Raw genomic sequence first — 55,059 nt, 5'->3', positions numbered from 1 at the left:
GGATATCCGCGAGCGCGCCGAAGAACAGCAGGCGGTCGCCGAAATCGGCGATTTCCAGGCCACCTACAAGATTCCTGGCCGCGTCAACCTCGGCGCAGCCGAGGGCGCCAAGAGCCTGCGCATCGCCTCGATGACCGTGCCCGCCGATCTCATGGTGCGCGCGGCACCGGTGATGGATCCCACCGCCTTCCTCGAGGCAAGCTTCAAGCAGACCGACGACGCGAGCCTGTTGCCAGGCAAGGTCGCAATCTATCGCGATGGAACCTTCGTCGGCCGCGGCAAGCTCTCGGCTTCGGCCAAGGACGATATCGTGCGGCTCGGCTTCGGCGCCGACGACAAGGTCAGGATCGAGCGCGCGGTGCTCAAGCGCAACGAAGGGTCGGCCGGTCTCCTGGTCACGACGTCGAAGACCGACGAGCGTTCGTTCAAGACCACAATCCGCAACGGTCACGACTTCCCGATCAAGGTCGCGATCGAGGATCAGTTGCCTGTCAGCGAGAGCGAGGACATCCTCGTCGAGATGTTGCCTGCGACCACGCCGCCGACTGCGAGCAACATCCGCGACAAGCGCGGCGTGCTGGAATGGTCGTTCGATGCCAAGCCCGGCGAGGTCAAGGACATCAATTTCGCCTGGCGCATTCGCTGGCCGAAGGACAAGAGCATGGTGATCGTGCCGGCGGGTTAGGGAGTTCTTTACCTCGCCCCGCTTGCGGGGAGAGGTCGGCGCGAAGCGCCGGGTGAGGGGGACTCTCCGCGAGTCGCACGCTCACCATCTTCATGGATCGAGCCCCTCACCCCAACCCTCTCCTCGTAAGAACGGGGAGAGGGGGAGGAGAGAGCAGGGCTCACTTCGCCTTCAGAAAATCCGCGACATCGAGCAGCATGAACTCGTTGTCGTCGGCCTTGTTGGGATCGCGGCTGGACGAGAACGGCAGATTGTTGTCGTTGCCGACGATGATGTGGGTTTCGTCTACACGATCGACGTTCTCGATGGTGAAGAACGGGAAGGTGTAGACGCCGTCATTGAGCGGCTTCTTCGCCTTCTTGTCGGGATCCCTGATCTTCATCAGATCGATATAGCCGATCTTGCGCACGGGCTTGCCGACATTGGCCTCCGTGAGCTCGATCTTGTAGACGCGCTTGAACTTGGCCACGTCAGGGAAGCAGTTCTCGCCGCGGGTGCCTTGCGGGCAGGCCTTGTCGGCCGTGCCTTCGCCGTTGTCGCGCTCGATGATCAGGCCGGCGCTCGGATCGATCATGTTGAAGTCGCCGATGGCATTGCCGTTCTGCTCGAACACATATTGCCAGTAGCGGCCGGTGAATTTCTCCGCGGCGACGTCGAATTCCAGGATACGCGAGGCTTCCTTGCCGTCGACCTTCTCCCAGTCCTTCTTCTCGGCGTTCCACAGCGGCCCCTCGAGCAGACCGTAGAGGAACTTGCCGTCTTTCGAGGAGGCGAAGCCCTCATAACCCTTGGAGCGGCGGAGGTTGACGTTGCTGTAGGTCGCGCCCGGTGCTCCCGGCGTCGCCACCGCCCAGTGATCCGGCGAGCGCACCGGCTTGCCGTCGGCGACCGTCTCGAACAGGCCGAGAATCTTGCCGGTCTTGTCGGCCTTCAGGATATAGGGGCCGAATTCGTCTCCGATCCAGAAAGTGTCGCCGATGATCTGAAAACCTTCGGTGTCGAAGTCGGAGCCGGTGAGATAGCGCCTCTCGGTGTCCTCGTGCACGATGCGGAACGGCACGCGTCTGTCGGGATCGTGCAGGAACACGGTTTCCAGCCGCTCGATCTTGCCGCCGACCCAATCCATCTTGTAGCGGTTGAGGTACAGCATCGAATCCGGCGAATTGGCGCGCGCACCCATGCCGTTGTCGGTGATGACCCAGAAGGTGCCGTCGCCCATCGACTTGATGCCGGAATGGCCCTGCAACGGCTGGCCCTTGAACGGCAACGATACGCCGGTCGCCCGCTCATAGGACTTGCCCATCACCGTGCCGAGCGCGTCGACGCGCTTCCCGGTGGTGTATTTGCCGGATGTCTTGAGATCGGCGGGGGCATCAGCCGGCGCGTCGATGAAGGTGGCAGCCGGCATCACCAAATGGCCGGCGAGCTTGGCGGGGAATTCGCCTTCGCTCTGTGCGAGCGCGGAGCTCGCGGCAAGAATGATCGTTGCGACGGTGCCAAGAAAAGTCGCGCGCATGTGCGTCTCCTGTTAACGGAGGACATCTTATGCGGACCGCGCATTGCAGTTTTGTGAAGCCGGGCCAAACGCCGCGGTCGATGGCTATTTTTTTAGGGGTGTTGGAATCTCGAAGCTGACGGTCTTGCTGTCGATCACGTGGTGCGTGGGATCGGCCAACTCCAACAGAACCTTGTGGGGGCCCGGCTTCAGTCCGACCACGATCACGGTCTCGCCACTGGCATCGACAAAATGCCATGGCGCATCGTCGACCGTGATATGGACGTGGCCGATGCGCGGCGATACGTCGAGCGCGCCCTTGCCGAACACCGGCACGACGCGGAGATTCTCCGTGCTGTACTGGATGAAGACGAGACCCTGCGCCAATTGTTCGGCGAGCGGCGGATCGACGATCAACCGCGCGGGCGCCTCGTTTTCGATTGCGACCAGCGGCGATGGGCCGCGCGCGTCTCTGGCGGTTTGGGCGATGGCGGCTGTTGCGAACAGAGTTGAGGCCGCCAGAACGGCCATGCAGTCGAGAGCGGCATACATGTCCGTTTCCTTCCGGGACAATCAGGCGATCTTGCGGGAGAGGAAGTTGCGGATCAACGGGACCATTTCGTCGAACTTGTCCTCAAGCGCAAAATGGCCGGTGTTGATGAGGTGAAATTCCACCTGGGGCAGGTCGCGTTTGTAGGGATGGGCGCCATCGGCGGGGAAGATAAAATCGTTCTTGCCCCAGACGATCAGTGTCGGCGGCTTGTGCTTGCGGAAGTAGGCCTGCACCGCGGGATACAGCGGCAAATTGGTCCGATAGTCGTAGAACAGGTCCATCTGGATGTCGCTGTTGCCGGGACGGTCGAGCAGCGCCTGATCCTGCACCCAGTTGTCGGGTGAAATCCGGCTGACGTCGGACATGCCGTCGGTGTACTGGAATTTCGTCGTTTCCAGCGTGACCAGCTTCATCAATGCCTGCCGGCTGGTCTCGGATCCGTCGGCCCAGTATTGCTTGATCGGATTCCAGAACTCCTTCAACCCTTCATCATAGGCGTTGCCGTTCTGCACGATCAAGCCGCTGATGCGCTCTGGATTCTTGAGCGCCAGCCGCCAGCCCACGGGAGCTCCGTAATCCATGACATACATCGCATAGCGGGTGACGCCGAGCTGGTCGAGCAGGCCGCCGACAAGCTCGCCGAAACGGTCGAAAGTGTACTTGAATGTCGCGCGCGGTGGCATCTCGCTCTGGCCGTATCCGGGATAGTCGGGAGCGATCACGTGGTACCTGTCGGCCAGTGCCGGGATCAGGTTGCGGAACATGTGCGAGGAGGTCGGGAAGCCGTGCAGCAACAGCACGACCGGCGCGTCCTTCCGCCCGGCTTCGCGGTAGAATATCTTGATGCCATCGACGGTCGCGGTTCGATGATAGGTGACCGGATAGGCACCTGCGGTGTGTTCGTCGCCCTCCGGCTTCGCGGATGCTGCCGTCGAAGCAACTGCGACAGCCGCTCCGGACAACCCAAGAACGAGACGGCGACGATCGAGGAGCGGTGGCTTGCCTGCGGTCTCTGCGGTTTTCATGTCAATGTCCTTTTCAAAACGATGAGTTCGCCGACGGCGCGAGGGGTTTTTCAAACGCCTTGGTAGACCAGTCGGGTGAAGAAGCCGGGATCGATCACGAATTGCCCCCATATCGCGTCGAAGGCCGCTGTCGGCTTCGCCGCAACGGTTTCATCCCGCGTTCGTCCCTGCTTCTTGAGGCGAGCGACGTTGTCGCGGATCCCGGCGAGCATGTCGCGAAAGGCTTGGAATTCGGCTTTGCTGCCGACCGGTCTGCCATGGCCGGCGATGACGATCGTGTCCTTGTCCATCGCCGCGAGATTAGCGTCGCATGCAGCGATCATCCCGTCGATGCTGCCGCCGGTGGAGTAGTCGATGAACGGATAGATGCCGTTCCAGAACATGTCGGCGACATGGACGATGTTGGCGTCTGCGAAGGTGACGGAGATGTCGCTGTCGGTGTGCGCGGGCCCGTAATACTTCAGGCCGATCGAGGTTCCGTTGAGCTTAAGCTCGCGGCTGTCGGCAAAGACTTCGCTGGGGATTCCGCCCGCGCCGAGCGGAAGGAAATTGTAGTCCCAGTCCTCGACCCGCTGCACTTCGGCAAGGTGTTTGCGGGTGTTTTCCTGCGCTATGATTTTGGCGCCGGCTGCATGCAGCCATTCGTTGCCATCGGCATGATCGAAATGCCAATGGGTGTTGACGAGATGGGTGATGGGATCGGCGCCCAGATCGGCCAGCGCTTTGGTGAGTTGCGGACGTGAGACGCGGATGCCCGCATCGATCAGTACCTTGCCGTCGGGCCCGGTCAGCACGGCAATGTTGCCGCCGGAGCCTTCCAGCACGGTGATGTTGTTTCGGAGCTTATGCGCGACAATCGGCGATACAGCAGCGCTGTCCTTGATCAGGCTGACGATGCCTCGCGCCTCCGCGTACGCTTGCCTGGGGCTAAGCCATCCCGAAGCGGCGGCCGTCGCGGCGCCAACGCAACACAGGCAGAAACCGCGTCGAGATAATGATGGGAGCCGTGTCGAACGCATGCAATTCTCGCTTCTCGAGCGACTATCGACGGCGCCAATGATCGACCCCGCTGTCAGGATGCAGCGTGGGGCCAATGCAGCATGCGGTCTATCACGATAGCACGATCGACTGCGCTCGCGCGCAGCCGCGAGTTACTCCTTGACCGCGCCTGTCAGCGAGGACACGTAATAATCCACGAACAGCGAGTAGAAGATCGCAACCGGCAGCGAGCCGAGCAGCGATCCCGCCATCAGCGCCCCCCACTGGTAGACGTCGCCGGTGACGAGCTCGGTCAGGATCGCGACCGGCACCGTCTTGTTGGCGCCGCTCTGGATGAAGGCGAGCGCGTAGATGAACTCGTTCCAGGACAGCGTGAAGGAGAAGATGCCGGCCGAGATCAGGCCGGGCACCGCCAGCGGCAGCGTGATCCGGCGCAGGATCTGGAGCCGTGTGGCGCCGTCCACCAGCGCACATTCCTCGAGCTCGTAGGGGATCGACTTGAAATAGCCGATCAGGAGCCAGGTGCAGAATGGCACCAGGAAGGTCGGATAGACCAGGATCAGGGCAAGCGGGCTGTCGAACAGGCCGAACTGCACGACCACGGTTGCCAGCGGAATGAACAGGATCGACGGCGGCACGAGATAGGCGAGATAGATGCCGAGGCCGACATAGGGGCTGCCGCGGAAGCGCAGGCGTTCGATCGCATAGGCGGCCAGCGTGCTCGCGATCAGCGACAGCGTGGTCGCGCCGATCGCGACCAGCATCGTCGTCCACAGCCAGCGCGGATAGGCGGTGTCGAACAACAGGTGCTTGATGTGGGCCAGCGTCGGCGAGGAGATCCAGAACGGGTTGTGCTCCCGGTAGTTCATCAGCTCTGCGTTCGGCTTGAACGACGTGATTGCCATCCAGTAGAACGGAAACAGCAGGATCAGCACGAAGCAGCCGAGCGGCAGGTAGATCATCATCAGCCGCCGCAGCCCGGAATCCCAGGCCATGGTGTCCGGCGGTGTGGTGGCGACGGCGGCCGGCTGGGCGGCGGTATCAGTCATTGCTCTCTCCCTGCTGCCATTTGCGGCGGGCCAAGCCGAAATAAGAGAACAGCGTCGCGAACACCAGGAACGGGATCATCGACACCGCGATCGCCGCGCCCTCGCCGAGCTCGCCGCCGGCAATGCCGCGCTGGAAGGCCAGCGTGGCCAGCAAATGCGTCGAGTTGCCGGGGCCGCCGCGGGTGATGGCATAGACCAGCTGGAAGTCGGTGAAGGTGAAGATGATCGAGAAGGTCATGACGATGGCGAGGATCGGCATCATCATCGGAAAGGTGATGTAGCGGAACCGCTGCCAGGCGCTGGCGCCATCGAGCATCGCGGCTTCATAGAGCGAGGGCGAAATGGTCTGCAGGCCCGCCAGCAGCGAGATCGCGACGAAAGGAATGCCGCGCCAGATGTTGGCGGCGATCAGCGAGAAGCGCGCCGGCCAGGGCGAGCCGAGAAAGTCGATATTGGTCGTGCGCCAGTGCAGCACGTCGACCAGAAGGTAGGAGATGATCGAGAACTGCGGATCGTAGATCCACCAGAACGCCAGCGCCGAGAGCACCGTGGGCACGATCCAGGGCATCAGGATGATCGCACGCAACAGGCTCTTGAACGGAAAATGGTTGTTGAGCAGCAGCGCGAGCCAGAAGCCCAGCGCGAACTTCCCGAAGGTCGCGATCCCCGTGTAGACCACGCTGTAGAACACCGCGTTCCACCACAGGGAATCGGTGAGCAGATACTGGAAATTCTCGAAGCCGACGAAGACGCCTTTTCTGCCGATCGTGGTGTCGGTGAAGGCGAGCCAGATGCCGAGGCCGAGTGGATAGGTCAGGAACACCGCGAGCAGCCCGATCGCGGGTGCGAGGCACATCACGATCAGGAACGGCTTGTAGTCGAACAGGCGTACCAGCCAGGAGGGCTGCCGTCGTGCGAGGGCGAGAGTGGGAAGTGTGGTCACGGACATCGGGTCGTTGTCCTGTCTCTGGAAGTCACCACGCCCGTCATTGCGAGGAGCGAAGCGACGAGGCAATCCAGGCTGTAAGCGCGGAGACAGGCTGGATTGCTTCGCTTCGCTCGCAATGACGAACTTCTGTCCAGCGCTACTTCTGCCGCCGGAAGTACCGCTTGCAGCGCTGCTCGGCTTCCGCGGCCGCGGCTTCCGGTGTGGCAGCGCCGGTCGCAACCGACGCGAACATCTGAATCAGCACGTAGTCGGCGGTGACCGCTCCGCTCGCGGTCGAGATCGGTCCCTTATAACCGCTGTAGTAAGTGCTATTCATGGTGTTCTTGAAGATCGATACCTTGGGGTCCTGCGTCCATACCGCGGCATCGGCATAAGCCGCGAGCGGCTGCGACCAGTAGCCGGAATTGGCGTTGAGCCATGGCTCGTACTGGTCCTTTTCCAGCATGTATTGCAGGAAGGCCTTTGCGGCGTTGGGATACTGGCTGTGTTTGAACACCATGGCATTGAGCGTGAGTCCATCCATCGGAGAGACCTTGGCGAGGCCCTTGGGCAGTAGCTGATGCTCACTATCATCCGCGATCGCCTTGGTCGCCGGATCGTTCTTCAGTGAGAAGTACAGCGAGACGCCGTTCGCGGTCAGTCCGATCTCCTGCGCGGAATAGGCGCGATTGTTCGACACGTCATTCCATGACGTCGTGCCGGCGATGAAGGTCGGGTAGAGCTGCTTGACCCAGTTCAGCGCTGCGATGGTCTCCTTGCTGTTGATTGTGACGTTGCCGTCTTCGTCGAGCAGCGCCGCGTTGTGCGACCACAAAGACCAGTTCGCGAAACCAGTGCCGTCACCTCTGGCATTGCCGAGCGCGAAGCCTGCCGGCTTGCCGGCCTTCTGGAGCTTCTGGCAGAGGTCGAGGATTCCGGCATGGTCTTCCGGCACCTTGTCGAAGCCGACCGATTGCAGGATCGACTTGCGGTAGATCAGCGGACCCGCGGTGGCGCCGAACGGCAGTCCGATCCAGGCGTCGCTCTTGTTCTTCTTGCCGTAGCGCTGCGCCAGCGGCAGCCAGCCGCCGTAACGCTTGCCGAGATAATCGGCGACGTCGGTCAGCTCGATCAGCTTGTCGATATAGATGTGCGGCGCATCGGAGAAGCCGATGATGATGTCGGGACCGGCGCCGGAATTCGAGGTCACCGCGGTCTGCTGGTTGATGTCCTCCCAGCCGACGAAATCGACCTTGACCTCGACGCCGGTTTCCTTGGTGAATTTTGCCGCATTGGCGCGGAACACGTCCTCGTCGGCCTGGACGAAACGTACCGGTCGCAGCATGCGCAGGGATGCGCCTTTCTCGATCGGCAGTTTCGGTGCGGGGACGTCCGCGGCCTTGATCGCGGATTGCGCATTTGCCGGAGCACCGGTGGCCGCGATTGCCGCAGCGGACAGGCCCAGCGCCAAGGCATCACGACGTGTGATGTCGTTCCTCATCGGTTCCTCCCTATGTGTTTCCCTTCCCGGCGTTGATCGCCGGTGAAGGGTCGTTTTCAGTCTTTTGCCGGTTGCCGGCGCGCCTTCGCGGCCGTCCCGCCTAGCTGTTCGGGCCGCGGTCCATGCTGACAGGCTGCCAGCGGCGGAGCGCGGTGTCTTGCAGCACCGACGGATTGACGCAGCTTACCGGCCACATGCCCTGAAGCACCAGTGACAATTCGTAGCCCACCCGGCGCTTGCGCGCCTCGTCGAACCGTGCCGAGGCGGAGGCGACATGGGCGGTCAGGGTGACGTTGTCCATGCCGAGCAGCGGATTGTTGTGCGAGGGCGGCTCCTTCTCCAGCACGTCGAGGGCGGCATGGGCGATCCAGCCCTCCTGAAGCGCCTTGATCAGGCTTTCCTCGTCCACGGTGGCGCCGCGGCCGGTGTTGATGAAGACCGAGCCCTTCTTCATCTGCCGGAAGTGCTTCTCGGTGAGCATGTGATGCACCTCGGGCCGGGCGGGGGCGTGCATCGAGACGAAGTCGGATTGCGACAGCACCTCGTTCAGCGTCGCCGGAATCACGCCGTGGTCGGACATCAGCGTTTCCTGGATGAAGGGATCGTAGGCCATCATCCGCAGCCCGAACGGCGCCGCGCGTTTCGCAACTGCACGCGCGACGCGGCCGAACGAGATGAAGCCGAGCGTCTGGCCCATCAGCCGCGGAATCTTCGACAACGCCGGCCTGCCCTCGGCCCAGCGGCCGCTGCGCACCATCCGGTCCTGCTCGACCAGGCGGCGGAAGCCTGCGAGCAGCAGCATCATGGCATGGTCGGCGACCTCCTCGATGAAGGTGTCGGGGATGTTGGTGACGGGAATGCCGCGCGCGGTTGCAGCCTTGATGTCGACGCTGTCGACGCCGACCGAGCCCAGCGTGATGACCTTGCAGCTCTCCAGCGCGTCGATGATGGTCTTGGTGATCGGGATACCCTTGGCGTAGATGGCGTCCGCTGTCTTCGCGGCGGCGATGAACCCGGCCTCGTCGGCCGGGGCCTCGACGATCTCGGCGTCGATCGGATCGAGCGCCTCACGCTCATAGGAATAATCGCTGCTCGCGACCGTGAAGCTCGCGCCCTTCGGCGTCACGATCCTGTATTTCGGCATGTCCTGCTCCCGATTTGGTTTCTTGTTGCGACCCGCCTTCGCGCGGGCCTTTGCGTCTTTTACGCGAAATCGGGGCGGTTGCGTACAATCGGCGGTTGCCGTGGCGGCGATTTGTGCGACGGCCCCGACGTTTCCTCCGGGCTTTTACGGGGCGCTCCGTAACAGGTTGCTAAGGGCTCGCCACTAAAAGTTGATTCAATTGCGATCGATTCCCTCGCGTGTCCTTATCCCTTTGTTGCCGGAGCATCCCGTGAAATTGAGCAATCTGAAGATCGCCCCCAAGCTCGGCATTCTCGTCGGCGTCACCTTGTTCGGCCTGTGCATCTCCGGATTTCTGGCCGGCTATCTGATGAAGCAGGAGATGGTGAACGCGCGTATCGAGCAGGCCAAGGCCATCGTCGACATGGGCCGCAACTATGCGGTGGCGCTGAAGAAGCGGGTGGATGCGGGCGAGATGACGAAGGACGCCGCGATGGCTGATCTTCGCCGCTACGGCAACGCGATGACCTATGACAAAGGGGCCGGTTATCTATTCGGGACGTCCTATGACGGTATCACGCAGCTGGCGCCCGATCCAAAGCAGATCGGCACCAACCGCATGGAAGTTCTGACCAATGGCCGCAAACTGTCCTTGGAGCTGATGAACGGCGCGAAGGCTAACGGTTCGATCCTTTTGACCTATGAATACGCGAAACCGGGCCACGAAGGCTTGATCCGGAAGATGGGCTACGCGGTGGCCGTCCCCGAACTCGAGATGTATCTCGGCACCGGCGCCTATCTCGACGACATCGACGCAAAGATGGGCCCGGTCTACTGGCTGCTCGGTCTCGCCATGTTCGGTATCGTCATCGTCGCCGGAAGCGTCGCCTGGCTGCTCGGCCGCAGCATCAGCCGTCCCTTGGCGCTGCTCGGCGCCCGCATGAAGGATCTCGCCGAGGGCAAGCTCGAGGGCGACATTCCCGGCGTCGGCCGTGGCGACGAGGTCGGCGCAATGGCCTCGACCGTCCAGATCTTCAAGGACAACGCACTGCGCATTCGCGAAATCGAGAAGAGCGAAGCCGATGCCAAGGATCGTGTCGCGGCGGAACGTCGCAGCGCGATGGAGGGCATCGCCAGCGACTTCGAACGCAGCGTCAACGGCATCGTCCGCTCGGTCTCCTCGGCCGCGACGGGTATGCAAGCCACGGCGCAATCGATGACCGCGACCGCCAGCGACGCCTCTTCGCGTGCGGCGACGGTCGGCGCCGCCTCGCAGAGAGCGTCGGGCAATGTCGGCACGGTTGCCGCCGCCGCCGAAGAGCTGTCGAGCTCGGTTGCGGAGATCTCGCGCCAGGTCACCCGCTCGACCGAAGTGGCGAGCCGCGCCGTCAACGACGCCGAGCGCACCAATGCCACGGTGCAGGAGCTCTCCACCGGCGCCGAGAAGATCGGCGAGGTGGTCAAGCTGATCCACTCGATTGCGGCGCAGACCAATCTGCTCGCCCTCAACGCCACCATCGAGGCGGCGCGTGCCGGTGAATCCGGCCGCGGCTTCGCCGTCGTCGCTTCCGAAGTCAAGGCCCTCGCCAACCAGACCGCCAAGGCGACCGAGGAAATCTCCGCCCAGGTCGCGGCGATGCAGACCTCGACCAGCGATGCGGTCGCCGCCATCGGCGGCATCACCCAGACCATCGCCGAGATGAGCCAGATCACCGCGGGCATTTCCGCCTCGATCGAGCAGCAGGGCGAGGCGACCCGCGAGATCGCCCGCAACATCCAGTCGGTCGCCGCCGGCTCGAGCGAGATCAACGCCAATATCGGCAGCGTCACGTCGGCCGCGGAAGCGACCGGCACGGCGGCAGCCGACGTGCTCACCAACGCCCGCGAGCTCGACAGCCAGTCCGGCGCGCTGCGCAGCGCAGTCGACGGCTTCCTCGCCAAGATGCGCGCGGCGTAGGTTCTTGCACTGAATTCGTAGGGTGGGCAAAGACGCGAAGCGTCGTGCCCACCCTTTTTCTTTTTGAGTTCGCGGTAACTTCTCGGTGGGCACGTTTCGCTTTGCCCACCCTACGAGACCGTTCTACTGCTTCTCGATCCCCGCCTCCCGGATCAGCTTCTCCCACAACACCAGCTGTTCGTTCACGAACGTACCGAGCTGCTCCGGCGTGCCCGAAAACGCGTCCATGCCGAGGGTGGCGAGCTTGGCCTTGATCTCCGGCTGCTCGATGATCTTCCGGATCTCGCCATTGAGTCGCGTCACGATCTCCTTGGGCATGCCGGCGGGTCCGAAATAGCCCTGCCACGACGAGATGTCGAAGTCCCGCACGCCGGCCTCCTGCATCGAGGGCAGGTTCGGCACCAGCGCCGAGCGGTCCTTTGTCGTGACGGCGAGCGCGCGCAGCGCGTTGCCCTGGACATGCGGCAGGCCGGTCAGGATGTCCACGAACATCATCGAGACGCGTCCGCCCATGACGTCGTTGAGCGCCGGCGGCGAGCTCTTGTAGGGCACGTGCAGGAGGTCGAGCCCGGCATTGTGCGCGAAGGTCGCACCCGACACGATCGCCGAGGACGAGCCCGAGGCGTAGCTCAGCTTGCCCGGATTGGCCTTGCCGTAGGCGATGAGTTCGCCGACCGTCTTGGCCGGCACCTCCGGGTGGATCACCAGCATGAAGGGCAGGTCGCCGGTGCGCGCGATCGGGGTGAAGTCCTTGACGGGATCGTAGGTCAGGCTTTTGAGCAGATAGGGATTGGCCGAATGCGTGGTGTTGGTGGTCACCAGCAGCGTGTAGCCGTCGGGCGCGGCGCGCGCGACATAGGTGGCGGCGATCATGCCGTTGGCGCCCGCCTTGTTCTCGATCACGATGCCGACGCCGAGGGCCTGCGACAAATGCTGCGAGATCAGCCGCGTCGTGGTGTCGGTGCCGCTGCCGGCCGCGAACGGCAGCACCAGCGTGATGTTGCGGCTCGGATAGTTGTCGGCCTGCGCAGCGGACGCGGCGGCGAGACAAAGGACGGCCGTGCCGATGGCACGCAGGTTTCGGATCAACGCTGAAAGCATGTCGGTTCGTTCCCTCTTTTTTCGTTGGCGGGGAACCTAGCGTCTCCTCGTCGAAATCGGAAGACGCGAGTTTGTCGCCTCGTCTCGCGCTGCGGAATTACTTCACCGCAGACCCCTGGCGCGAGGCGATCACGACGCCGGCGAGCACCAGCAGGTATCCGATCAGGTGGAATGGCTGAATCTTTTCGCCGAGCAGCAGGATCGCCATCGCCGAGCCGAACACCGGCACCAGATGGAAGAACGGTGCGGCGCGGTTCGGGCCGATCAGCGCCACGCCCCGGTTGAAGAACAGATAGGCCAGCGTCGAGGGAAAGATCAGGATGTAGCCCAGCGTCGCCAGCGTCACCCCGTCGAGTTGCAGGACGCGGCCGCTCCAGGCCTCCCAGATCGCGGTCGGCAGCAGCATCGTCGCGCCGCAGCAGGTGGTGAAGGAGAGAAAGGAGAGTTGGTGGATCTTCGGTCGCCGCGGGATGAAGGCGGAGTAGATCCCGAACGCCACCAGCGAGGAGGCGAACATGATGTCGCCCCTGTTGAAGCTGATGCTCGCGAGCGCGGCGAGATCGCCGCGCAGGATGATGATCAGCACGCCGAGAAGCGAGATCCCGATGCCGGCGAGCTGCGCACCGGTCAGCCGCACTCCGAACAGCACCAGCGACCACAGCGCCACGAACAGCGGCCCGGCCGACTGGATCAGCAGCGCGTTCAGCGCTTCCGTGTACTGCATCGCCCAGTACGAGATCGCGTTGTTGAAGGCGAAGCCCACCAGCGACAGGAACAGCATCAGCGGCAGGCTCTTGCGCAGATTCGGCCAGTCGCGCTTCAGATGCGGCCAGGCGAACGGCAGGAGGATCAGGAACACGCCGAACCATCGGATCGTGGTCACCGTCAGCGGCGGCACATGCGCGCCGACGTGGCGCGCGAGCACGATGTTGCCGGCCCAGAACAGCGAGCTCAGGCTGAGCAGCAGATAAGGCTGGTTGTTGAGCCAACTGGCCGGATTGGAGGCCGGTGGCGCGGGCGAAGCGATCGTCATTGGCGTTGGATACGAGCTTGCGCCGGATTTACGTCGTGACACAAGTCACGCGGCCGCAATGCTACAATGCAGGCATGACCAGAGGAGGCGGCATTGACGGTTAATATGTTGAACATCGACGGCTTGGAGCGGCTCGATTCGAGCGCACCCGTGGTGATGCTGAACCTGATGCGCTTCCACGCGCGCTCCGGCGACGGCGACGGTTCCGGCTGGGACGCCTATTTGCGCTACAGTGCGGTCACAGTGCCGATGATCAAGGCGCGCGGCGGCACGCTGCTCTGGACCGGCGACGCCAAGGCGGTCGCGCTCGGCCCGCAGCAGGGCAACAACTGGGATTTCGTGGCGCTGGTCCATTATCCCACAGTTGCGGCTTTCGTCGACATGATGACGTCGGAGGCCTACGAGCGTGACGCCGATCCGCACCGGCGCAACGCCTGCGCCGAGCATGTGATCGTTGCGACGGAGCAAGCCTACAGCAAATTCAGCGCCGGCTGATCCTGCCGGACTCACGAACCAAGCGTGCGTGTTTGGATATTCTGTGCAACCTTTGGGCGCGACTTCGACCCAGTTGCGCGCCAAATGTGAACTATTCGGTTGCCTGAGGGTGCCAAAGATGATGCCTTTGGCCGGTGGGCGCGGATGACCGGCATTGCAGGCTAGGCATCGCGCGTTGCGGTGCTGCTTCCTGCTGGTCGACTATTGCTTCGTTGGGGATCAGATGCTCTGTGAGAGTTGTGGCGGTGACAATCCGGCGACCAATCGCTTCTGTCACGGCTGCGGTTCGGCTTTGCCGATGGCCTGCTCCGCCTGCAATCATCTCAACCCGCCCGGCTCAGGTTTTTGTGGGGCCTGCGGCGCGGCCCTGAATGCTGCGAGCCGCCCAATCCCGGCAGCGGCGGGGCATTCTACGAGGCCGCTTCGGGGCGAGCTGAAGCAGGTGACGGTGCTGTTTGCCGATCTCGTTAGCTCGACCGAGATCGTCGCCGGCCTAACCGCTGAAGATGCCATGCAGCGTCTCAAGCCCGCGCTCGATTCCATGTGCGACGGCGTGGAGCGGTTCGAGGGCACGGTGGTCCGAACTCTCGGCGACGGCATCCTCGCCTTCTTCGGCGCACCGCGCGCGCAGGAGGGCCACGCCCTGCTGGCGTGCGAGGCGGCGCTGGCGATCCGCGACACGTTTCGTGCGCGAGACGATGCCATGTCGGTACGCATCGGCCTGCATTCCGGCGAGATCGTCGCGGATGCTCCGCTCGTCGACACGGTCACCGAGCACGGCGCTTACGGGCTCACCATTCATCTGGCGAGCCGGCTGCCGGCCAAGGCGGAACCGGGTGAGATTTGCCTGACCGACGAGACCTACCGTCTGGTGCGCTCGTTCTGCGACGTCGGCCCGCTCGGCCGTCACCGCCTGCGCGGCGTGCCGGAGCCGATCGAGCTGTATCTTCTCAAGAACCTCAAGCCGGCGGTGGCTAGCCAGCAATTCCGCGGTGTCGCCTTGGCGACGTTCCGCGGGCGCGAGCGGGAGATGGCTCTGCTGCAGCGGACTTTGGCGGCGGTGGAGACCGGCAGCTCGCGCGTCACCGGCATCGTCGGCCCGCCCGGGACCGGCAAGAGCCGGCTGTGCTACGAGTTCGCTGAGTATTGCCGCGCGCGCCACATCCCGGTGTTCGAGGCCCGCGCGCAGCCCTATGGCACGGCAACGCCGCTGCAGCCGGTGCTGGAGTTCTTGCGTTCGACCTATTTCAACGTCTCACCGGACGACGAGCCTGATCTGGCGGTTAAGCAGATCGCCACGCGCCTCGCCGAGCTGGGCTCTACATTCGAGGCGGACCTCTGGCTGGTCTGCGATTTCCTCGGCATCAGGCACGGCCAGGGCCCACCCTCCTGGCTTGGTCCGCGCGCACGCAACGTTCGCTTGCTGGACATCGTCCGGCACATGATTCGCCAGCGCGGCGCGTCGGCGTCGGTGATCATCATCGAGGACCTGCATTGGCTCGATCAGGCGAGCGAGGAATTCGTCGCAACGCTCGTTGACGCGGTGATCTCCACCAAGACGGTCCTGATCGTGAATTTCCGGCCGGCCTATTTCGCGCCTTGGATGCGCGAGCCGCTGTACCAGCAGATCGAGCTCGCCGAGCTCTCGCCGACGGATACGGACGATCTCGTCAACGAGCTGCTCGGGCCGGGGGACGAGCTGTCCGAGGTACGGCGGCGCGTCGCCGAGCGCAGCGGCGGCAACCCGTTCTTCGCTGAGGAGCTGATCCGTTCCCTGGTCGAGCATCTGGCCATCGTTGGCGAGCAGGGCGGTTATCGGCGCGGCATTTCCGGTGTCTCCGACGTGCTGCCGCCGACCGTGCAGGCTGTGATCGGAGCGCGGATTGATCGGCTGGCGCCCGGCGATCGCGACCTCCTGCACACGGCCGCGATCATCGGCAAGGAGTTTCAGCTCGCGGTGCTGCAGAGCGTTGCCAGCGTGTCCGCTGTCGAGCTCGAGGCGACGCTGGCCCGGCTCTGTTCCGGCGAGATGCTCCAGGCGCGCAGCGGCGAGGACGGCCAAGGCTACAGCTTTCGCCATCCCCTGATTCAGGAAATCGCCTACTCGACCCAGCTCCGCGCGCGGCGCAGCCTTCTGCACGCGCGGGTGGCGCGTGCGATCGAGCAATTTTATCCTGAGCGGCTCGAGGAGCTTTCAGCGCTCCTGTCGCACCATTTCGAGCAGGCCGGCGAGATCGACGCCGCCGCCGAATACGCCGCGCGCGCCGCGCGCTGGATCGGCTCGACCAGTCCGGCAGAAGCGATTCGGCATTGGCACAAGGTGCGCGCGCTGAAGGGGGGACAGAAGCGTACTCTCGCGGGCGATGTGCTCAGGATCGCGGCCAGCAGCCAGATCGCTTGGCTAGGCTGGCGCGAGGGCATGACGTCGGAGGACGCAAAACCCTTCATTCAGGAAGCGTTGGAATGGGCGCAGGAGATCGACGATTCCATGATCCCGCTCCTGCTGTTCGTCGAAGGACGGATCGCGGGTGCGAGCGGCGGGCAAGCCGATGCCTACGTCAACACCGTCAGGGAAGCCTTGGCGCTGACCGAATCGCGACAGCTTACCAGTCGCGCCGCGACGCTCAATGCCTCGCTCAGCCAAGCCTACGGCTGGGCCGGCCTTTTGCGCGAAGCCCTGGCGGCGAGTGATGCGGCGCTCGCCGGCGTTCCTGGCATCACCGACTTCGAGCACCAGTTCCTTGGCTACAATGTCGAGCACTGGATCTTCGGCCTCCGCGGCCGAATCCTGGTTCGTCTCGCCCGTTTTGACGAGGCGCGGCGGTGCTTCGATCGAATTCTCGCCATCGATCCGACGCTGATCGATCCGACGGTGCAGTTCATCGCCCATCTTGGGTATGTCGATCTGGCCTGGTGCCTTGACGATTCCGCGATGGCCTCCACCCATGCCTGGCGCGTGATCGAACTGGCGACGCGCCAGGCCAGTCCCTATTTGCGCGCCTATTCGCTCGCCTGCATCGGCACGGCGCAGGGCATCGCGCAGAACTATCAGGCCGCAATCCTGTCGTTGACGGAGGGCGTCGAGTTCGTGCGCGCGGCGCGCGTTGCCATGGAAATCGAACCAGAGATGCTTGCGAGCATCGCCGACTATCAGCTTCGTTCCGGCGCCCACGCCGCGGCCATCGACAAGGCACGGGAAGCGATCGCGGTGGCGCAGGAACGGCACGCCCGGCTGCCGGAATGCCGCGCCACCATCGCGCTCGCCGCCGCGCTGGCGGCGAGCAACAACCCGGATCACCTCGGCGAGGTGGCCCTCCTCGTCGATCGGGCCGAGGCCCTGATCGAGCTGACGGGGGCGGGCATTTACCGGCGGCTGCTGGAGGAGACTCGACGACGGCTGTCGGTCGGCGCGTGAAGGCTAGGGTTTCCGCACGATGAGCGTGAACTCCATCAATCCATAGCCGTCGTGCACCTCTGCAATGGCATTGAACCGGCTGGCGCAGTAGCGCGCCCAGGATACGGTGTCGGTGGTGTAGAGGCCTCGGCGGGCAGGCGCGCTTTCCGGCCGCTTCATGAAATTGACTGCGAAGCCGCGCCTGGTGGTGCGATGAAGATCATCGAGGCTCGCCGCGATGAACTGCTCCCAGTCGTGCTGCGGCTGATCCTGCGCAACGTTGAAGATACCGCTGGCGACCGCGTAGTCGGCCGTCCGGGGGCTGCTATGGCCTATGGCGAACGCGGCGTCGCCGCGGTTCCGCCAAAGCCGCAGCGCCCGCCGAACCATCGGCTCCGAGACGTCGATACCGAGATAGTCCACCGCGCAGCCGTTATGCCGGCGGCCGAGATAGGCGATCAGCGCGCCATAGCCGCAACCGAGATCGTTCAGCGAGAAGGGCGATGCGAAGTCGCACAATCTTAGGAGCTGGACGAAGCGCATCTCCTGCGTGGCCTGGCAGGTCCAGTCGACGCCGTTCGGCGTCGCGCCGAAGCGTGCGACCTTCGCCGAATAATAGGCGGCGATGCCGTTGTAGATCCGGCTCAGGTCTCCGGCGCCCGGAGAGGCAAGCTCGCTCGTGACAACGGCGGCGCGCATTAGCCCGCCTATTTCTTCGACTTCTTCTTCTTGCCCTTGCCTCCAGGCGGGACCTTGGGCGCCATCGGCACCGAGATCGTGAGATACGTTCGCTCGATGTAGAAGACCGGGTTGTCTTCGCGAACCACGACCCGCAGGCCGTAGCCGCCGGTATCGCGGGAATCATGGGCCTTCATGAAGCAAGGCAGCGGCGACTTGCGCGCAAAGTTCTTGATTAATGCGTTCACGATGCGCTGGTCGCCCGTTTCGCCGTCCTGGTCCGAGGGGACCTTGGCCAGCCAGGCCAGCACACTGTACCACCGGTTCTTTGCACGGTTGTTGTTCAGGCCGCCCAATCCGAGGAGCTTTGCGCTCTCGACGAGCGGCCGTCCTTCCTGGAAGATTTCGAATTCGTCCTGCAGGGCCTTGATTTCGGACACGCCCCCGGCAGTCAGTTCGATATCTTTCTGCTCGGGACCAAATCTCAAATTGAACAGATCGAACAGCGGGCCGATATAGATATCGTCCTCGGCCATCAATGCGCCCATATCACTCTCCCTGCAATTACAGTTGGGTTATTGGATCGGGAAGCCAGCAATCGGGACATTGAACCTTGGTCCCGGACAAATTGCAAGGAAAGCGAGACGCTCGTGGCCCTACTTCTTCCGCTCAGTGCGCTTTCTGTCCCGCCAGTATCAACCCATCAACAGCGGCGCGTCACGCGGCCTGCATCAAGCGGCAGACCTCCTCGGGCGACCGCCGCGGGCGCAGCTCCGCAAACGTCTTGAGGTGGCGACGATCGCGGTCCTGACCGGAGCCCATCTCGGCCATCTCGCCCACTCCGGCAGCTTCGGCACGACCGAGCAGGCCCTCGCGGTCTGCGCGTTGATCGCGGTCGGCGCTCAGGCCGCAATTGGCCCCGCGCGGTTCTCGCCTTGAGCCGCGGCTCGGGCGATTCAGCGATCATCCATTCACGCATTGCGACTGCTCAGCGCGTGGCCGCGGCGCTGCTCACGACGCTCTGCATGGGTGCGGCGCGCTACATTTGAAGACGAGCTATGCCGCCTGCTTCCGTGACGCCACGAACACACCGGCCAGCACCAGCGCGAAGCCGATGAAGTGGAACGCCTGCGGGTGCTCGCCCAGAAACGCCATCGCCATGATCGAGCCGAACACCGGCACGACATGGAAGAACGGCGCGGCGCGGTTGGCGCCGATCAGCCGGACACCGCGATTGAAGCAGAGATAGGCGAGCGTCGAGGGGAACACCGCGACATAGAACAGGGTCAGGAGGTTCGGCCCGTCGAGCTTCATCACGGGACGCGCGGACAACTCCCAGATCTCCAGCGGAATGAGACAGGCCGCACCGCAGCCGAACGTGAAGGCGAGGAACGACAGGCCGTGCATCGGCGGCCGCTTCAAGGTCAGCACCGAATAGAGCGCGAAGATAACAAGCGCGACGACGAAGATGAGGTCGCCCTTGTTGAAGTCGATGTTCGACAGCGTGGTGAAATCGCCATGCAGCAGAATGATCAGCACGCCGCACATCGACAGCAGTACGCCGAAGGCCTGCGCCGCGGTGAGCCTGACGCCGAGGATGGCGAGCGACCACAGCGCCACGACGAGCGGCGCGGCGGATTGCAAGAGCAGCGTGTTGAGCGCCTGCGTATGCTCGAGCGCCCAATATTGCAGCGTGTTGAAGGCGCCGATGCCGGTGATCGAGAGCGTGACCATCAGGCCGAGCTTGCCGCGGATCGCGGGCCAGTCCTGCGCAAGGTGTTTCCAGGCGAACGGCAGCACCAGCAGAAAGGCGAAGAACCAGCGCAGGAACGACAGCGTCACCGGCGGGATGTGACCGGCGGCGAGCCGTCCGACAATCGCATTGCCGGCCCAACACAGCGCGGTGATGCTGAGCAGCAGATAAGGCTGGTTGGCGATCCAGTTGTGGCCGGACGTGGCGGCCCCGGTGGTCTCGTCGGTGGCGGACATTGTGATTGTTGTGGCCCCGCGTCATGCGCCGAGCCTCCAGCCCGGCGGCACCCGGGCCGGTTCAGACCCGGCCCGTTCAAAGACACGGAAATCCGGCCGATATCAACGGCGCGAGGCGCATCGCGTCCATGCATGGCAGCGGCCGGAACCCGCTCAACGCTTGAGCCCGGCACGGATCGCGAACGGCTTCAACAGTTCGGCACAGGCGAGATAGACGGCAACCAGAACCGCGATGCCGCCCATCATGACCGGTGGCGGTGCAACAAAGCCGAACCAGGCACCGACCGGCGTGAAGGGCACCACCATCGCGACCAGCAGGGCGACCAGCGAGGAGGCGGACAGCACCGGATCGGGCCAGCTGCGCCACGGTCGGCCATTGGTGCGAATGATGAAGATCACGAGGATCTGCGTCGCCATGGATTCGATGAACCATGCGGTGCGGAATTCGTCCGGCGACGCATGAAACAGCATGATGAGAGCGCCGAAGGTCAGGAAGTCGAAGACCGAGGACAACGGCCCCATGATCGCGGCGAAACGCGCCAGCCGCGTCATGCTCCAGACCTGCGGCTGCGCGGTGGCCGCGCGCGAGACCTGGTCGAAGGGGATGCCGAGCTCGGAGAGATCGTAGAGCAGGTTGTTGAGCAGGATCTGCGTCGGCAGCATCGGCAGGAACGGCAGCGCCATCGAGGCGATCGCCATCGACAGCATGTTGCCGAAATTCGAGCTCGCGCCCATCCGGACGTATTTCATGATGTTGGCGAAGGTGCGCCGGCCCTCTTCGACGCCGTCGGCGACGACTTCGAGATCCGAGGCGAGCAGGATGATGTCGGCGGCGGCCTGCGCCACGCCGGTCGCGCCGTCGACCGACAGGCCGATATCGGCGGCCTTCAGTGCCGGAGCGTCGTTGATGCCGTCGCCGAGGAAGCCGACCACCGCGCCGCCGGCCTGAAGGGCCTTCACGATGCGCGACTTCTGATCGGGCGCTAGCCGGCCGTAGGCGTCGGTCGATTGAACCTGGACTGCCAGTGCTTCGTCGCTGAGTTCGGCGATGTCGGCTCCCGACAGGACGCGGTCGGCATTCAGCCCGACCAGGCCGGCGAGCCGCTTCACCACCACCGGATCGTCGCCCGACAGGATCTTCAGCGTGATGCCGGTTGCCGCGAGCCGTGCGATCGCGGCCGCGGCCGTCGGCTTCGGCGGGTCGGCGAAGGCGCAAAAACCTTCGAACGCGAGATCGGTCTCGTCGGCGGTCTCGACCTCGCGCGTTGCGCCGGTCCAAGGGCGCGAGGCGATCGCGATGCTGCGGAGCCCTTCGTTTGCGAGTTCGTGCACGCGGGCGATCGCGCGGGTCCGGGCGCCGTCGTCCATCACGCACAGCTCGAGCACCGCCTCCGGCGCGCCCTTGACGATGAGCAGCGCGCCTTCGGGACCGGTCGCGAGCACGGATCCCAGCCGCCGCGAAAAGTCGAACGCCTGCCTGCCGGCGAGGGTCCAGCCCTGCGCGGCATTCGACTGGCCGGCAACCAGCGCCGCGTCGAGCGAGCCGCGATCGCCGCCGAGTTTCGCGGCGATGGCGCCGAGCCGCGCGGCGCTGGCATCGTCCTTGCCGGCGGCGTCGAGGCTCTTGGCCAGCGTGATCTCGGCCGAGGTCAGCGTGCCCGTCTTGTCCGTGCACAAGACGGTCATGGCGCCGAGATCGTGGATCGCGGCGAGGCGCTTGACGATCACCTTGCGGCCGGCCATGCGCAGCGCGCCGCGCGACAGCGTCACCGTGGTGATCATTGGCAGCAGTTCCGGCGTCAGCCCGACCGCGAGCGCCACGGCAAACAGCAGCGAGTCCATCACGGGGCGGCCAAACACCACGCGGACGGTGAGCACGACCAGCACCAATGCGAGCGTGGCGCGCGCGATCACGAGGCCGAATTCGCGCAAGTCGCGTTCGAACGGTGAAGGCGTCTGGGCCTCGGCAAGTGCGGAGGCCGCCGCTCCGAACACGGTGTCGCGTCCGGTCCTGACGACGAGCGCGATCGCCTCGCCGGTTTGCGCGACGGCGCCGCGAAACAGTGCATTCGACGTGTCGTCCGGGTCGGTGGTGGCGCCGGCGCGCTTCTGTACCGGATAGGGTTCGCCGGTGAGCGCCGCTTCGCCCGCGGTGAAGGCTGTGCACTCCAGGATGAGCGCGTCCGCGGGAATGATGTCGCCTGAACGGACGCGCAGGATGTCGCCCGGCACGAGCCGATCGACGTCGATCTCGCGGAACTCGTTGTCGCGTCTGACTTCGGCCTTGAGCGCCACCGATCGGCGGAGCACTTCCGCGGCCTGCAACGCATGGCCTTCCTGGACGGTGTCGAGCCCGATCGAGAGCACGAGTATCAGGACAATGATGAGCCCGCCGATATCATCGCCGGTGAGCATCGAGACGATGCCGGCAACCAGCAGGATCAGAGACAGCGGCTCCAGCAGCCGGCGCGTGATCGCACGCGCCGCCCCCTCGACGCGCGGCCGCGCGTCGCTGTTCGGCCCAAAGCGATCGAGGCGCTCGGAGGCGTCCGCGGCGGTCAGGCCGGTGAGGCCGCAGCCCAGGCGCTTGCATAGCTGATCGGGTGAAAGATGCCAGAAGCGGTTGTCGGCGTGCGCTGGACTGTCCGACAAGCAAGGCTCCCGTTTCGAAGTGTCTCGTCAGGCAGATGCCTCGAAATTCGGCGCAACCTGTTGACCTACCGCAATCTGGAATGCCAAGGGCACGCTAGCTTCATCGGCATCAAGCCCGGCTTTCGCCGGGCAACGATCGAAATCGAGATGAGGACGAATCCGCCGGCCGGTCCGGCGCGATTCGGATAGCGTTATGGTCGAGCAAGCGATGATCCTGCCGCCGCCTGACAGGCGGGTCTCCATCACGGCGCTATGGTCGGGATTTCTCAGTCACAAATGGTTCATCCTGGTTGTCGTCGTTTTGCTCGGCCTCGGGGTCTGGCAAAGCGCGCGGACGATCCTCGGGCCCGCCATGGTGGTCGACCAGGTCAAGCGCGGCCGCCTGGTCGAGACGGTGGTGGCAAGCGGCCACGTCGAGACGCCGTTCCGGGTCGAGATCGGCAGTCAGCTCACTGGCACGGTGCAGGATGTGCTGGTGCAGCAAGGCGAAAAGGTCACCAAGGGCCAGCCCCTGATCTCGCTGGAATCGCGCGAACTGAAAGCGAGCGTGGTGCAGACGCAGGGCGCGGTGGCCCAGGCCGAAGCGCGCATCAGGCAGATCGAGGAATTGACGCGGCCCTCGGCTGACGAGGCGTTGACCCAGGCCAAGGCGACGCTGCTCAACGCCCAGCAGACCTACGACCGCACCGCGCAGCTTGAACACAACGGCTATGCCACGCGCGCCGCGCTCGACGATGCGCAGAAGACGCTCGACGTCGCCCGCGCCCAGATGCGCTCGGCGCAATTTCAGGTCTACACGGCAAGCCCGGGCGGCAGCGACTACGTGATGGCCCAGACCCTGCTCAATCAGGCGCGCGCCAATCTCGACACCGCCGAATCCCGCCTCGATTACGCGACGATCACCGCGCCCCGTGACGGCGTCCTGATCACGCGCAGTGTCGAACGCGGCACCGTGGTGCAGCCGGGCAAGACGCTGCTGGTGCTCGCGCCGGCCGGCGACGCGCAACTCGTGCTGCAGATCGACGAACGCAATCTCGGCAAGATAGCGCTCGAGCAGAAGGCGCTCGCCTCGGCAGACGCCTATCCGGACCGGCGCTTCGCTGCCGAGATCACCTACATCAATCCCGGCATCGACATTTCCCGCGCATCGGTCGAGGTGAAGCTGACGGTCGCCGATCCCCCGGACTATCTGCGCCAGGACATGACGGTCTCGGTGGATATCGAGGTCGCCGCAAAGGACGATGCGCTGGTCTTGCCGGTGCGCTCGGTGCACGACGCCCTGTCGGGCGCTCCCTGGGTGCTCGGCATCAGGAACGGCCGCGCCAGCCAGCGGCCGGTCCGGATCGGCTTGCGCGGCAACAGCCATATCGAGATCACCGACGGACTCGCTGCCGGCGATGTCGCGATCCCGCAAAGTTCCGGCGTCCTGACCGGTCAGCGCGTGCGTCCTGTCTTGCCATGAACCGCTGGCTGCCCTTCGAATGGACCATGGCCGTGCGTTTCCTGCGCGAAGGCCGGCTCCAGACCGCCTTCATCATCGGCGGCATTTCGATCGGCGTTGGCGTCATCGTCTTCATGTCGGCGATGCTGGCGGGGTTGCAGGCCAATTTCATCAAGCGCGTGCTGACCTCGCAGCCGCAGATCCAGCTTCTCGCGCCCGACCAGGTCGCGCGCCCTCTGCGCAATGGCGCAAGCGAGTTCGAAGACGCGGTGGTGCAGCGCCCGAGCCAGCGGGTGATCTCGATCGATCAATGGCCGAAGATCAGGAACCAGATGCAGGCGATGCCCGAGGTCGTCGCTGTATCGCCGACCATCCTTGGCTCCGTGCTTGTGGTGCGCGGCGACGCCAGCCGTTCCGTGACGCTATCCGGCGTCGAACCGGATTCCTATTTCAAGATCGTCAAGGTGCCGGACTATATCGTCGTCGGCGAGCCGCGCCTGACCAGCGAGGACATCATCATCGGTATCGAACTCGCGAAGGATCTGGGCGCCACCGTCGGCGACAAGCTCAACATTCGCGCCGCATCCGGTGCCACGCGCGTGCTCACGGTCTCCGGCCTCGTCGACCTCGGCAACAAGAGCGCCAACCAGCGCATCTGCTATGCCGCGCTGCGCACCGCGCAGTCGCTGCTCGGCATGATCGGCGGCATCACCACCATCGATATGACCGTCGGCGACATCTATGCGGCCGAGGAGATCGCCCAGCGCATCCAAGCCTCCAACGTGGTCGAGGCCGACAGCTGGATCAAGACCAATGCGCAGTTCTTCACCGCGGTGCAGGCCCAGCAGAACACCAACACCCTGATTCGCCTGTTCGTCGGCCTTTCCGTGGCCTTCGGCATCGCGGCCGTGCTGGTCGTCTCGGTGATCCAGCGTTCCAAGGATATTGGCATCTTGCGCGCAATGGGCTCCTCGCGCGGCCAGATCCTGCGCGTGTTCCTGGTGCAGGGCGGGCTGCTCGGCTTCGTCGGCTCGCTGTTCGGCGCGGCCATGGGCGCGTTTGCGCTAATCTATTGGCATTCGGTGGCACGCCAGGCCGACGGCACGGAATTGTTTCCGTTGGTCCTGGAGCGAAGCCTGTTCATCTATACGGCGCTGCTCGCCACCATCACCGGCCTGCTCGCCGCGATGGCGCCGGCGGTGCGGGCGGCCAAACTCGATCCGGTGGTGGCGATCCGTGGCTAGCGAAATCCTCCGCCTCGAGAAGGTATGCAAGGCCTACAATGTCGGCCTGCCGACTGAAACCGAGGTGCTGCACGGTATTGACCTTGAGCTCGACCACGGCGAGTTTCTGGCGCTGATCGGCCCGTCCGGCTCGGGCAAGAGCACGCTGCTCAACATCGTCGGCCTGCTCGACCGGCCGACCTCGGGCCGCCTTCTGATCAAGGGACAGGACACGGCTGCGCTCGGCGACGCCGAGATCACCCGATTGCGCGGCCATACCATCGGTTTCGTCTTCCAGTATCATCTCCTGATCTCGGCCTTCACGGCGCGGGAAAACGTCATGATGCCGATACTGGTCGATCGCGGCTTTCCATCTGCGGAGATCGAGGAGCGGGCGAACCGGCTGCTGGCGCAGGTCGGGCTGGAGAAATTCGCCGACAACCTCGCCAACAACATGTCGGGCGGCCAGCAGCAGCGGGTCTCGGTAGCGCGCGCGCTCGCCATGAATCCGGATCTCGTGCTGGCGGACGAGCCGACCGGCAACCTCGACACCAAATCGGCCGATGCCGTGTTCGAGCTGATGAGGCAGGTCAACCGTGACAGCGGCACGAGCTTCCTGCTGGTGACCCATAATATGGATCTGGCGCGGCGCTGCGACCGCATCATCGAAGTAGTCGACGGCCGCATCCGGGCCTAACGTCGTAGAGCCCGTCCGGGAAGCGGATTTTTAGGGGATATCAAGGGCTTGGATAGAGCATTGGGCCCCGAAAAAGCCCCGTTCTTGCTTGCTTACAGAGGCTGCATCCTTTATCCGGTTGGCTGCCTCGCGTTCGAGCGGCCCCGGCCGTGATTGGGCTGGGCGCATCTAACAGATTGCATAGGGATTACCCGCGAATGGCCAATGTTGTCGTCGTCGGCGCCCAGTGGGGCGACGAAGGAAAGGGCAAGATCGTCGACTGGTTGTCGGAGCAGGCGGACATCGTCGTCCGTTTCCAGGGCGGCCATAACGCCGGCCACACGCTGGTGATCAACGGCAAGACCTACAAGCTGGCGCTGCTGCCCTCGGGCGTGCTGCGCGAGCAGAAGTTGTCGGTGATCGGCAACGGCGTCGTGTTCGATCCCGCCGCCTTCCTCGACGAGGTCGCCAAGCTGCGGTCGCAGGGCGTCGCGGTCGGCCCGGACAATCTGCGGGTCGCCGAGAACGTCACCCTGATCCTGCCGCTGCACCGCGAACTCGACGCGCATCGCGAATCCGCCAATGCGGCGACCGCGATCGGCACCACCCGCCGCGGCATCGGCCCGGCGTACGAGGACAAGGTCGGCCGCCGCGCCATCCGCCTGATGGACCTCGCCGATCTCGACACGCTGCCGCACAAGATCGACCGGCTGCTGGCGCATCACAACGCATTGCGCCGCGGCCTCGGCCTGCCGGAGTTCGACGGCAAGGAGATCGTGCAGGAATTGACCGCGCTCGCGCCGCAGCTCCTGCCCTATGCCGAGACGGTGTGGCGGCTGCTCGACATCAAGCGGCGCGAGGGCAAGCGCATGCTGTTCGAGGGCGCGCAAGGCGCGCTGCTCGACGTCGATCACGGCACGTACCCGTATGTGACGTCGTCCAACACGGTGGCGGCGCAGGCCGCGACCGGGTCGGGCCTCGGCCCCGCCGCGGTCGGCTATGTGCTCGGCCTCTGCAAGGCCTACACGACCCGCGTCGGCCAGGGCCCGTTCCCGACCGAGCAGGACAACGAGACCGGCCGCAAGATCGGCGAGCGCGGCCGCGAGTTCGGCACCAATACCGGACGGCCCCGCCGCTGCGGCTGGTTCGATGCGGTTCTGGTTCGCCAGGCGGTCCGGACCTGCGGGATCAACGGTCTGGCGCTGACCAAGCTCGACATTCTCGACGGCTTCGACACGATCGAGGTCTGCACCGGCTACAAGCTGGACGGCAAGGAGATCGATCATTTCCCGGCGGGCGAGGGCGCCCAGGCCCGGGTCGAGCCGATTTACGAGACCATCGAGGGCTGGAAGGAGCCGACCGCCAATGCGCGGTCCTGGGCCCAGCTGCCGGCCCAGGCGATCAAATATGTCCGCCGGATCGAGGAATTGGTGGGGTGCCCGGTCGCACTGCTTTCCACCAGCCCCGAACGCGAGGATACTATCCTCGTACAAAATCCGTTTGAGGCTTAACGATCTCTTACCGGGACGCGCGTATAATTGAGTAGAAATGGCTGATTACTATCCGCTGATCGCCCGCGCTATTGCCGCCCTGGACCCCAACGCTCCCGGCGAGAGCCGTCGCGCGCTCTACGAGCGGGCGCGCACGGCGCTGATCGCGCAGCTCCGCAGCGTACAGCCGCCGCTCTCCGAATCCGAGATCACCCGCGAGCGCCTCTCGCTGGAAGAGGCCGTCCGCAAGGTGGAATCGGAGGCTGCCCAGCGTGCCCGCGAGGCCTCGCGCCCCGGTGGCGGCACCCGCAGCAGCGGCAGCGGCGATGCCTTCCGCCGCGCCAGCACCCGCGCCACCGAGGGCAACGCGCCAGCGCCCCAAACCGGCGCCCCGCCGCGCACCCGTCCGGCTCCGCCGCCGCCGCCGCGCGCCGACCGGCCCTCCTTCAATGTCGATGACCAGGGCGAGGCCCCGCGTGCGCCGCGGGCTCCGCGTTTCGACGCGCCGCGACAGCCGGGTCCGCCGGCACCGCCGTCGATGCCGGAGCCTCCGCCGGCCGGACGTGATCGCGCCGGTGGCCGCCGTCCGCCGGACATGGGACCGCCGCTGCCGCCGGCACCGGGCGTGCGCGGCTTCCGCGACATCACGGCCGACGCCAATGATCTCGGCGGCGCCGCCGCGCAAGCCAACCGTGCCGCGCGCCGCACCTACGCCAACGTGCCCTCGCCCTCGCCGGAATTCGACCGGCTCGAGCCGAGCCTGGAGAATCGCGCCGCCGGGGCGGACGCGCCGTATTCCTACGACGAATCGATTGAGGAGGCCGAGCGCTACGCGCCGCAGTCGCAGCCGCCGTCGCAACGTCCGCACATCCCCGTTCTCGATCGCGACACGAAGAAGAAGCGCGCCCGTACCGGCTCCGCCTTTCCGTTCAAGAGCGCGATCGCCGTCGGCATCGTGCTGATCCTGGTCGGTGCCGGTATCCTCTGGGGCAAGCAGTTGGTCCAGACCGCGACCAACCTGCTGAAGTCTTCGCCGACGCAGGTGGTGGAGGCGCCCAGGGATTCGTCTCAGCCGCAGAGCAAGCCCAAGATTCCGGATCGCGTCGGCCAGCCCTCGGCCAGCGACCAGCCGGTCGCGCCGGTGGCGCAGAAGGTCGTGCTCTATGACGAGGATCCATCCGATCCGAAGGGCAAGCAATATGTCGGCTCGGTGGTGTGGCGGCTCGAGCCGATCAAGGCGTCGGGCAACCAGAAGGCCGACGTCGCCGTGCGCGCCGACATCGAGATCCCCGACCGCAAGTTCAAGATGACGATGTCGTTCCGCCGCAACACCGATTCCTCGCTGCCGGCGAGCCACACGGCGGAGCTGACCTTCGTGCTGCCGGCGGACTTTTCGGGCGGCGGCGTCGCCAACGTGCCGGGCATCCTGATGAAGTCGAACGAGCAGGCACGCGGCACGCCGCTCGCAGGCCTCGCGGTCAAGGTCACCGACGGCTTCTTTCTGGTCGGCCTCTCCAACGTCGACGCCGACCGCAGCCGCAACGTCCAGCTCCTGAAGGAGCGCTCCTGGTTCGACGTGCCCCTGGTCTACGCCAACCAGCGCCGCGCCATCATCGCCATCGAGAAGGGCGCTCCCGGCGAGCGCGCCTTCAACGACGCCTTCGCGCAGTGGGGCGACTAGATCTCTACTCCGTGAGACCTCGGCCTGCATGGTTCGAGACGCCCGCCTTGGTGGGCTCCTCACCATGAGGGTTTGATATCTCGCCGCGAAACGAGACCTCATCCTGAGGGCCCGCCCCTTGGGCGGGCGTCTCGAAGGATGGCCGCAGGTACGCTCTCTCTACTGCGCCGTGGCTTCCCGCTTGCGCGATGTCGCGGCTGCGTGCTCGCGGTCCATCACGGCGCGACAGCCGGGGCTGACCTGAGCCTTTTTCTGCACCATGCAGGCCCTGATTCTGGGGATGTCGGGGATCTCACTCGAGCACAGCCGCATGGCATCGCCGGAGCACATCTGCTGCGCTTCGGAGGAGAAGGCGAGGCCGGGCGATGTCTGGAATGCGATGGCTGCGGTTGTGACGGCGAAGAGAGTTGCGATCGTCTGATTGCGTGTCATGCAGAATGCGTCCCCGAGTTCCGTGGGCTTGAGCCACTTGATTTTGGGGCGCCGCACGCGGCTTGATCTGCCGCATGTCACAGCCTTCACGCCGGGACCTCAATCCCGCATGTGGTCGCTCGATCTCTCGTGATGTTCGAATCGAAAAGTGCTGCGCCGCCCGAATCAAGTATGCGCCATTGTCGCGCGGCCGCAATGGCAAGCGAAAAGGAATTCGCAATTGTTGCGCGCACGTCACGCACAATGCGACTCGCGTGCGATCAGATCAATCGATCGGAGGATACGCTCGCTTGCTCCGCATCGCTTGCGCCAAGCGCTGCGTGCTCCTCGACAGCCGTAACGCCCTTTGCCGTGAGCTCGAACAGATCGCCGTCCTTCATCACGTAACCGTCGGCGATCAGCTCGCCTATCTTGCCGTGCCGGTCGTCGGCAAAGGCGATGGATTGGCTGATGTCCCTGAGAATCGAGAGCTGTTCGTCGCGCAACATGGCTTCACTCTCCGTTCGCCGGGATGGTTCCGGTCCTCACATGCCGTGGCTCTGAAAGACCTTGCTGCAGGACCGCGACAGTTTGGCCCGGTTGGCTTGCAAGCAGCCTTGTACGGCCATGTCGTTGCCGAGGTCCTTGCGGCAGAAGCGCGAGGCGTCCCGCGAACAGGCCTTCTGCTCTTGCGGCGAACCCATATGGCCTTGTGCGAAAGCGGGCGCGTTCGACAGGCCGCTCACGGCCGCCAGCGCGATCGTCGCCAGGAAGAACAGTTTGCGGGACATCGGCGGCTCCAGATCTGACAGGTGAGTTTCAAGTCCGTCGCTATGCCGCTTGTTCCCAGGGCAGAGCCCGCACCTCCCGCTATTCAAGGTTCCCGCGGCGCTGCTATAACGGGGCGAAGGATGAGGGTGCCTGATGAAACGCTATCTCGTGTTTGCGCTGGTTGGCCCGTTCGTGGGCGGGTTCCTGCTGCTGCTGACGACGACCTATCAGTCCGGCTATTGGACCCAGACCAATCTCGCTGAGGTCGGCAAGCTGTTCGCGGTGTTCTTCAAGTCCCTGCAATACAGCTATCTGTTCGGATTCCTGCCCTCGCTGATGATCGGAGCGGTCGACGACATCCTGGTCCACATCCGCCGGATCGGCCCGGTGCTGCGGATGCTGCTGGTCGGCGTGTTCGCCTTCATCCTGGCCTCGCTGACCTACAGCTCGCGCGGGCCGGACTCGGGCGCGGTGCAGTTCATCCTGTACGGCCTCGTCGGCTTCGTGCCGGCGGTGATTTCATCCTGGCTCGTGCATAGATATGTCGAGGAGCCGCAGCCGGCGGCAGCACAGACTTGAGGGCGCGACCTTCGATCACGCCGCAGCAACCTCCGCCGCGCTGGCGCGTTCCCTACAGGCCATGACCATGCCCGATGACGATATCCTTGCTCCGCGTCGCTCCCGTTCGGGAAGCCGCGCGGGTGCGGCCTCTTCGGGCACCGAGGGGCGTGGGCCGATCATCGATCAGGATGGTCACGAGATCCGGCCCGAAACGCTGGAGCAGGGCTTTCGCGAGTTTCGCTTCGAGTTCGGCAAAGATAGTCCATTTGCTGGCAACCCGTTCGGCAATCGGACCCGCGAGCAGCGGATCGCACGGATGGAGGCGATCGCAAAGCTGCTCGACGTCGCCTTCGTGCTGCCCGGAACCAATATCCGCTATGGCATCGACGGGTTGATCGGACTGATCCCCGTCGTCGGCGACATCATCACCACCGCGATCTCGCTCTGGCTGGTGCGAGAGGCGAGGGCGCTCGGGGCGCCCTGGTACATCACTGCGCGCATGCTCGGCAATGTCGCCCTCGACGGCGTCGTCGGCATCGTCCCGTTCGCGGGCGACGCCTTTGACGTCATGTTCCGTGCCAACATGCGCAACGTGCGCCTGCTCCGCCGCTGGCTCGACAAGCAGCCGCGCATCTGACACGCCCCAAAACGCAAAAAGCGCGACGGCCTTTCGGCCATCGCGCTTTCAGCGCACATCGGAGTGCTTTACGAAAACTTATGCCGCGTCGGCGGCGTCGGTGCTGGCTTCCACCGGCTTGCGGTGGCGGGGCAGCGGGAAGGCTTCGCTCTCATAGAGCGAGCGGATGCCGTTCTGGTCGAAGCGCGCTTCCTCGACCTGGAGATAGGCGCCGTTCAGCGAATCCGTCGGCAACTGCTCCATCGCGAACTGCACGGCTTCGGCCGCGGTGCCGAACCGGCGATAGGTGAATCCTGCACGCTTCTTCTTGCGGATCGCAGCGGGGAAGAGTTCGGCGGAAGTGTTGAAGTTGAACGGACGCAGTGGACGCATGGTCAAAGACCTCGTGATCTCTCTGGGGCTTTAAGCGCGTGGGGTTGGGACCGGCAGAGGCCACCATTGGGTGGGCGCCGCACATGTCATTTTCGTCCTCTAATATAGCCCGTTTTGACAAAATTGCGACCCCCGCGATGCGAGATGATGAATCCACGCATGGCAGCTCCGCAACCGTGAAAGTTTCAACGATATCAGTGGTTTGAACGGTTTATAGCTTGCCAAGGAGCAGCAGCACGAGCAGCACCACCAGGACGAGGCCGCCGATCCCCATGCCGGAATGACCCATTCCGTAACCGTATCCACCGATGCGGCCCGACAGGCCGCCGACGAGATAAATGATCACCAGGATGATCAGGATGGTCCCAAGCGTCATGGCATCCTCCCTGGCGGCCGCCGCAACGCCATGGCCGGCCGCACCACCAGGTGAGAAAAGCACATCGCGGCGCCGGGTTCCATGACGGAACCCGGCGCCGCGTGAGGTTTATTTGGGCTCGAGCTTCAGCGCTGCGGAATTGATGCAGTAACGCAAGCCCGTCGGCCCCGGGCCGTCGGGAAAGACATGGCCGAGATGGCCGCTGCACTTGGCGCACAGCACCTCGGTGCGGACCATGCCGTGGCTGACGTCCCGCTCCTCGTCGATATGGCCCTCGACGGCGGGCTGGGTGAAGCTCGGCCAGCCGCAGCCGGAATCGAACTTCGCGTCGGACTCGAACAGCTCGTTGCCGCAGCCGGCACAGGTATAGATGCCGGCGCGGTGGTCGTGTTCATATTCGCCGGAGAAGGGACGCTCGGTCGCCTTCTCGCGCAGCACCGCGTATTGCATCGGCGACAACTCGCTGCGCCATTGCTCTTCGCTCTTGATGACCTTGTCGTCCGTGGTTTTCGTCTTGGTGTCGGGCATGGGTCTCCCGTTTTTCGATGATCTTGTTTTCAGTGATCTTGTTCAGTGATCTCGCGATCAGTTGGTGGCCTTGCTGGCGCTCACCAGCGTCGGCTTCTCGATATAGTTATCCGCGAACAGCTTTTTCAGGTTCTCGACCTTCGGAAGGTCGTTGTAGGCGATATAGGGCTGGTTCGGGTGCAGCGTCAGATAATCCTGGTGATAGGCCTCCGCCGCATAGAAAGCCTCCAGCGCGCCGACCTTGGTCACGATCGGCTTGCTGAAGACCTTGGCGCCGTTGAGCTGGGCGATATAGGCCTCGGCCACCTTCTCCTGCTCGTCGGAAGTGGTGAAGATCGCCGAGCGATATTGCGTCCCGCTGTCGGGGCCCTGCCGGTTGAGCTGGGTCGGGTCGTGCGCCACCGAGAAGTAGATCTGGAGGATCTTGCCGTAGGAGATCTTCTTGGGGTCGTATTTGATCTCGACGGATTCCGCGTGGCCGGTCCGGCCGCTCGATACGGTCTGGTAGTCGGCCGTCGCCTTGGTCCCGCCGGCGTAGCCGGAGACCGCGTTGACGACGCCTGCGGTGTGCTGGAACACGCCCTGCACGCCCCAGAAGCAGCCGCCGGCGATCACGGCGGTCTGGATCCCGCTAGCGGGCGCCGCATCAACCGCGGGAGCGGGGATCACGACCGCATCCTCTGCGGCCCGGGTCGGCGCGGCAAAAGCCAGCGTCAGGGCGGTGGTTGCGGCGAGCAGGGACAGGATGGCGGGTCGGCGCATGGCAATCCTCTTTCGGAAGGTCTGACAGTCTAGGGCGATTGGGGCCGGGCGAACAGCCTGCCCGGCAATTTCGGATAGTCCAGATACGGGCGGACCGGGCGATTGTTACGGCCGGACGGACACGAGTCTGTGAAACGCGCCGCCTGGAAGAGCCGGCTTGGCGAGGACCGGAACTCCGCGCTAGATGAACCGGTGCGATCGGTGATCGACCTAAAGAATGATGGCTGGAGCTGACCTGACAACATGCTGCGCGTCGTATCCCTGACCCTCGTCCCCGTGCTCGCCATCCTGGCCGGCTGGAGTTCGATCGCGGCGGCCGATCCGAAACCCGGCGACGACCTCGCCATCTGTCGCGACCGCCAGGCGGATGCGCAGGCGAGGGCGCAGGCCTGCGACAATTTACTCAACGCCGACCGGCTCACCGGCAAGGACAAGGCCATCGCGCTCTCCGTGCGCGGCAATACGCTGATCAACAAGCGCGACTACGTCCACGCGATCGAGACCTTGTCCATGGCCGTGGACCTCGATCCCGACAACGTCGTCACGCTCAATTTGCGCGGCCTCGCCTATGAGCGGACGGGCCAGGACGACCTTGCGATGGCGGACTACAACCTCGCGCTCCAGAAGCGTCCGACCTACGGTGTCCCCTACAACAACCGCGGCATCATCCAGGTGCGCCGGGGGGCGCTGCAAAGCGCGCTCGACGATTTCAACCTGTCGATCAAATACGCGCCCAAGTTTCTGCTCGGCTACACCAACCGCGCCCGCGTGCGCACGCTGATGCAGGATTTTGATGGCGCGCTCGCCGATTTCGCGGAGGCCGAGAAGATCGAACCGGCCGCGCCGCAGATCACCAGCAATCGTTGCATCACCTACGGCATGATGGGCAAGTTCGACCAGGCCTTCGCCGATTGCAACGGCCTGATCGAGAAGCAGCCGAAAAACGTGTACGCGATCAACAATCGCGCCGACGTCAACATGCTGAAAGGCGATCTCGAGGCCGCGCTGAAGGACTACAACATTGCGATCCAGATCAACCCGAACAATGTGCGGGCGCATTCGGGGCGCGGCCAGATCTACGAGCGCAAGGAGGATCTCGCCCAGGCCCGTGCCGACTATCGCGCGGCGGCCTATTCGCTGACGAAGTTCGACGAGTTCGATGTCGCGCGCGCCCGCGCCATTGCGCAGGAGCGATTAGCCGCGCTGACCCCGCAGCCGTCGGCCGGATCCACGGGACGCCGCGTGGCGCTGGTGATCGGCAACGGCGCCTACAAGAACGTCCACGCCTTGCCCAATCCGCCACGCGACTCGAAGATGATCGCAAGCGTGCTGCGCGATGTCGGCTTCCAGACCGTGATATCCGTCAGCGACCTGACCCGCGACAAGTTCTTCGAAGCGTTGCAGACGTTTGCGGCCGAGGCGGAAAAGGCGGATTGGGCGGTGGTCTATTACGCCGGCCACGGTTTCGAGATCGGCGGCGTCAATTACCTCGTTCCCGTCGATGCCAAGCTTGCCGCCGACAGGGACGCCGAGACCCAGGCGGTCGCGCTGGAGCAGGTGATCGCGGCGGTGGGCGCCGCGCGAAAAGTGCGTCTGGTGATGCTGGATGCCTGCCGCGACAATCCGTTCGCGCCGACCATGCAGCGCACGCTGTCGCTGAAGCTGGTGGACAAGGGCTTTTCCAACATCGAGCCCGGCGCCGGCTTCATGGTGGTCTATGCCGCCAAGCACGGCGAGACCGCGATGGACGGCGACGGCGGCGCCGACAGCCCGTTCGCCACCGCGCTCGCCCGCGAGATCAAGGTGCCGCGCGTCGAGATCCGAAAGCTGTTCGACATCGTCCGCGACGACGTCTGGCTTGTGACCAAGCACGTGCAGCAGCCGTTTTCGTACGGCTCGCCGCCGGGAAGAGAGGATTTTTATTTCGTCGCGGGGAAGTGAACGCCGCGCTCGAATTTGTAGCCCGCATGAGCGTAGCGACATGCGGGTCCGTCTGTCCCGGATATCGCTTCGCTCATCCGGGCTACGGCAGCCACGGCAGCCTCACACCACAATGCTCAGCCGCTTCGCAGCCCGCGTGATGCCCGTGTACAGCCACCTCGCGCGACTCTCCTGAAACGCAAAACTCTCGTCGAACAGCACGACGTCGTCCCATTGCGAGCCCTGCGACTTGTGCACGGTCAGCACATAGCCGTAGTCGAACTCGTCATAGGGCTTGCGCTGCTCCCAGGCGATCGCCTCGACGCCGCCCTCGAAGCAATCGGCGCGCACCGAGACCTTGGTCACCTTGTGGCCGAGATCCTCGTCCGGCGACAGCCTCATGCTGAGAATGCGGGATTTCGAACGCGAGGTGTTGCGCGACTTCACGCGCCACAGCCCGCCGTTGAACAGGCCTTTCTTGCGGTTGTTGCGCAGGCAGACCAGCTTGTCGCCGGCGACGGGGAAGACGTCCTCGATGTTCTGGCGCTGGCGCACCCGCATATTGTACGCGCGCCGCGTGTTGTTGCGGCCGACCAGCACCTGGTCGGCGGCCATGACGCGATCAGGATCGAGCTCCTTGCGCGACACCACCTCGCTCTCGCCGTAGCGGCCGATGTCGAGCTCGCGGCCCTCGCGGACGTCCATCGACATCCGCACGATCGGGTCGTCCTGGGCCTGGCGGTGTACCTCGGTCAGCATCGCGTCCGGCTCGGTATTGGTGAAGAAGCCGCCGCCCTGGATCGGGGGCAGCTGCGCCGGATCGCCCAGCACCAGCAGCGGGCAGTCGAACGACATCAGGTCGCGGCCCAATTCGGCATCGACCATCGAACATTCGTCGATCACGATCAGCTTGGCCTTGGAGGCCGGAGCGTCGTCCCACAGCTCGAAGCTGGGTTGTTCCTCGCCGGATTCTCGGGTGCGGTAGATCAGCGAGTGGATGGTGGAGGCTTCGTCGCAGCCCTTGTTGCGCATGACCAGCGCCGCCTTGCCGGTGAAGGCGGCGAACTTCACCTCGCCGTCGACGCCGTCGGCGATGTGCCGCGCCAGCGTGGTCTTGCCGGTGCCGGCATAGCCGAACAGGCGGAACACCGGCGGCGTGCCGTTGCGGCCGGGTTTGGCCTTGAGCCAGTCGCCAACGGCCTTGAGCGCGGCATCCTGATGCGGGGTGAATGTGGCCATGTCTGTCTTGAGGAGGGGGCGAAACGGAGCGATTCGCCAGCCCCAAAACTAACCATTCGCACCGCCGGTTCAAGCCGGGCGGGGCCTCCTACTGCCAGCCGGGAACGCCGCGCATGTCGGGCAGATGATGGGCGATGCCCTTGTGGCAGTCGATGCAGGTCTTTTCCTTGGTGAACAGGAAGCGTTGGTGGGCGACCGAGGCCCGCGGCGACTGCTTGGTGATGTCCATGGAATCGGCGCTGTGGCAGTTGCGGCATTCCAGCGAGTCGTTGGACTTGAAGCGCGCCCATTCATGCGCCGCCAGCTCGAGCCGGTGATCTTGGAATTTCTCGCGGGTGTCGATCGTTCCGAAGAGTTTGCCCCAGACCTCCTTGGAGGCCTGCATCTTGCGGGCGATCTTGTCGGTCCAGTTGTGCGGCACGTGGCAATCCGGACAGGTCGCGCGCACGCCGGAGCGGTTGGCGAAGTGGATGGTCGACTTCAGCTCGGCATAGACGTTGTCCTTCATCTCGTGACAGCCGGTGCAGAATTTTTCGGTGTTGGTCAATTCCAGCGCGGTGTTGAAGCCGCCCCAGAAGATCACGCCGGCCATGAAGCCCGCCAGCACCAGCACGCCGAGCCCGAACACCGAGCTCGGACGGATCAGGACCTGCCAGAGCTCGAGCGCAAAGTCCCAGCTTCGCGCGACGAAGCTGCGTTTGGCCTTCATTCCCTCGTCGGGCTCATCGGCGGTCGTCGTCATCGGCGGCCACCGGGGCTTGCACGCGACAGCAGCGTGTCGATGTCGGTGAAGTCGTTGCTGACGGGCGGATTGGCGGTGTTCTGCGGCACGTGGCATTCCGTGCAGAAGAAGCGGCGCGGCGAGATCGAAGCCAGGAACTGGCCGTCGCGATCCATGAAGTGGGTGATCGAGACCATCGGCGCCTGCGATTCCGCGATGCGCGCCCGCGCATGGCAGGACAGGCACTTGTTGCCGTTGAGGTCGATCTGATAGCCGTCGATCGTATGCGGAATGACAGGGGGCTGCTCCGGATAGTTGCGCACTTCCCTTTCGGAGGTGTTGCGGTTCGGCAGCATCGGCGGCGCCGGACCTTCGTCGTTGAGCGGGGTCGGGCCGCGCAGGCCTGAGGTCACCGTCTGCGCGGTCAGCGAACTCGCGCCGGCCGCGATCGCGACTGCGAGCAGCGCTACTCCAAATCGTTTCATCATGACACGTTCACCCGCTCGATGCGCACGGCGCACTTCTTGTAGTCGGTTTGCAGCGAGATCGGATCGGTGGCGTCCAGCGTCACCTTGTTGATCAGCTTGGACTCGTCGAACCACGGCACGAAGACGAGGCCACGCGGCGGCCGGTCGCGGCCGCGGGTCTCGACGCGGACGCGGATGAAGCCGCGGCGGGAGACCACCTTCACCTCGTCGCCGCGGCGGATCTTCGCCTCCTGCGCGTCGTCGGGATGCATGAAGCACACGGCCTCGGGGAAGGCCTTGTAGAGCTCGGGCACCCGGCGCGTCATGGTGCCGGAATGCCAGTGCTCCAGCACGCGGCCGGTCGAAAGCCAGTAGGGATATTCGTTGTCTGGCGATTCCGCCGCCGGCTCGTAAGGCAGGGCGAAGATGCGCGCCTTGCCGTCCGGATAGCCGTAGAACTGCACGTCGGTGCCCTGCTTGACATAGGGATCGCTGCCTTCGCGGAAACGCCATTTTGTTTCCTGGCCGTTGACGACGGGCCAGCGCAGGCCGCGTTCGCGGTGATAGGTGTCGAACGGCGCGAGGTCGTGGCCATGGCCGCGGCCGAAGGTGGCGTATTCCTCGAACAGGCCCTTGTGGACGTAGAAGCCGAACGCCTTGGACTCGTCGTTGAGGTAGCCCTGCTCGATGTCGGAGACCGGAAACTTGTCGACCTGGCCGTTCTTGTAGAGCACGTCGAACAGCGTCTTGCCGCGCACGTCCGGCTTCTTGGCGATCAGCTCCTCCGGCCACACTTCCTCGATCTTGAAGCGCTTTGAGAATTCCATGAGCTGCCAGAGATCGGACTTCGACTCGCCCGGGGCAGCCACGAGCTGATGCCAGAACTGCGTACGCCGCTCGGCATTGCCGTAGGCGCCTTCCTTCTCCACCCACATCGCGGTCGGCAGGATCAAATCGGCGGCGAGCGCTGTCACCGACGGATAGGCGTCCGAGACCACGATGAAATTGTCGGGGTTGCGGAAGCCCGGATAGGTCTCCTCGTTGGCGTTGGGACCAGCCTGCAGGTTGTTGTTGACCTGCACCCAATAGGCGTTGATCAGGCCGTCCTTCAGCATCCGGCTTTGCAATACGGCATGCGCGCCGGGCTTGTCGGGAATGGTGCCTTCGGGCACCTGCCAGATGTGCTCGGTCTTGGTGCGGTGTTCCTTGTTGGTGACCACCATGTCCGCAGGCAGGCGGTGCGAGAAGGTGCCGACTTCGCGCGCGGTGCCGCAGGCCGAGGGCTGGCCGGTCAGCGAGAACGGGCTGTTGCCGGGCGAGGAGATCTTTCCGGTCAACAGATGGATGTTGTAGACGAGGTTGTTGCACCAGACGCCGCGGGTGTGCTGGTTGAATCCCATGGTCCAGAACGAGACCACCTTGGTCTTGGGGTCGGCATAGAGCTCGGCCAGCGCCTCCAGCCGGTTGAGCGGCACGCCCGACATCTCGGCCGCCTTCTCCAGCGTGTACTCCGAGACGAACTTGACGTACTCGTCGTAGCTCATCTCGGTGGAATCGTTGGCCTTCGCCGCGCCCGTCGCCTTCTTCTGCAGCGGATGCTCGGGCCTCAAGCCGTAGCCGATGTCGGTCTGGCCGCGCCTGAAGATGGTATGCGCGGCAACGAAGTCCTTGTTGACCCGGCCGGTCTTGATGATGTGGTTGGCGATGGCGTTGAGGATGTAGAGGTCGGTCTGCGGCTTGAAGATCATGCCGATGTCGGCGAGGTCGAACGAGCGGTGCTCGAAGGTCGAGAGCACGGCGACGCGAACATGCGGTGCGGACAGCCGGCGATCGGCGAGGCGCGTCCACAGGATCGGATGCATCTCCGCCATGTTGGAGCCCCACAGCACGAAGGCGTCGGTGGCCTCGATGTCGTCATAGCAGCCGGCCGGCTCGTCGATGCCGAAGGTGCGCATCATGCCGGCCACGGCGGAGGCCATGCAGTGGCGTGCATTGGGGTCGATGTTGTTGGTGCGGAAGCCGGCCTTGAACAGCTTCACGGCCGCATAGCCCTCCCAGACCGTCCACTGGCCGGAGCCGAACATGGCGACGCCGTTCGGCCCGCGCTTCTTGATCGCCTCCTTCCACTTCACCTCCATGATGTCGAAGGCTTCGGTCCAGGTAACAGGCGTGAATTCGCCGTTCTTGTCGTATTTGCCGCCCGTCTTGCGCAGCATCGGCTGTGTCAGGCGGTCGTGGCCGTACATGATCTTGGAGAGGAAGTAGCCCTTGACGCAGTTGAGGCCGCGATTGACCTCGGCCTTGATGTCGCCGTGGGTGGCGACAACGCGATTGTTCTTGGTCGCGACCATCACCGAGCAGCCGGTACCGCAGAAGCGGCAGGCGGCCTTGTCCCATTTCAATTCGGCGACGTCGCGCTCGGCGACGAGGTTTGCGGCGAGCGTCGGTGCCGGCATGCCCGCAGCGGCGGCCGCAATGGCGGCGGCCTCGAGCTTCAGCATCTGGCGGCGGTCGAGCTTTGGCGATGTCATGACGACTCTCCCGGCCTTAAGCCGTTTCGATGGCGTGAAAGACCAGGGCCGCGGAATAGACGTCGGGCAGCGACTGGATGGTGTTGAGCAGGGTGCCGAGGCTGCCGGCATCAGGCGCCTCGGTCACGACGATGAGCTTTCCTCGCGCATCGCGGCCGTGAATCTCGCAGCCGGCAAGGGCGGTGATCGCGGCTTCCAGCTGGTCCAGACGCTCGGGGCGGGCCTGCACGATGATGCTGGCAATTTCGCAACCGGGTGGCGCGACGATGCGGTCGGCGCTGAGCACCCGGCCGGTGATCAAGGCGCGGCGGTTGAGTTTGGATTCGGCCATGATGCCTGTCTTTCGCTTCGAGGAATCAATGCGGGGAGGGCGGTGGGCCGGGAGGGCCGGCGAACATCTGGTAGATCCAGACGCCGAGCCCGTAGGAGCCGACCGTTCCGACCGCGAGGACGGGCATCACGATCGCGGTCAGGAACAGGAAAGCGAAAATCTCCATGCGCTTACGGCGCACGCGCGAAGTCGCGTCGTCGGGGGCCGACATATTCGGTCTCGTCTGAAAATGTGGGGATTGGGACGGCATCCGGGCCGTTGCCTTGCCGCACTTTAGATGCAGCAGGGCCACTGACGCCTTGATCTGGATCAACCTGTCAATTTGCGGCGGTCGCTGTGGCCTTAGCCAGCCGCAAGTTTGGGTTGTACCCGTGCGAAGGCGATGCGACAATTTGGCATCGAACGGGGATACGAGCTGTGACCGCGACAGGGCTGACGGCGATCGATCTCGGACTTCGCGGCGCGGCGAGCGGCGTGTTCCTGTTGATCGTTCTCGTGGCCTTGCTGCGTCGTGCGACCGGCCAACAGGCTTTTCTGGGCATCGCGATGTGCGCAGGCGGCATATTCTATGCGATCGCGACGGCGCCCAACCTGCCCAAAACGGCTTGGTGGTGGGTGTTGCCGATCCTGTCCGCGCAGCCTGCGGTGTTCTGGCTGTGGGCGCGCGCGGCGTTCGACGACGATTTCGTGCTGAGGCGTTGGCACGGCGCCCTGTGGCTGAGCATCGTGGCTTTCGGATTTGCGATCACGCTGGGCTGGGCGAACTGGCCCGCTTTGGCCGGCGCAGGCGGGCGAGTCCTGGCTCTGGCCACCCTGGTGCTGGCCCTCGCTGCCGCGGTTCAGACGGTCAAGACCTGGCGAGCCGATCTGGTCGCGCGGCGACGCCGACTGCGGCTGGCGATGCTTGCGATCAATGTCGTGCTCATCGCGACCGTCGCCGTCGCCGGCTTCGCCGCAATTCCCGTCGCGGTTCCCGGCGCGCCCGGCAGTCTCCCGACCGCGCTCGGGCTGTTCATCGTGGCCATGCTTGCCGCCATCGGCCTGTTCAGCGCGCCGGCGATGGCCGTCGATGACGCCACGGCCGCGATCGCATCTGGCGAGGCGGGGAGGCAAGCCCCGGCCGCCGATCGCGCCGCCGCGGGGCAGGCCGTCGTCGACCCGATCCTGCTCCGGCGTCTCGACCATCTGATGACGGTCGAGCGAACCTACCGCCAGGAAGGCCTTGCGATCGGAGCGCTCGCGGCGCGGCTCGACGTTCCCGAGCATCGGCTGCGCCAAGCGATCAATGAAGGGCTGGGCTATCGCAACTTCAATGCGTTCCTCAACCGCTACCGTATCGAGGACGCCAGGCTGGCGCTGTCCGACTCGACGCAGCGGGAGGTCCCGGTGCTGACCATCGCCATGGATGCGGGCTTCCAGTCGATCGGACCTTTCAATCGCGCGTTCAAGGCCGAAACCGGCATGACCCCGACCGAATTCCGGCGCGAGGCGCTGAGCCGGCCCGACAGCGCTGAACTCAGCCAGCCGCGCCGCGAAATCGGCTAGCCGATTTTTGGATCAGGCGAGAACGCCGCGCCCCGATTGGGCAGACTGTCCGGCAGATCCTCTCGCCAGCCGAATGAGCCCACCCATGTCACCTTCGACCGCCGCCACCCCTGCATCGGAACGGCTGCACGCTCTTGATGCACTCAGGGGCGGCGCCCTGCTGCTCGGCATCGTCCTGCACGCGGCCATGTCGTTCGTGCCCGCCACGCCCCGGTTCTGGTTCATCCAGGACACCCATCCAAGCCTGCTCCTGGGCCTGCTGACCTTCACCATCCACGTCTTCCGGATGACGACCTTCTTCCTGATGGCGGGTTTCTTCGCCCGCATGAGCTTTCATCGCCGGGGCGTCAGGGGCTTCGTCCGCGACAGGCTCCTGAGAATCGGGCTGCCGCTCGTGATCGGTTGGCCGATCCTGTTCACGCCCATGTACTTCATCGCGATCTGGGCGTCTCATTTCCCGAACGGCGGCTGGTCCCGCAGCTGGCCACCGGTGCTGCCGAATTTCCCCCTGACCCATCTCTGGTTCATCTATGTGCTGCTGGAGCTTTATGTCGCCGTTCTGCTGCTGCGCGGCGCATTTGTCTGGCTAGATGCGTCAGGCGGGTGGCGAGTGGTAATTGACCGCGTCTTCGCCGGGATCATGAAAAGTCCGCTGGCCCCCCTTGTTCTGGCGATCCCGATCGGCGTCGCCTTCTGTCTCGATCAACGCTGGATCAATGTGATGGGCGTGAGGACGCCGGATCAATCGCTCATCACCAACGCGCAGGCCTGGATCGGCTTCGGCACCGCCTTCGCGATCGGCTGGCTGCTGCATCGGCAGATCGATCTGCTGCGGCTGATTGAGCGGCGCTGGCTCCCGCATCTTCTGCTCGCAATCACTCTGATCCTGATCAGTTTCGTGCTGGTTGGGGCGATGACGTCCGCGCCGGGTGCACCGAAACTGCCTTTCGGCTTTGCCACGCTCCGGCTTGTCTCCGTGATCCTGTATGCGCCGGCGATATGGATTTCGACCTTCGCGGTCATCGGCCTCGCCCTCCGCTTCATGTCGGGCTTCAGCCCGACCTGGCGCTACCTCGCCGACGCCTCCTACTGGCTCTATCTGATCCACCTGCCGATCGTGATGGCGCTGCAGGTCGCGCTGTCGCAGCTCGACTGGCCCGGGCTGATCAAGTTCGCGATCATTCTCGTCGTCGCGCTTCCTTCGATGCTGGCGAGCTATCATCTGCTGGTGCGCTTCACCTTCATCGGCACGGTGCTGAATGGCCGCCGCGCTGAGAAGCGTGTTCTCCCGCAAGGCGGAATTGCGACTGCGTAGACAGCGCCGCCCCGCGCATTAAGATGCCCGCAACAAAAATAAGCGGGAGAGGCGTCATGAAGTTCGGCATCTTCTATGAGCTGCAACTGCCACGTCCGTGGGTGGCCGGCGACGAGCTCAGCCTCTACCAGAACGCGCTCTCGCAGATGGAACTGGCCGACGGGCTCGGCTACGATCACGCCTGGGTCGTCGAGCATCACTTCCTCGAAGAATACTCGCACTCGCCGTCGCCGGAATCGTTTCTCGCGGCCGCGAGCCAGCGCACCAAGAACATCCGGCTCGGCCACGGCATCCTCCAGCTCACCACCAACCACCCGGCACGTGTCGCCGAGCGCGTCGCGGTGCTCGATCTGCTCTCCAACGGCCGTTGCGAATTCGGCATGGGCGAGAGCGCCTCCATCACCGAGCTCACGCCGTTCGGCCGCGACATGGAGACCAAGAAAGAGGTGTTCGAGGAAGCCGTCGCCGCGATCTTCCCGATGTTCAAGGACGCGGGAAGCGAGCACCACGGCAAATATTTCGACATCCCCTTGCGCAATGTCGTTCCGAAGCCGGTGCAAAAACCGCATCCGCCCTTGTGGATGGCCTGCTCGCAATTACAGACCATCGAACGCGCGGGACGGCACGGCTTTGGCGCGCTCGGTTTCCAGTTCGTCAGCGCGGATGCCGCGCATGCCTGGGTGCACGCCTATTACAACGCCATGACCAAGCGGCTCACCAAGCTCGCCGACTACGAGATCAACCCGAACATGGCGCTGGTGTCGTTCTTCATGTGCGCGAAGACGGACGAGGAGGCCCGCGCCCGGGCCGACGGCGCCACCTTCTTCCAGTTCGCGTTGCGCTTCTACGGCGCCTCGCAGAACCGCCAGCGTCCGGCGCCCTACACCGTCAACATGTGGGACGAGTACAACAAGTGGAAGCGCGACAACCCGGAAGCGCAGGAGGCGGCGCTGCGCGGGGGCCTGATCGGCTCGCCAGAGACGATCCGAAGGAAGCTGAAGCGCTTCCAGGGCTCGCACATCGACCAGGTCATCCTCCTGAACCAGGCGGGCAAGAACAGCCACGAGCACATCTGCGAATCGCTGGAGCTGTTCGGCCGCGAGGTGATGCCGGAATTCCAGAACGATCCCGCGCAGGCCGCCTGGAAGCAGGGCGTCATGAGCGGCGAGATCAAGCTCGAGGAGATCGACACCGAGGCCTTCACCGACCGCTACGGCAAGCTCGCCGTCAGCGTCTCGCCGGCCAAGGCGGCGGCGGGGTAGGGTCTTTCACCGCCGCGGCCGGCTGACTTTATTTGGATTCCGTTTTCGTCTGGACGTTCTGGACGGCTCCGTCCACCGGCGTCCACTGCACCCGGCCATCCAACGCGGAGAGGTTTAGACCACCGCCGGTCCCGAAGAGAACCATGTGCCCCGAACTGGCGGAGTCCACAGCGAGCGTCGCGCGGGGAAGTTTTGCAGCATTGTACATCGTCAAGGACGCATCCTGATGATCATTCAGGGACAGCACCGCCCGATGACCTTGCTCCGTATCGAGGAGCGACACCGAAGGTGCACCATCCTGGCGAAGCCCGATGCTGAGACGCACCTTCTCGCGGCTATCGAAGAGCGAGATATGCGGCGTTCCGTCGGAAGTGGACGAGATCAAGGCGACAATTTTTCCGGTGCCATTGCGCAAGGCTATTGTTTCCACAGAGAGGCTTTTGGTCTTGACCGCATCGGCGTTTACGGTCGCATGCCATTGCGACGAAATGATCGCCGCAGCCGCCATGATCGTAGCCCCTAGAACGCTCCATCTCATTGCCTTCAGCGATCGGTCCTGCCGCTGGATATGCGATGCCAGATTTTCAAGTGTGGGTTCGACCTTGAGCATGGCTTCGCCTCTGCCTTCGAGTAAGTTTGAAATCCGAGCATGCACTGCTGGTGCGAATTCTGCTAACCCAGCAGGGAATGCCGGCAATACACCGTCGAGACAGTCAGCTCAGCGGCCGCCCGGGAGGTAGTTACGCTTGCAGCTTTCGATATTCTTGTTTCGGTTCGGGTAGTCGGCACCGAAGGCCCCCACGTATTTGAGGCAATCCATGTATGGCTTGTTTCCCATCCATCCGTATTGCGAGCCGAAGCCTGCTGCAGCAGGTGAATAATGTGCGGATCCGAGCAGAGAGCCGAGTCCGACGAGGGCGGCGAAGACAGCGAAGCGAGCGGCTTTCATGTGAGGTCCTCCTGTTTTGGGTGGCGGGTTGCGGCCACGATGCAGAGTGCCGCAACTGCTTTGAACCTTCAGTGACCCATATCACGGGGCCCCCAAGATCAATCCATCGCGAGCGCTGATCAAAGGCGTGGTTTGCGGGGTCCGGGTGGAGGATGTCAAAGAGCCGACGATGCGAGAGATCCGCTACCTGGACAAGCTGATCGATGAGCTGGCCAAGGGAAAAGCAATGGACAAGATTTTGCGGAAAAGTGCCGCCTGAGGCGCCAGCCCTGGTCAGCCTGGCTTGGCGACCTTGCGGCGGATATCCGACGACACCCGCCTTCCGCCGCGCGGCCATTGCTGATAAATTTCATCAAAAGGCGATAGGGAGAAAACGATGCGCCCTCACGGGACGCCCGCAAATCCGGCGGCTGGCTATGTCACACCCGCGGTGCTCGCCATCGGTCGCCCGGATTTCCCTGATATCCTGATCGATACACTGCGCCGGCAGGCCGGGGTCGGCCATTGCATGGTGTTCGCCCTGAGCCGCGCGGGCGCCGCACACTGCCTGCTCGATGCCGGCAACATCCCGATCGGCGGCGATCTGGGCGCGGCCTATGCCGGGCAGTTCCACCAATCCGATCCCAACCGCGATGCGCTGTTCGAAGGCGAGGGCCGCGCGCCGCTCGTGCTGCCGGCCTTCGCGCCGCGCATGTACGGCGCGCGCTACCGAAAAATGTTCTTTGTGGATTCCGGCATCGTCGACAAATGCGCGACCGCGATCTGGGTCGACGATACCTGCTTCTACGTCAATTTCTATCGCATCGCTGTCCAGGGCCGCTTCAGCGACGCCCAGCGCGCGCGACTTCAGGCCATCGCACCGGCCATCAGTGCGAGCGTAGCACGCCATTTCCAGCACAGCTCGTCGGCGACGACTGAGCAATCTCTCGCCGCGCTCTTCGCGACGCGCGCGCCGCTCGCCAGCCTCACCCCGCGTGAGCAGGACGTTTGCCGGCGCATCCTCTCCGGCTTCAGCTCCGAGGCGATCTCGCAGGCGCTCGGCATCAGCCTGCATTCGACCCTGACGTACCGCAAGCGCGCCTATGAACGGCTCGGCATCTCCTCGCAAAGCGAGCTGTTTGCAATCGTGCTGCGCCTGCTCGCCGGCCCGCGCGGCCTGAACTGAAGCTGTCCCAATCGCTGGGGACAGACGGCGCCTCCTGAAGCCGCTAGCCTTGGCGGTGAACAGCAATGGAGCGAAGCTTGAGCACGGCGCCGCGCATCGACATCGACCCGGCCGCATTCTGGGCCGACCCCTATCCGATGCTCGCCAAGATGCGCAAGGAGGCGCCGATCGCGTTCGTGCCGCAGCTCGGCTCGACGCTGCTGACGAGCCGCGACGATATCTCCATCTCCGAGAAGCAGATCGACGTGTTCTCCTCGCACCAGCCCGCGGGCCTGATGAACCGGCTGATGGGCCACAACATGATGCGCAAGGACGGCGAAGCGCACCAGGTCGAGCGCCGCGCGATGTTTCCAACGGTGTCGCCGAAGACGGTGAAGGCGCATTGGGCCGCGCTGTTCCAGGCCCATGCCGATCGCATCATCGACGCGATCGAGCCCGGACGTATCGATTTCATGCGCGACTTCGCGTTGCCGTTCTCCGGCGAATGCCTGAAATCGATTACCGGCCTCACCAATATCGGCTTTGCGGATATGGACGCCTGGTCACAGGGCATGATCGAGGGCATCGCCAATTACAGCGGCGACGCAGCCGTCGAGGCGCGCTGCCATGCGGCAACGTCGGGAATCGATGCCGCCATCGACGACATCCTGCCGGTGATGCGCAAGCATCCCGACCAGAGCATCCTCGGCGTGCTCCTCGCCTCGGGCATGGCGATGGAGAGCGTGCGCGCCAATGTCAAACTCGCGATATCAGGCGGCCAGAACGAGCCGCGCAAGGCGATCGCCGGCACGGTTTGGGCGCTGCTGACCCATCCCGACCAGCTCGATCTCGTGCGCCAGGGCGAGGTGACCTGGCTCCAGGCCTTCGAGGAATATGCCCGCTGGATCTCGCCGATCGGCATGTCGCCGCGACGCATCGCAAAGCCGTGGACCATCCGCGACGTCGTGTTCGAAACTGATGAGCGCGTATTCCTCATGTTCGGCTCCGCCAATCGCGACGAGAAGCACTTTGAGCGCGCCGACCAGTTCGACGTGCGGCGTGATACGGCCAAGAGCGTCGCATTCGGCGCCGGTCCGCATTTCTGCGCCGGCGCCTGGGCCTCGCGTGCCATGATTGCCGACGTCGCACTGCCGACCTTGTTCGCCCGTGCCAGCCGGCTCGAGATCGCCGACGACGAACCGGTGCGGGTCGGCGGCTGGGCGTTCCGCGGGCTGCAAAATCTGCCCGTGAGGTGGCTGCATTAGCCCGGCAAGGACCGGTCCATCCGCAACGCCGCCATGATGCCATCCTGCTCCTGTTTTGCCCGACGAGTCAAGTTGATTTCGGATAAGCGTAAGTCATTGTTTTCCCACGCCCCGGCTACTGTGCATGGGGTTGTTTTCGCGATTTTTTAATCTCTCGGTCGGGTCGCGGGCCTCGAAGGCTCGATCCTGAGCCACCTTTTGTCGGCGGACGATCGTACCTAGATAGAGAGGGACCCCCGCTTGGGGACGATGCCATGAATGTAGTGCCCCGCGATCTCATGACCGAAAATGCCGTCTCGCCTGCTGATTTCCGCGGCGCCATGCGCCATCTCACCGGCGGGGTCAGTGTCATCACCGCCGGACGGGGCAAGGACATCACCGGCATGACGGTCACCTCGGTCAGCTCGTTCTCGGTCGATCCGCCGACGCTGATCGTCAGCATCAACCGCGACGCCTCCTCCTTCCCGCTGATCCGCCGCCACGGTGCCTTCGGCGTGAACATCCTCGCGGCCGATCAGCTCGACATCGCCGAGCGCTTTGCCGGCAAGGGCGGGCTCAAGGGCGCCGATCGTTTCGCGGGCGCCAGATGGGTGACCGCGGTCTCGGGTGTTCCGCTGCTGGTTGGCGCATTGTCGGCCGTCGATTGCGAAGTCGAGGAGATCATCGAGCGCCATTCGCATGGGATCATCATCGGGCGGGTGCGAGACGTCAGGAATTCGACCCGCAACGCAGCGCTGGCCTATTGGCACGGTCAGTATGTGGCGGTGGATCAGGACGAAGACGCGGTCAGGCTTGCGGACGTCAGCGTTCCCACCCACGTCCGCCGCGGCATTTGATCGCCGCCGGCCACAGACCGTCCAGGCTGGCCTTTTCGCCCTCATCGCTCTAGAAGCGCTGCCTGAGCCTCCCGCCGGGACAGCAATGGAGCGCAATGATGAAACGCGTCGCGACCTGGGCCTTCTACGCGGTCGGCGCGATTGCGATCGCCTATCTCGCGCTCTACGCCTATGCGATGTTCAGCGGCCATCCGATCGTGCCGGGCGACCCCATCCAGATCTTTCGCAGGCCGGATGCGCCGAGCTATTCGTAACGGCTCTCTCCTCGTCATGGCCGGGCTTGACCCGGCCATCCACGCGCAGCCGCCATTCCCGAGAGACGTGGATGCCCGGGACAAGCCCGGGCATGACGGCAGAGTGCGTGACGACTACCCCCGCAAGATCGCCAGCGCCAGCGCCTGCGCGCGCGGCACGATGCTGTCGAGCTCGAGATATTCCTCCGGCGTGTGCGCGAGCCCGCCGACCGGGCCGAGGCCACAGATGGTCGGCGTTCCCACCGCGGCGGTGAAGCCGGAATCGGCGCAGCCGCCGGAGAACTCGCCTTCGAGCGTGGTGAGACCGGCCTGCTTTGCTGCGGCCTGATAATTCTCGAACAGTGCCTTTGAATCGGCGCTCTGCACCACCGGCACGAACTCGCCCTTGACCGTCAGCGTTGCGCTGGTGCCGGGCACGTAGGACGTCGCGATGATGGTCTCGATCGCGGCCATCACCCTCGCGCGATCCGCCGGATCGACATAACGCAGGTCGATCTGCCCTTCCGCGTAAGGCGCCGTGGTGTTGACGGACTGCCCGCCCGAGACGAGGCCGACATTGAGCGTAATGCCCTTGTCGAGATCGGTCAGCGCGTGGATATGCACGATCTTGTGCGCGAGCTCGCCGATCGCGCTGACGCCGGCGGCGAAATTGGCGCCGGAATGCGCGGCTTTGCCGGTGATGGCGACATGCATGAAGATGCCGCCCTTGCGTCCCGTGACGATATTGCCGGTCGGGCGGCCCGGCTCGGAGTTGAACACGGCGCGCGCGGCGCGTCCTTCGCGCTCGATCACCGGCCGCGAGGAGGGCGAACCGATCTCCTCGTCCGAGGTGATCAGCAGCTTGATCGGGTGCGGGTTGCCGCCGAATTTGTGGAAGGCGGTTGCCACGAATATGTTCATGACGACGCCGGACTTCATGTCGGCAACACCGGGACCATAGGCGCGCTTGTCTTGAATCGTGAACGGACGCCGTCCGGCCTCGCCCTTGCCGAACACGGTGTCGCGATGTCCCATCAACAGCACCGGCTTCTCGTTGCTGCCGGGCTTTGCCACCTCGGCGTGGATCGCATCGCCGAAAGTAGCGTGGCTTTCGCGCCGGAACGGAATGCCGTGCTCGGCGAAATGCCGCTCGAACCGCGCCCCGACCGCATCGACGCCTTCCTTGTCATAGGATCCGGAATCGATGTTCACGACATCGCGCAGCAGGTCGATCATCGCCTGCCGCTGCGTCGCCAGCCAATCCGTGATTTGAGCTTGAGACATTTTACCCTCACGTGGTCCTCGGTGGCGCTTATAGGGCCTGGCGCTGTCGCGACCTAGTCGGAGAACGCGGTGCGGCCATGTCGCAGTCTGCGGGTTTTGATCCACGCTGCCTCCCCAACGTCGTCCTGGCGAAAGCCAGGACCCATACCGCGGAAACTGTCGAGGGAGGGCGGTAGGAGTACCGAATGACGAATCTTCGCCAAACTCCTCCTTGGAGTAACGGGTCCTGGCTTTCGCCAGGACGACATCGAGAGTCTGGAGGCTGTCTGCACTTCACCAACAAAAATGCCCGGGACGAGCCCGGGCATTCGCATTCTCTCAATCAGGGTAGAGCGTCTACGCCCCCACCATCGGCATGCGTGGATATTCGCCCGGCGTGCCGGCTGGCGTAATCGGAATGCCGCCGTCGGAATATTCGTTGAGCTTGTTGCGGAGCGTGCGGATCGAGATGCCCAGGATATTGGCGGCATGGGTCCGGTTGCCGAGGCAGTGCTTCAGCGTCTCCAGGATCAGGTCGCGCTCGACGTCGGCGACGGTGCGGCCGACCAGCGCCCGCGTCACCTGCTCGGCGGCCATGGTGGCATGCGCCACGGCCGGCGCGGTCTTGGCGAGGTCGAGGCGGTCGCCGTCGGGCGTGAGGATCGCATCGGCACCGATCTCGTCGCCCTGCGCCATCAGGACCGACCGGTGCATGGTGTTTTCGAGTTCGCGGACGTTGCCCTGCCAGCGGTTGGTGGAGAGCACGCGCCGCGCTTCCGCCGAGATCGGGCGCATCGGCACGCCGTTGGCTTCGGCGTATTTCTTCACGAAGTGCTGGGCGAGCTCGAGAATGTCGAGGGGACGCTCGCGCAGGGGCGGGATCTTCAGATTCACGACGTTGAGCCGGAACAACAGGTCCTCGCGGAACGTGCCTTCGCGCACCGCGTCCACCAGGTTGCGGTTCGAAGTCGCGATGATGCGGATGTCCACCGGGACGGGCTTGGTGCCGCCGACACGGTCGATCACGCGCTCCTGGATGGCGCGGAGCAGTTTCGATTGCAGGCGGACGTCCATCTCCGAGATTTCGTCGAGCAGCAACGTGCCGCCGGTTGCCTCCTCGAACTTGCCGATGCGGCGGGCGATCGCGCCGGTGAAGGCGCCCTTCTCGTGGCCGAACAGCTCGGACTCCAGCAGATGCTCGGGGATCGCAGCGCAGTTGATTGAGATGAACGGACGCTTGGCGCGGGCCGAGCGGGTGTGGACGTAGCGAGCCAGCACTTCCTTGCCTGTCCCGGATTCGCCGGTGATCATCACCGAAGCGTCCGAGCCCGCGATCTGCTGCGCGAGCTTGATCACCTTGGCCATCGCCTCGTCGCGATAGACCAGCTCGCGGGAATCGTTGGCGACGGCAGCCAGCACCGCCGCGATCAGCTCCGGGTCCGGCGGCAGCGGGATGTATTCCTTGGCGCCGGCGTGGATCGCGGCAACCGCGGCGCGGGCGTCGTTGGTGATGCCGCAGGCGACGATCGGCGCGTGGATGTGCTCGGCCTCGAGCCGCATCACGAGATCGCGGATGTCGAGGGCGACGTCGACCAGCAGCAGGTCGGCACCCTTGCCGCCGCGCAGCACGCGCATCGCCTGATCGTGATCCTCGGCGTGGGTTACGGTGGCGCCGTTCGCCATCGCGATCTTGGTGGCGGTGGTGAGCTGGCCCTTCAATGTGCCAACGATGAGAAGCCGCATGTCAGTCTCCTGTCCGTCTGGTCGCGCTGCCGCGCGTCGTCGCTTTAGGCGCGTTCAGTCTTGATGATTTCGGTCATGGTCACGCCGAGCTTGTCCTCGACCAGGACGACTTCGCCGCGGGCAACCAGCTTGTTGTTGACGTAGATGTCGATGGCCTCGCCGACGCGCCGGTCAAGCTCGAGCACGGTCCCGGGTCCGAGCTTCAACAGCTCGCTGACGTCCATCTTGGAGCGGCCGAGCACGGCCGAAACCTGGACCGGCACGTCGAACACGGCCTCGAGGTCGGCGGCGGCGCGCGTCGCGTATTCGTCCTCGTTGTAGCCGACGTCGGTGCCGGCAGGCGGCATCGGGCCGTTGAGATCGGGCAGCGGGACCTGTCCGTCAGTGTCGCTCATGATTTAACTCCCCCTGCGGGACGCAACGTAGCGTCCCACCATTTCGTCGATCTTGGCCGCGATGGCGGCGCGCTCCAGCACGACGCCGCCATCGGCCCATTCGATCCGGCAGTCGCCGGTGGCAATCTCGGGCTCGGCCAGAATCACCAGCCGGCCTTCGAAGCCGTTCTGCCTGGCCAGCCGCTCGATGTTCTCGCGAGCGGCATCGTAGAGCGCGTCGTTGATGCGGACGACGAGATGCGGCGTCGCGACCAGATGCGAAAAGCAATCCTTGACCAGCGCGACGATCTCGCCGAGCGGCTCGGCGGCGACCAGATCGGCGCACAGCTTGCGCGCCACCGCGACCGCAACGTCGACCGCCTCGGTCTCCATCTTGGATTCGATGTTGCCGATGCCCGAAGCGATGCCCCGGATGGCGATGTTGATCTCTTCCATGGCAAGCGCGACACGGCGGTCGCTCTCGGCCTTGGCCTCGCGCTGGCCTGCGGCGAAGCCGTCCTGATAGGCGCGCGCCTCGGCTTCCGCGACCTTCTGGGCGATCTCGGCCGCGGTTGCGGCCTTCTCGCGCGTCCGGTCGGGCGCCGCGAAGTCGTTGTCGAACAGGAATTTTGCCGGAGCTGCCATCAGTACACCAGCTCGTCGTCGGCGCGGTTCTTGGTCAGCATGATCTCGCCCTTGGCGGCGAGATCCTTGGCCAGGTTGACCAGCAGCGCCTGGGCCTCGTCGACGTCGCGCAAGCGGACCGGACCCATCGCCGCCATGTCGTCCTGGAGCATTTTTGCCGCACGCGAGGACATGTTGCCGAAGAAGAAGTTGCGGACGTCCTCGTTGGCGCTCTTGAGCGCGACGCCGAGCTTGTCCTTGTCGACGTTGCGCATCAGGGTCTGGGCGGAGCCGGAATCCAGCTTCACGAGGTCGTCGAAGGTGAACATCAACGCCTTGATGCGCTCGGCCGATTCGCGATTGTCCTCTTCCAGCGAAGTGATGAAGCGGGTTTCGGTCTGGCGGTCGAAATTGTTGAAGATTTCCGCCATCACCTCGTGGGCGTCGCGTCGGCGGGTCTGCGACAAATTGGACATGAATTCGGTGCGCAGCGTCTTCTCCACGCTCTCGATCACCTCCTTCTGCACCGCCTCCATCTTCAGCATGCGGTTGACGACGTCGAGCGCCAGATCCTCCGGGAAGATGCCGAGCACGCGCGCGGCGTGTTCCGGCTTCAGCTTCGACAGCACGACCGCGATGGTCTGCGGATATTCGTTCTTGAGATAGTTGGCGAGCACCTCTTCCTGCACGTTGGAGAGCTTCTCCCACATGTTACGGCCGGCGGGGCCGCGGATTTCGTCCATGATGCCGTTGACGCGCTCGGGGGCCAGATATTGCTGGAGCAGCCGCTCGGTGGCGTCGAAATTGCCCATCAGCGCGCCGGAGGCCGACATTCGCGAGACGAACTCGAGCAGCATGTCCTCCACGGTGTCGACCTCGACGGTGCCGAGCGTCGACATCTCCAGCGAGAGCTGGCGCACCTCGTCATCGTCGAGCAAGCCCCAGATCTTGCCGCCATATTGCTCCCCGAGCGCCAGCATCAGGATCGCGGCGCGCTTCGGCCCCGGTACTGCTTCGGTCTTGGCGCCCGCGCGGCCGACGGCACGCTGACCGAGCGTGGAGATCACGCTGGTGATGTCGTTGGAATTGGCGTTTTGCAGGGCTGCGGCCATGTCAGATCACTTCTCGATTATTTCGCGGGTTCGGTCAGCCATTGGCGGATGATGGCGACGGTCTCGTTGGGATTGCGCTCGGCGAGTTCGCCGACGCGATGGACGGATTGGGCATGGACCTGGCCCTGGACGGTGGCGACGTCGATCGCGCTCGCAGCGCCACTCGGCAGGAGCGGCTGGCTGGCGGGCGCGGCCTCGTCGCTCGCCGGGCCGGTCAGGGCGCCGGAGATGGCGGCTGCGACTTCGTCGGATGCCAGGATGCGCTTGACCAGCGGCCGGACCACCAGGAACAGCACCACCAGGCCGAGCAGCATCATCACGCCGAGCTCGACGAAGTACATGACGTCGTCCTTGGTGAACTGGAGCATGCCGAGCAAGCCGCTCGGCTCCGCGATTGGGGTGGTGGAGGGGGCGTCGGCAAAGCGCAGATTGACGACCTCGACCTGGTCGCCGCGCTTCTGGTCGAAGCCGATCGCCGAGCGCACCAGCGTGGCGATGCGGTCGAGCTGCTCCTTGGTGCGGTCCTGGTAGGCCAGATCGCCCTTGTCGTTCTTGGAGTAGATGCCGTCGACCAGCACCGCGACCGAGATGCGGTTGAC

At 64.6% G+C, this 55,059-nt stretch carries 54 protein-coding genes and 1 pseudogene (2 of these 55 cut by a window edge); 20 read left to right on the top strand and 35 right to left on the bottom strand.

Annotated elements, in window-relative coordinates:
- On the top strand, positions 1-685 hold the final stretch of the coding sequence (locus tag BRA471DRAFT_RS29970; RefSeq protein WP_007614175.1) for a mucoidy inhibitor MuiA family protein. The gene continues 992 nt to the left of window position 1, outside the view; only the last 685 of its 1,677 coding nucleotides appear in the window; its start codon lies off the left edge, out of view; it ends in the stop codon at positions 683-685.
- A 160-nt stretch (positions 686-845) separates the two neighbouring features.
- Here the strand turns inward: BRA471DRAFT_RS29970 and BRA471DRAFT_RS29965 are convergent, their stop codons facing one another.
- From BRA471DRAFT_RS29965 to BRA471DRAFT_RS29930, 8 genes are all read right to left on the bottom strand, one after another.
- Entirely contained in the window at positions 846-2,201 is a 1,356-nt protein-coding gene (locus BRA471DRAFT_RS29965) for an esterase-like activity of phytase family protein (protein ID WP_007614173.1), read from the bottom strand.
- A gap of 84 nt (positions 2,202-2,285) precedes the next feature.
- On the bottom strand, positions 2,286-2,732 hold the full coding sequence (locus BRA471DRAFT_RS29960; RefSeq protein WP_007614172.1) for a DUF6130 family protein: 447 nt from the start codon (positions 2,730-2,732) through the stop codon (positions 2,286-2,288).
- A gap of 21 nt (positions 2,733-2,753) precedes the next feature.
- Entirely contained in the window at positions 2,754-3,758 is a 1,005-nt protein-coding gene (locus BRA471DRAFT_RS29955) for an alpha/beta fold hydrolase (protein WP_007614170.1), read from the bottom strand.
- Between the two features lie 50 nt (positions 3,759-3,808).
- The gene (locus BRA471DRAFT_RS29950) at positions 3,809-4,777 is read right to left on the bottom strand and encodes an MBL fold metallo-hydrolase (protein ID WP_007614168.1); all 969 of its coding nucleotides are present in this window, start codon (positions 4,775-4,777) and stop codon (positions 3,809-3,811) included.
- Positions 4,778-4,909: 132 nt separating this feature from the next.
- Complete coding sequence (locus BRA471DRAFT_RS29945; RefSeq protein WP_007614166.1) at positions 4,910-5,806, bottom strand: carbohydrate ABC transporter permease; 897 nt, start codon at positions 5,804-5,806, stop codon at positions 4,910-4,912.
- Positions 5,799-6,755 carry a carbohydrate ABC transporter permease gene (locus tag BRA471DRAFT_RS29940; protein WP_007614164.1) on the bottom strand — a complete coding sequence of 319 codons (957 nt, stop codon included), beginning with the start codon at positions 6,753-6,755 and terminating at the stop codon, positions 5,799-5,801. Before BRA471DRAFT_RS29940 ends, BRA471DRAFT_RS29945 begins: the two co-directional genes overlap by 8 nt.
- 136 nt (positions 6,756-6,891) lie before the next feature.
- Entirely contained in the window at positions 6,892-8,235 is a 1,344-nt protein-coding gene (locus BRA471DRAFT_RS29935) for an ABC transporter substrate-binding protein (protein WP_007614162.1), read from the bottom strand.
- Positions 8,236-8,335: 100 nt separating this feature from the next.
- The gene (locus tag BRA471DRAFT_RS29930; protein ID WP_007614159.1) at positions 8,336-9,379 is read right to left on the bottom strand and encodes a C-terminal binding protein; all 1,044 of its coding nucleotides are present in this window, start codon (positions 9,377-9,379) and stop codon (positions 8,336-8,338) included.
- 250 nt (positions 9,380-9,629) lie between these two features.
- Between BRA471DRAFT_RS29930 and BRA471DRAFT_RS29925 the strand changes: the two genes are divergently transcribed.
- Positions 9,630-11,315 (top strand): methyl-accepting chemotaxis protein, encoded by a 1,686-nt coding sequence (locus BRA471DRAFT_RS29925; protein WP_007614157.1) that lies wholly within the window; start codon positions 9,630-9,632, stop codon positions 11,313-11,315.
- 123 nt (positions 11,316-11,438) lie between these two features.
- Here BRA471DRAFT_RS29925 and BRA471DRAFT_RS29920 read toward each other — a convergent pair whose 3' ends face one another.
- Positions 11,439-12,416, bottom strand: a complete 978-nt coding sequence (locus tag BRA471DRAFT_RS29920) for a tripartite tricarboxylate transporter substrate binding protein (RefSeq protein WP_007614156.1) — start codon at positions 12,414-12,416, stop codon at positions 11,439-11,441.
- A 97-nt stretch (positions 12,417-12,513) separates the two neighbouring features.
- Complete coding sequence (locus tag BRA471DRAFT_RS29915; protein WP_007614154.1) at positions 12,514-13,449, bottom strand: DMT family transporter; 936 nt, start codon at positions 13,447-13,449, stop codon at positions 12,514-12,516.
- A 93-nt stretch (positions 13,450-13,542) separates the two neighbouring features.
- Here BRA471DRAFT_RS29915 and BRA471DRAFT_RS29910 point away from each other — a divergent pair, with 93 nt between their 5' ends.
- Together BRA471DRAFT_RS29910 and BRA471DRAFT_RS29905 are read left to right on the top strand one after the other, a co-directional pair.
- The gene (locus BRA471DRAFT_RS29910) at positions 13,543-13,944 is read left to right on the top strand and encodes a DUF1330 domain-containing protein (RefSeq protein WP_007614151.1); all 402 of its coding nucleotides are present in this window, start codon (positions 13,543-13,545) and stop codon (positions 13,942-13,944) included.
- 223 nt (positions 13,945-14,167) lie between these two features.
- Positions 14,168-17,359, top strand: a complete 3,192-nt coding sequence (locus BRA471DRAFT_RS29905; RefSeq protein ID WP_007614150.1) for an adenylate/guanylate cyclase domain-containing protein — start codon at positions 14,168-14,170, stop codon at positions 17,357-17,359.
- 3 nt (positions 17,360-17,362) lie between these two features.
- On the opposite strand, the gene BRA471DRAFT_RS29900 is transcribed toward BRA471DRAFT_RS29905, so the two are convergent.
- The 4 genes from BRA471DRAFT_RS29900 to mgtA form a co-directional block, all read right to left on the bottom strand.
- On the bottom strand, positions 17,363-18,037 hold the full coding sequence (locus tag BRA471DRAFT_RS29900; RefSeq protein ID WP_007614149.1) for a class I SAM-dependent methyltransferase: 675 nt from the start codon (positions 18,035-18,037) through the stop codon (positions 17,363-17,365).
- 8 nt (positions 18,038-18,045) lie between these two features.
- On the bottom strand, positions 18,046-18,564 hold the full coding sequence (locus BRA471DRAFT_RS29895) for a hypothetical protein (protein ID WP_007614148.1): 519 nt from the start codon (positions 18,562-18,564) through the stop codon (positions 18,046-18,048).
- Between the two features lie 508 nt (positions 18,565-19,072).
- Complete coding sequence (locus BRA471DRAFT_RS29885) at positions 19,073-20,005, bottom strand: DMT family transporter (RefSeq protein WP_007614146.1); 933 nt, start codon at positions 20,003-20,005, stop codon at positions 19,073-19,075.
- A 153-nt stretch (positions 20,006-20,158) separates the two neighbouring features.
- The gene (gene mgtA / locus BRA471DRAFT_RS29880; RefSeq protein WP_007614145.1) at positions 20,159-22,657 is read right to left on the bottom strand and encodes a magnesium-translocating P-type ATPase; all 2,499 of its coding nucleotides are present in this window, start codon (positions 22,655-22,657) and stop codon (positions 20,159-20,161) included.
- A 193-nt stretch (positions 22,658-22,850) separates the two neighbouring features.
- On the opposite strand from mgtA, the gene BRA471DRAFT_RS29875 reads away from it, so the two are divergent.
- From BRA471DRAFT_RS29875 to BRA471DRAFT_RS29855, 5 genes are all read left to right on the top strand, one after another.
- Complete coding sequence (locus BRA471DRAFT_RS29875; protein WP_007614144.1) at positions 22,851-24,119, top strand: efflux RND transporter periplasmic adaptor subunit; 1,269 nt, start codon at positions 22,851-22,853, stop codon at positions 24,117-24,119.
- Positions 24,116-25,342, top strand: coding sequence for an ABC transporter permease (locus tag BRA471DRAFT_RS29870; RefSeq protein WP_007614143.1), 1,227 nt, complete (start codon positions 24,116-24,118; stop codon positions 25,340-25,342). Before BRA471DRAFT_RS29875 ends, BRA471DRAFT_RS29870 begins: the two co-directional genes overlap by 4 nt.
- The gene (locus BRA471DRAFT_RS29865) at positions 25,335-26,018 is read left to right on the top strand and encodes an ABC transporter ATP-binding protein (RefSeq protein WP_007614138.1); all 684 of its coding nucleotides are present in this window, start codon (positions 25,335-25,337) and stop codon (positions 26,016-26,018) included. The genes BRA471DRAFT_RS29870 and BRA471DRAFT_RS29865 overlap by 8 nt, the downstream gene beginning before the upstream one ends.
- A gap of 197 nt (positions 26,019-26,215) precedes the next feature.
- Positions 26,216-27,508 (top strand): adenylosuccinate synthase, encoded by a 1,293-nt coding sequence (locus tag BRA471DRAFT_RS29860; protein ID WP_007614135.1) that lies wholly within the window; start codon positions 26,216-26,218, stop codon positions 27,506-27,508.
- A gap of 37 nt (positions 27,509-27,545) precedes the next feature.
- Positions 27,546-29,168 carry a hypothetical protein gene (locus BRA471DRAFT_RS29855; protein ID WP_007614133.1) on the top strand — a complete coding sequence of 541 codons (1,623 nt, stop codon included), beginning with the start codon at positions 27,546-27,548 and terminating at the stop codon, positions 29,166-29,168.
- Positions 29,169-29,327: 159 nt separating this feature from the next.
- Here BRA471DRAFT_RS29855 and BRA471DRAFT_RS29850 read toward each other — a convergent pair whose 3' ends face one another.
- From BRA471DRAFT_RS29850 to BRA471DRAFT_RS29840, 3 genes are all read right to left on the bottom strand, one after another.
- Positions 29,328-29,690, bottom strand: a complete 363-nt coding sequence (locus BRA471DRAFT_RS29850; protein ID WP_007614126.1) for a hypothetical protein — start codon at positions 29,688-29,690, stop codon at positions 29,328-29,330.
- A 170-nt stretch (positions 29,691-29,860) separates the two neighbouring features.
- Complete coding sequence (locus BRA471DRAFT_RS29845) at positions 29,861-30,088, bottom strand: hypothetical protein (protein ID WP_007614124.1); 228 nt, start codon at positions 30,086-30,088, stop codon at positions 29,861-29,863.
- Positions 30,089-30,124: 36 nt separating this feature from the next.
- A complete protein-coding gene (locus BRA471DRAFT_RS29840; protein WP_007614121.1) occupies positions 30,125-30,370 on the bottom strand; it encodes a hypothetical protein in 246 nt (81 codons plus the stop codon).
- A gap of 133 nt (positions 30,371-30,503) precedes the next feature.
- On the opposite strand from BRA471DRAFT_RS29840, the gene BRA471DRAFT_RS29835 reads away from it, so the two are divergent.
- On the top strand, positions 30,504-30,929 hold the full coding sequence (locus BRA471DRAFT_RS29835; RefSeq protein WP_007614120.1) for a DUF5413 family protein: 426 nt from the start codon (positions 30,504-30,506) through the stop codon (positions 30,927-30,929).
- A 61-nt stretch (positions 30,930-30,990) separates the two neighbouring features.
- The gene (locus BRA471DRAFT_RS29830; protein WP_088931212.1) at positions 30,991-31,548 is read left to right on the top strand and encodes a DUF4112 domain-containing protein; all 558 of its coding nucleotides are present in this window, start codon (positions 30,991-30,993) and stop codon (positions 31,546-31,548) included.
- 78 nt (positions 31,549-31,626) lie between these two features.
- Here BRA471DRAFT_RS29830 and BRA471DRAFT_RS29825 read toward each other — a convergent pair whose 3' ends face one another.
- From BRA471DRAFT_RS29825 to msrA, 4 genes are all read right to left on the bottom strand, one after another.
- On the bottom strand, positions 31,627-31,920 hold the full coding sequence (locus BRA471DRAFT_RS29825; protein ID WP_007596188.1) for a hypothetical protein: 294 nt from the start codon (positions 31,918-31,920) through the stop codon (positions 31,627-31,629).
- A gap of 211 nt (positions 31,921-32,131) precedes the next feature.
- Positions 32,132-32,296, bottom strand: coding sequence for a DUF3309 family protein (locus BRA471DRAFT_RS37210; RefSeq protein WP_007596187.1), 165 nt, complete (start codon positions 32,294-32,296; stop codon positions 32,132-32,134).
- Between the two features lie 108 nt (positions 32,297-32,404).
- Positions 32,405-32,824, bottom strand: coding sequence for a peptide-methionine (R)-S-oxide reductase MsrB (gene msrB, locus BRA471DRAFT_RS29820; protein WP_007614118.1), 420 nt, complete (start codon positions 32,822-32,824; stop codon positions 32,405-32,407).
- Between the two features lie 57 nt (positions 32,825-32,881).
- Positions 32,882-33,586, bottom strand: coding sequence for a peptide-methionine (S)-S-oxide reductase MsrA (gene msrA, locus BRA471DRAFT_RS29815; RefSeq protein WP_007614117.1), 705 nt, complete (start codon positions 33,584-33,586; stop codon positions 32,882-32,884).
- A 243-nt stretch (positions 33,587-33,829) separates the two neighbouring features.
- On the opposite strand from msrA, the gene BRA471DRAFT_RS29810 reads away from it, so the two are divergent.
- Positions 33,830-35,527 (top strand): caspase family protein, encoded by a 1,698-nt coding sequence (locus BRA471DRAFT_RS29810; RefSeq protein ID WP_007614116.1) that lies wholly within the window; start codon positions 33,830-33,832, stop codon positions 35,525-35,527.
- A 102-nt stretch (positions 35,528-35,629) separates the two neighbouring features.
- Here the strand turns inward: BRA471DRAFT_RS29810 and BRA471DRAFT_RS29805 are convergent, their stop codons facing one another.
- The 6 genes from BRA471DRAFT_RS29805 to napE form a co-directional block, all read right to left on the bottom strand.
- Positions 35,630-36,745: an ATP-dependent RecD-like DNA helicase gene (locus tag BRA471DRAFT_RS29805; RefSeq protein WP_007596183.1), complete on the bottom strand. Its 1,116-nt coding sequence runs from the start codon at positions 36,743-36,745 to the stop codon at positions 35,630-35,632.
- 88 nt (positions 36,746-36,833) lie between these two features.
- A complete protein-coding gene (locus tag BRA471DRAFT_RS29800; protein ID WP_007614115.1) occupies positions 36,834-37,487 on the bottom strand; it encodes a NapC/NirT family cytochrome c in 654 nt (217 codons plus the stop codon).
- Positions 37,484-37,954 (bottom strand): nitrate reductase cytochrome c-type subunit, encoded by a 471-nt coding sequence (locus BRA471DRAFT_RS29795; RefSeq protein ID WP_007614113.1) that lies wholly within the window; start codon positions 37,952-37,954, stop codon positions 37,484-37,486. Before BRA471DRAFT_RS29795 ends, BRA471DRAFT_RS29800 begins: the two co-directional genes overlap by 4 nt.
- On the bottom strand, positions 37,951-40,464 hold the full coding sequence (napA, locus tag BRA471DRAFT_RS29790) for a nitrate reductase catalytic subunit NapA (protein ID WP_007614111.1): 2,514 nt from the start codon (positions 40,462-40,464) through the stop codon (positions 37,951-37,953). The genes BRA471DRAFT_RS29795 and napA overlap by 4 nt, the downstream gene beginning before the upstream one ends.
- Positions 40,465-40,480: 16 nt before the next feature.
- Positions 40,481-40,795, bottom strand: coding sequence for a chaperone NapD (locus BRA471DRAFT_RS29785; RefSeq protein WP_007614109.1), 315 nt, complete (start codon positions 40,793-40,795; stop codon positions 40,481-40,483).
- A gap of 25 nt (positions 40,796-40,820) precedes the next feature.
- Positions 40,821-41,006: a periplasmic nitrate reductase, NapE protein gene (gene napE, locus BRA471DRAFT_RS29780; protein ID WP_007596178.1), complete on the bottom strand. Its 186-nt coding sequence runs from the start codon at positions 41,004-41,006 to the stop codon at positions 40,821-40,823.
- 206 nt (positions 41,007-41,212) lie between these two features.
- Between napE and BRA471DRAFT_RS29775 the strand changes: the two genes are divergently transcribed.
- The 3 genes from BRA471DRAFT_RS29775 (at position 41,213) to BRA471DRAFT_RS29765 (ending at position 44,917) form a co-directional block, all read left to right on the top strand.
- Positions 41,213-42,340 carry a helix-turn-helix domain-containing protein gene (locus BRA471DRAFT_RS29775; RefSeq protein ID WP_007614097.1) on the top strand — a complete coding sequence of 376 codons (1,128 nt, stop codon included), beginning with the start codon at positions 41,213-41,215 and terminating at the stop codon, positions 42,338-42,340.
- A gap of 85 nt (positions 42,341-42,425) precedes the next feature.
- Positions 42,426-43,655, top strand: a complete 1,230-nt coding sequence (locus BRA471DRAFT_RS29770; RefSeq protein ID WP_007614096.1) for an acyltransferase family protein — start codon at positions 42,426-42,428, stop codon at positions 43,653-43,655.
- A gap of 56 nt (positions 43,656-43,711) precedes the next feature.
- Positions 43,712-44,917, top strand: coding sequence for an LLM class flavin-dependent oxidoreductase (locus BRA471DRAFT_RS29765; protein ID WP_007614095.1), 1,206 nt, complete (start codon positions 43,712-43,714; stop codon positions 44,915-44,917).
- A 28-nt stretch (positions 44,918-44,945) separates the two neighbouring features.
- On the opposite strand, the gene BRA471DRAFT_RS29760 is transcribed toward BRA471DRAFT_RS29765, so the two are convergent.
- Together BRA471DRAFT_RS29760 and BRA471DRAFT_RS38550 are read right to left on the bottom strand one after the other, a co-directional pair.
- Positions 44,946-45,527, bottom strand: a complete 582-nt coding sequence (locus BRA471DRAFT_RS29760; RefSeq protein WP_007614093.1) for a hypothetical protein — start codon at positions 45,525-45,527, stop codon at positions 44,946-44,948.
- A gap of 108 nt (positions 45,528-45,635) precedes the next feature.
- Positions 45,636-45,866 (bottom strand): hypothetical protein, encoded by a 231-nt coding sequence (locus tag BRA471DRAFT_RS38550; RefSeq protein WP_007614092.1) that lies wholly within the window; start codon positions 45,864-45,866, stop codon positions 45,636-45,638.
- Between the two features lie 79 nt (positions 45,867-45,945).
- Between BRA471DRAFT_RS38550 and BRA471DRAFT_RS37680 the strand changes: the two are divergent.
- The 5 genes and pseudogenes from BRA471DRAFT_RS37680 to BRA471DRAFT_RS38545 form a co-directional block, all read left to right on the top strand.
- Positions 45,946-46,125: pseudogene (locus BRA471DRAFT_RS37680) on the top strand (DUF2200 family protein); the annotation flags it as partial.
- 117 nt (positions 46,126-46,242) lie between these two features.
- Positions 46,243-47,031 carry a helix-turn-helix transcriptional regulator gene (locus BRA471DRAFT_RS29750; RefSeq protein WP_007614091.1) on the top strand — a complete coding sequence of 263 codons (789 nt, stop codon included), beginning with the start codon at positions 46,243-46,245 and terminating at the stop codon, positions 47,029-47,031.
- Positions 47,032-47,108: 77 nt separating this feature from the next.
- Complete coding sequence (locus tag BRA471DRAFT_RS29745) at positions 47,109-48,275, top strand: cytochrome P450 (RefSeq protein ID WP_088931426.1); 1,167 nt, start codon at positions 47,109-47,111, stop codon at positions 48,273-48,275.
- Between the two features lie 254 nt (positions 48,276-48,529).
- The gene (locus tag BRA471DRAFT_RS29740) at positions 48,530-49,111 is read left to right on the top strand and encodes a flavin reductase family protein (protein WP_007614087.1); all 582 of its coding nucleotides are present in this window, start codon (positions 48,530-48,532) and stop codon (positions 49,109-49,111) included.
- 95 nt (positions 49,112-49,206) lie between these two features.
- Entirely contained in the window at positions 49,207-49,365 is a 159-nt protein-coding gene (locus BRA471DRAFT_RS38545; RefSeq protein WP_156526979.1) for a hypothetical protein, read from the top strand.
- Positions 49,366-49,479: 114 nt separating this feature from the next.
- Here the strand turns inward: BRA471DRAFT_RS38545 and BRA471DRAFT_RS29730 are convergent, their stop codons facing one another.
- The 6 genes from BRA471DRAFT_RS29730 to fliF form a co-directional block, all read right to left on the bottom strand.
- The gene (locus BRA471DRAFT_RS29730; protein ID WP_007614082.1) at positions 49,480-50,628 is read right to left on the bottom strand and encodes a M20 family metallopeptidase; all 1,149 of its coding nucleotides are present in this window, start codon (positions 50,626-50,628) and stop codon (positions 49,480-49,482) included.
- A gap of 336 nt (positions 50,629-50,964) precedes the next feature.
- Complete coding sequence (locus BRA471DRAFT_RS29725; RefSeq protein ID WP_007614080.1) at positions 50,965-52,350, bottom strand: sigma-54-dependent Fis family transcriptional regulator; 1,386 nt, start codon at positions 52,348-52,350, stop codon at positions 50,965-50,967.
- 44 nt (positions 52,351-52,394) lie between these two features.
- Positions 52,395-52,745, bottom strand: coding sequence for a flagellar motor switch protein FliN (gene fliN / locus BRA471DRAFT_RS29720; RefSeq protein ID WP_007614079.1), 351 nt, complete (start codon positions 52,743-52,745; stop codon positions 52,395-52,397).
- A gap of 3 nt (positions 52,746-52,748) precedes the next feature.
- Positions 52,749-53,369 carry a FliH/SctL family protein gene (locus BRA471DRAFT_RS29715; RefSeq protein WP_007614077.1) on the bottom strand — a complete coding sequence of 207 codons (621 nt, stop codon included), beginning with the start codon at positions 53,367-53,369 and terminating at the stop codon, positions 52,749-52,751.
- Entirely contained in the window at positions 53,369-54,460 is a 1,092-nt protein-coding gene (gene fliG, locus BRA471DRAFT_RS29710) for a flagellar motor switch protein FliG (RefSeq protein ID WP_007614076.1), read from the bottom strand. Before fliG ends, BRA471DRAFT_RS29715 begins: the two co-directional genes overlap by 1 nt.
- Before the next feature lie 17 nt (positions 54,461-54,477).
- Positions 54,478-55,059, bottom strand: the final stretch of a protein-coding gene (gene fliF / locus BRA471DRAFT_RS29705) for a flagellar basal-body MS-ring/collar protein FliF (RefSeq protein WP_007614075.1). Its footprint extends 1,026 nt past the window's final position; only the last 582 of its 1,608 coding nucleotides appear in the window; its start codon lies beyond the right edge, outside the window; its stop codon occupies positions 54,478-54,480.

The sequence above is a fragment of the Bradyrhizobium sp. WSM471 genome (genome assembly GCF_000244915.1).
In the GTDB taxonomy this organism is placed as follows: Bacteria; Pseudomonadota; Alphaproteobacteria; order Rhizobiales; family Xanthobacteraceae; genus Bradyrhizobium.
Note: the sequence above shows the minus strand (reverse complement) of the source record. Positions and strands in the feature narration are given on the sequence as shown.

Excerpts from the sequence above, each read along its gene's own strand:
- BRA471DRAFT_RS29965 (WP_007614173.1), bottom strand. The coding sequence starts at position 2,201 with ATGCGCGCGACTTTTCTTGGCACCGTCGCAACGATCATTCTTGCCGCG.
- BRA471DRAFT_RS29960 (WP_007614172.1), bottom strand. The coding sequence starts at position 2,732 with ATGTATGCCGCTCTCGACTGCATGGCCGTTCTGGCGGCCTCAACTCTG.
- BRA471DRAFT_RS29955 (WP_007614170.1), bottom strand. The coding sequence starts at position 3,758 with ATGAAAACCGCAGAGACCGCAGGCAAGCCACCGCTCCTCGATCGTCGC.
- BRA471DRAFT_RS29950 (WP_007614168.1), bottom strand. The coding sequence starts at position 4,777 with ATGCGTTCGACACGGCTCCCATCATTATCTCGACGCGGTTTCTGCCTG.
- BRA471DRAFT_RS29945 (WP_007614166.1), bottom strand. The coding sequence starts at position 5,806 with ATGACTGATACCGCCGCCCAGCCGGCCGCCGTCGCCACCACACCGCCG.
- BRA471DRAFT_RS29940 (WP_007614164.1), bottom strand. The coding sequence starts at position 6,755 with ATGTCCGTGACCACACTTCCCACTCTCGCCCTCGCACGACGGCAGCCC.
- BRA471DRAFT_RS29935 (WP_007614162.1), bottom strand. The coding sequence starts at position 8,235 with ATGAGGAACGACATCACACGTCGTGATGCCTTGGCGCTGGGCCTGTCC.
- BRA471DRAFT_RS29930 (WP_007614159.1), bottom strand. The coding sequence starts at position 9,379 with ATGCCGAAATACAGGATCGTGACGCCGAAGGGCGCGAGCTTCACGGTC.
- BRA471DRAFT_RS29920 (WP_007614156.1), bottom strand. The coding sequence starts at position 12,416 with ATGCTTTCAGCGTTGATCCGAAACCTGCGTGCCATCGGCACGGCCGTC.
- BRA471DRAFT_RS29915 (WP_007614154.1), bottom strand. The coding sequence starts at position 13,449 with ATGACGATCGCTTCGCCCGCGCCACCGGCCTCCAATCCGGCCAGTTGG.
- BRA471DRAFT_RS29905 (WP_007614150.1), top strand. The coding sequence starts at position 14,168 with ATGCTCTGTGAGAGTTGTGGCGGTGACAATCCGGCGACCAATCGCTTC.
- BRA471DRAFT_RS29900 (WP_007614149.1), bottom strand. The coding sequence starts at position 18,037 with ATGCGCGCCGCCGTTGTCACGAGCGAGCTTGCCTCTCCGGGCGCCGGA.
- BRA471DRAFT_RS29895 (WP_007614148.1), bottom strand. The coding sequence starts at position 18,564 with ATGGGCGCATTGATGGCCGAGGACGATATCTATATCGGCCCGCTGTTC.
- BRA471DRAFT_RS29885 (WP_007614146.1), bottom strand. The coding sequence starts at position 20,005 with ATGTCCGCCACCGACGAGACCACCGGGGCCGCCACGTCCGGCCACAAC.
- BRA471DRAFT_RS29875 (WP_007614144.1), top strand. The coding sequence starts at position 22,851 with ATGGTCGAGCAAGCGATGATCCTGCCGCCGCCTGACAGGCGGGTCTCC.
- BRA471DRAFT_RS29870 (WP_007614143.1), top strand. The coding sequence starts at position 24,116 with ATGAACCGCTGGCTGCCCTTCGAATGGACCATGGCCGTGCGTTTCCTG.
- BRA471DRAFT_RS29860 (WP_007614135.1), top strand. The coding sequence starts at position 26,216 with ATGGCCAATGTTGTCGTCGTCGGCGCCCAGTGGGGCGACGAAGGAAAG.
- BRA471DRAFT_RS29855 (WP_007614133.1), top strand. The coding sequence starts at position 27,546 with ATGGCTGATTACTATCCGCTGATCGCCCGCGCTATTGCCGCCCTGGAC.
- BRA471DRAFT_RS29845 (WP_007614124.1), bottom strand. The coding sequence starts at position 30,088 with ATGTTGCGCGACGAACAGCTCTCGATTCTCAGGGACATCAGCCAATCC.
- BRA471DRAFT_RS29840 (WP_007614121.1), bottom strand. The coding sequence starts at position 30,370 with ATGTCCCGCAAACTGTTCTTCCTGGCGACGATCGCGCTGGCGGCCGTG.
- BRA471DRAFT_RS29835 (WP_007614120.1), top strand. The coding sequence starts at position 30,504 with ATGAAACGCTATCTCGTGTTTGCGCTGGTTGGCCCGTTCGTGGGCGGG.
- BRA471DRAFT_RS29830 (WP_088931212.1), top strand. The coding sequence starts at position 30,991 with ATGACCATGCCCGATGACGATATCCTTGCTCCGCGTCGCTCCCGTTCG.
- BRA471DRAFT_RS29825 (WP_007596188.1), bottom strand. The coding sequence starts at position 31,920 with ATGCGTCCACTGCGTCCGTTCAACTTCAACACTTCCGCCGAACTCTTC.
- BRA471DRAFT_RS37210 (WP_007596187.1), bottom strand. The coding sequence starts at position 32,296 with ATGACGCTTGGGACCATCCTGATCATCCTGGTGATCATTTATCTCGTC.
- msrB (WP_007614118.1), bottom strand. The coding sequence starts at position 32,824 with ATGCCCGACACCAAGACGAAAACCACGGACGACAAGGTCATCAAGAGC.
- msrA (WP_007614117.1), bottom strand. The coding sequence starts at position 33,586 with ATGCGCCGACCCGCCATCCTGTCCCTGCTCGCCGCAACCACCGCCCTG.
- BRA471DRAFT_RS29810 (WP_007614116.1), top strand. The coding sequence starts at position 33,830 with ATGCTGCGCGTCGTATCCCTGACCCTCGTCCCCGTGCTCGCCATCCTG.
- BRA471DRAFT_RS29805 (WP_007596183.1), bottom strand. The coding sequence starts at position 36,745 with ATGGCCACATTCACCCCGCATCAGGATGCCGCGCTCAAGGCCGTTGGC.
- BRA471DRAFT_RS29800 (WP_007614115.1), bottom strand. The coding sequence starts at position 37,487 with ATGACGACGACCGCCGATGAGCCCGACGAGGGAATGAAGGCCAAACGC.
- BRA471DRAFT_RS29795 (WP_007614113.1), bottom strand. The coding sequence starts at position 37,954 with ATGATGAAACGATTTGGAGTAGCGCTGCTCGCAGTCGCGATCGCGGCC.
- napA (WP_007614111.1), bottom strand. The coding sequence starts at position 40,464 with ATGACATCGCCAAAGCTCGACCGCCGCCAGATGCTGAAGCTCGAGGCC.
- BRA471DRAFT_RS29785 (WP_007614109.1), bottom strand. The coding sequence starts at position 40,795 with ATGGCCGAATCCAAACTCAACCGCCGCGCCTTGATCACCGGCCGGGTG.
- napE (WP_007596178.1), bottom strand. The coding sequence starts at position 41,006 with ATGTCGGCCCCCGACGACGCGACTTCGCGCGTGCGCCGTAAGCGCATG.
- BRA471DRAFT_RS29770 (WP_007614096.1), top strand. The coding sequence starts at position 42,426 with ATGTCACCTTCGACCGCCGCCACCCCTGCATCGGAACGGCTGCACGCT.
- BRA471DRAFT_RS29765 (WP_007614095.1), top strand. The coding sequence starts at position 43,712 with ATGAAGTTCGGCATCTTCTATGAGCTGCAACTGCCACGTCCGTGGGTG.
- BRA471DRAFT_RS29760 (WP_007614093.1), bottom strand. The coding sequence starts at position 45,527 with ATGCTCAAGGTCGAACCCACACTTGAAAATCTGGCATCGCATATCCAG.
- BRA471DRAFT_RS38550 (WP_007614092.1), bottom strand. The coding sequence starts at position 45,866 with ATGAAAGCCGCTCGCTTCGCTGTCTTCGCCGCCCTCGTCGGACTCGGC.
- BRA471DRAFT_RS29750 (WP_007614091.1), top strand. The coding sequence starts at position 46,243 with ATGCGCCCTCACGGGACGCCCGCAAATCCGGCGGCTGGCTATGTCACA.
- BRA471DRAFT_RS29740 (WP_007614087.1), top strand. The coding sequence starts at position 48,530 with ATGAATGTAGTGCCCCGCGATCTCATGACCGAAAATGCCGTCTCGCCT.
- BRA471DRAFT_RS38545 (WP_156526979.1), top strand. The coding sequence starts at position 49,207 with ATGATGAAACGCGTCGCGACCTGGGCCTTCTACGCGGTCGGCGCGATT.
- BRA471DRAFT_RS29730 (WP_007614082.1), bottom strand. The coding sequence starts at position 50,628 with ATGTCTCAAGCTCAAATCACGGATTGGCTGGCGACGCAGCGGCAGGCG.
- BRA471DRAFT_RS29725 (WP_007614080.1), bottom strand. The coding sequence starts at position 52,350 with ATGCGGCTTCTCATCGTTGGCACATTGAAGGGCCAGCTCACCACCGCC.
- fliN (WP_007614079.1), bottom strand. The coding sequence starts at position 52,745 with ATGAGCGACACTGACGGACAGGTCCCGCTGCCCGATCTCAACGGCCCG.
- BRA471DRAFT_RS29715 (WP_007614077.1), bottom strand. The coding sequence starts at position 53,369 with ATGGCAGCTCCGGCAAAATTCCTGTTCGACAACGACTTCGCGGCGCCC.
- fliG (WP_007614076.1), bottom strand. The coding sequence starts at position 54,460 with ATGGCCGCAGCCCTGCAAAACGCCAATTCCAACGACATCACCAGCGTG.